We start from the raw sequence: 57,671 nt of genomic DNA, 5'->3' as shown, positions 1-57,671 counted from the left end.
AGGGCCTGCGGCCAGCAGATGCTCCAGTTGGCGATGACCTGCGCGGACGGCGTGACCGTGAGGAACCCCGCCAGCAGCGCGGCGGCGCCCGTCCGCCAACCCTCCTTGCGCAGCAGCAGGAACACCGCCGCCGCGAGCACTCCCAGGCCGGCCACGCCCATCAGCCGCAGCCCCACCAGCCCGTCGATGCCGTTGGCCGCCTTCGCGGACGCCTCCAGCATCCAGCCGTAGAGCGGGCGGCCCTGCGACGCGCAGAAACGGAGGATCTTCCCCGGCTCCTCGCGCGCCTCGCGCAGGATGGCGTAGTCGTCACGCAGGCCATACCGGTGGATGACCGCGCTCCAATAGATGAGCGAGGGAAGCAGGAGCAGCAGGGCCACGGTGCCGGGAACCACCAGCGCGCGCGGCGGGAGACGCTTCATCAACGAGAAGGCCATCGAAGTTGACGCAACGTAGCAGAAGCCTCCCACTGACTCCCGGAGCAACCGGGACACGGCAGGGTTCCAGTCACGGTGAGAAGGGCGGGGCTCCAACCACCTGCGTGTCCTCACCGAACTCCGGGCCTCGGGGCTCTCTCACGACGGTGAGCACGGGCCGCGCGTCCGCGAGCGACGGCGTGAAGAGCGAGGGCTGGTCGGGGTCCGCGAACACGGTGGCGAAGTCCTCCGGGGCCAGGCCTCGCGCGAGCCGGGCCGCGAACGAGTCCTTGAGCTGGCGCACGTAGTACTCGACGTCGTAGTCGCGCGCGTCGTCGCCCGCGGGCTCGCCTGGAGCGGGGCGTGGGGCGGGTTCGCCGTCCTCGGTGAGTGCTTCCGGGAGCAGGCCCGCGCGGCCGCCGGTGGCGCGGTAGATGCGCACTCGCTCGCCCAGGGACCAGTGCTCGCGGCCGTTCGTGAGCAGCGCTTCGTACGGCAGCTCCCTGCGCTGCTTGCGCGTGGCCAGGTACTGCGAGGGGGACTTGGTCAGCCGCACCTGCGCGGAGACCTCGAAGGTGGGGACCCGGCGCCGCCTGAGCGCCATCACCGCGTCCACGTAGGTGTCGCGCACGGTGCGCACGTCGCCGGCCAGCAGGTGATGGAGGGCTCGGCGCAGGAAGTCCTCTCCATAAGGCTCCGCGCGGCTGGAGCGGAAGGCCACCCCGCGCAGCAGCAGGGGCCCGGCGTAGGGCTGGAGCGCGTAGTTCTTGGGTTCGTGCGACAGCATGGCGGCGTAGCGCCCGTCGAACTCCAGCTTCACGCGCGGTGGCAGCAGGGCCGCGACCTCCGACACCACGCGGCGCTCGTCGGTCTCCGTCCAGGCTTCCGGCACCGCGAAGTAGACGCCGTCCGTGTCGGCCTCCAGCAGCGTCACGCCCCGTTGTGCCAGCTCGCGGCACATCAGGCCCAGCAGCTCGCGTCCGCGCCGCGTCACCTCGTTGGCGGCGTGCACGTCCGAGAAGCGGGTGAGGCCCACCGCGCCCATGTAGCCGTAGGCGGAGTTGATCAGGAGCTTCATCGCCGCGGAGACGGCCTCGTGCGTGTGGCGCTCCGGGGAGCCGGGCGGGGCCTTCTTCCCCTTCGCCTTCGCGTCCAGGCGCTGATCCAGCAGCCGGTCCACCAGCGCGAGCAGCACGTTCAGCCGGTCGCGCTTCGGCCCGATGCGGTACTGGCGCATCAGCGACGGGTAGAGGCTGGCCACGTCCGCCTTCACGATGTGGCGCGCGACGCCGGTGGCGAACAGGTGCAGCGCCGCGCCGCTGTGGGATGTGCCGTCGCCGGATTCGTGCCCGGGCAGCGCCGCGCCCGAGCGCACGTAGGCGCGCACCATCAGCGGATCCAACACGCCCGTCGCCGGTCCCGCGTCCGCCAGCCGCTCGTAGCGCCGGGGGGCCATGCGCGCGAGCGCGAACGCCGCGCCGCCCATGAGGTGCGCCAGCCCCGCGGCCTCCGTCACGTCCTCGCGCGCGTAGCGGCGCACGCGCTCCGGATCCTTCAGGAAGACCTCGTGCACGCGCGCGCCGGGGATGAGCTCGCGGTCGGGCCCGGACAGGCCCAGGTGTCGCGCCACCGCCTTGAGTCCGTGGCCGGGCAGGTCTCGGGCGGCGAAGTCGTGGCGGCGCACGGCGTCCAGCGTGTCGATGAACTCGCGGCCGGGGACGGTGTAGCGCGCGCGGCGCATGGCGTCCGCGTCACGGCCTCCAGGGCCCCGGTTCAGCGCGGCGCCTCTCGCCGAGGGGCGGTGGCGCAGGCCCGGCAGCCCCGCTCGGCCCAGCGCCAGCGACACGTTCAGCCGCTTCGCGCGTTGGTCCAGGAAGGGCAGGTCGAAGCCGTGCAGGTTGTGGTTCTCCACCACGTCGGGGTCGGCCTCGCGGATGCGCGCGACCAGCCGGCGCAACAGGTCCGCCTCTCCGGCGTCTCCGTCCGCTGTCACCTCCAGCGTCTCCGCCCGGCCGTCCGGATCCCTCACCGCCACGAGGAAGATGCGGTCCCTGGATGGATCCAGGCCGGTGGTCTCCAGGTCGAACTGGAGCCTTCGCAGGTCGTCGAAGACCAGGTCGCGGAAGTACGTGCGGCCGGTGGCCACCAGGTACTGCTCCTCCGGAGGCAGCACCAGCGCCGCGGCCGGGCCCAGGTCGCGCAGGTGGCCCACGCGTTGATCCAACCGCTTCGATGCGCCCTTGAGCACGGCGGACGCCAGCGCGCGGCCGTCATCCGCGCTGACGAGGAAGCGCAGCGCGCCGGGTCCCTCCAGTTCACGGAACGTCATCGCGCCCGGCACCGGGGGCATGCCTTCCGGGCGGAGCGTGTCCCCCAGGTGCTCCAGGTCTTGAAGCGACGCGAGCAGCACCCAGGGCCGGTACCTTGCGTCCTCGCGCAGCCTCGCGTGCGTGCCCGGCTGCCGCTTCCAGATGAAGGCTCGCCCGTCCGGCTCCGCCCAGACGGACACGATGCCCGGCGTCGGGTCCCATCCCCACAACCACTCGTCCTCCAGCGGATGGGGGGGCGCGACCATGGGCGGGGACTCAGGGGACGGAAGGCGCGGCGCGCTGGCGCTGCTCCGGGCGCTCATAGGCGCGCGAGGGCCCGCTTCGCAAGGGTGGGCGGACAGGAGCGGCGTGGCGCTGTCGGAAGGGCTTCGCATCGCTGGGGCTCGGCCCCAGCTTGAGGGCCCCGGCTGACAGCGGTATGTCAGGATTCATCGTCATGCAGCGCACCGAGCGACTCTTCGCCCTCGCCGAGTACCTGAGGGGCCGCCGCACCGGCGTCACCGCGGAGGTGCTGGCCGAGCGCTTCAGCGTGACGGTGCGGACCATCTACCGGGACCTGGACGCGTTGCGCGCCGCGGCGCTGCCGGTGGGCGCGGAGCGGGGCCGGGGCGGCGGCTACGCGCTGGACCGGGGCTACAGCCTGCCGCCGGTGAACTTCACCGCGCGCGAGGCGGCGCTGGTGGTGGCGTTGGGGCGATTCGCCATCGACATGCGGCTGTTGCCCTTCACGGGGACGCTGGAGTCGGCGCTCGACAAGGTGCGCTCCGCGCTGTCCACGTCCGCGCAGCGGGAGCTGCTGGCCCGGCTGCGCGAATTGACGTTCCTGGGCGTGCCATCCCTGCCCACGCGCAAGCCCGTGCGCGAGGCCCTGGAGCGCGCGTGGTTCGAGCGGCAGCCGCTGCGCATCACCTACGTGGACGGCAACTTCCTGGAGACGGTGCGCGAGGTGCGCATCGAGTCCGTGGTGATGGACCGGCACGAGACCCGGCTGGACGCGGTGGACCTCGCGTCCGGGGAGCGGCGCCACTTCCGGTTGGACCGCATCACACGCGCGGAAGTGGTGGGTGCCTGAAGCGCGAAGGAGGGGCCACGCTCCTGGCGTGGCGCCCTCCTGTCGTGAAGCTCAGCCGCGCGAGGGGAAGACGCCTTCCGTCGCGATGATGAAGTTCACGCAGGTGTACGGGTTCTGGATGGGCACGGGCTGGCTGCCGCCAGAGATGCCCACGGCCTGGGGGCCCATCACCGTGCTGGGGGTGGTGACGTAGGGCAAGGGGGTGGTGGTGGGGGGGACGGTCGCGAGGTACGCGCCCTGCGGGCTCTCAGTGTTGCCCTCCTGCGTGCTCGCCATCAGCGGGTGGGTGTGCGCGGGCATCTGGGGGGAGATGAGCGTCACCGACTGCTGGCCGGAGCTCTCGCCCAGCGAGTGCGGCGTGAGCCCGGGGCCCTGTCCGGGCTGCATGGGGAAGCGGCCGCGCAGGTCCGGCAGCGCGAACGTCGTTATCCCATCGCCGCCGTAGGTCGTCCCCAGGATGGCGAAGAGCGCCTGGTTCTGCGCGATGGACAGCAGCGCGCCGTTGCAGAGGAGCCAACCCTTCGGCGCGAAGTCGCCTCCAAACATGATGATCTGCCCAATGTACGGCGTGGACATGGTGCCCCTGGTGTGACGTCGAGTGTGAGCCGGCGAACAGACCATGGGCGCCCCCTCGATGAAAGAGCGCGGCGCGTCAACAGGCAAACCCACCCAGCGTGTGCGAAGCTTCACAGTTCGTGGCGGCGATTTTCCCTACGCTGCACGTCGCAGCACCGCCTTTTGTTGGGGGAGGACCTGGTCCATGTCGCTTCGAGCTTTCGTGCCCCTCCGTGGGGAGTTCTCGCGTTTCCGTGTGCTGTCGCTTTGCGCGACGTTGATTGTGTCCGCCTGCACGGGGGAGACAGGAGACGGCCCGGCGGGACCGGAAGGCCCTCAGGGGCCGGCGGGCGCGATAGGCACCCAGGGGCCTGCCGGCCCGCGAGGTGAGAAGGGCGCCACGGGTGAACCCGGCCTGACGGGTCCCGAGGGGCAGCAGGGCCTGTCAGGTGCTCCGGGCGAGCCCGGTCCCCAGGGGCAGCAAGGCGTGCAGGGACCGGTGGGCGCTTTGGGACCGCAGGGCCCTATCGGCCTGATGGGCCCCATGGGGCAACAGGGCGCGGTGGGCCCCACGGGTCCCGCGGGAGCGAAGGGCGACACGGGCCCGGCGGGAGCGAAGGGCGACGTGGGCGCGAAGGGCGATACGGGCGCCATCGGTCCCGAGGGACCAACGGGAGCGAAGGGCGACACGGGCGCGGCAGGTCCGACGGGGGCCACGGGAGCGATCGGCCCTGCTGGCGCGAAGGGTGACACGGGCGCCACAGGCGCGGCGGGGCCCACGGGAGCGACCGGCGCGGTCGGCCCCGCTGGAGCGACTGGTCCCGCTGGCGCGAAGGGGGACACGGGCGCCACGGGCGCGGCAGGCCCCACGGGAGCGACCGGCGCGATTGGACCCGCTGGTGCGACCGGCCCCGCTGGCGCGAAGGGTGACACAGGCGCGGCAGGCCCCACGGGAGCGACTGGCGCGGTCGGCCCCGCTGGCGCGACCGGCCCTGCTGGCGCGAAGGGCGACACGGGCGCGGCAGGGCCCACGGGAGCGACTGGCGCGATCGGACCCGCTGGTGCGACCGGCCCCGCTGGCGCGAAGGGCGACACGGGCGCGGCAGGGCCCACGGGAGCGACCGGCGCGGTCGGCCCCGCAGGTGCGACCGGTCCCGCTGGTGCGACCGGCCCCGCGGGCCCCACGGGCGCTTCGGGAGCTCAGGGCACGCAGGGGCCGTCGGGCACGCAGGGGCTCTACGGCGACGGCTCGGCGGGGGCGTTCAACGTGGGCGTGGGCCAGACGGTGGACCTCTCCACCTCGACGGGGGTGGCTTCGCTTCCCGCGGGCTTCAACCTCCAGTTCAGCGGCATCAACATCGCCGGAACGCTCATCCTCCCCAGCGGGAGCGTGCTGCGTTCCTCCGGCGACATCACGGTGAGCGGCACGGTGAACGTGCAGGCCGGCGCGGAGGACCTGGGCAATGGTGAGGCGCCCACGGGCATCGCGCGGACGGCGGCGACCAACTACAGCGGTGGCGCGGGGCTGGCGTCGTTCCAGGCCGCCCAGGTGCGCCGGGTGCAGTCGGCGTCGGGCGGAGCCGGCGCGCGCATCTACGTGGGCGCGAGTGCCGACGGTGGCGCGGGTGGCGGCTCGGTGTTGCTGGCCGCGAAGGGCAACATCCGCATCGTCACGGGGGCCAACATCAACGCGAGCGGGTCGTCCGGCGTGAACCCGGGGACCGCGGGCGTGTCCATCGTGGGCACGGGTGGTGGTGGTGGCGGCATCGTGCTGGTCGCGGCGAAGGGAAGCATCACCCTGGGCGGCGCCATCCGCGTGCAGGGCGGCAACGGCGCGAACGGTTACGACGGCAACGGCGGCACGGGTGAAGGCGGTGGCGGTGGCGGTGGCGGTGGCATCGTCCACTTCATCTCCTCCTCGACCGCCAGCGTGACGGGCTCCGTGGTGACGGCGGGAGGCTCGGCGGGCTCCAACGCAGGGGCGGGCGCCAGCAGCATTCCGGGTGGCGGCGGCGGTGGCAGTGGCGGCAGTGGCGGCAATGGGGGCGGTACCGCCCCGGGCACGACGTCGATCGTGAACCCCTCCGCGGGTTCGGGCGGCTACTTCCTCCAGACGGTCGTTCCGGAGCCGGAGTCGCTGCTGGGGCTGTAGGCGCAAGGCCTTACGGAACCGGCGGGCTCACCCGACGCCGGTTCCGGAGTCGCCTTCTGGAGCCCGCCACTGGAGCTCCAGGTACGGCGACGCCGGGTCGCTGCCCGGCACGGGCGTGAAGCCCTGCCGGGTGTAGAGCCGCAGCGCCGGATTGTCGCGCGTGACGTGCAGCCGCACGGGCACGCGCGCCCGCGCCGCCTCCGCTTGAATCGCTTTCAGCAGGTGCGTGCCCAGGCCTTGTCCCCGCTGCGTGTGAAGCAGGGTCACGTCCAAGAGCAGCAGCTCCGCGGAGGTGCGCACCAGCCACTGGCGGCCCACGGGAACTCCCTCCACTTCGACGATGGCGTGGCCCTCCGGAGGATAGGTCGCCGCGTAGTGGCGGGCCTGTGCCTGGTGCTGCATGCGCAGGAACAGCTCCGCTTGCGCGGGCGGCCAGCCCCACGAGGCCAGCTCCTGTTCGCGCGTGCTCGCGTAGAGCGTGAAGAGGAACGGTTCGTCCGCTGACGTGACCGTGCGGAAGAGGGGCGCGAAGGATGGGGGCGTCGTCACGGCGGGGCATCCTACGCCGCGCGAACCTGTCCGACAGTCGGACAGGTTGGGGCCGCCTCGGCTGGCGTCCCGCGGGTCACCGGCTCTTCCCGTAGGTGCCGTGTCGGGTGGAATGTGCACAGCATGAAGGTCGGGGGCTTCGAGCCCCTGCGCATCCAGGAGGTCCATCCGGTGTCTCCCCGTCTTCCGCAGCATGTGCGCGTCGCCATCGTGGGCGCGGGCTTCGCCGGGTTGGGCATGGCCATCCGGCTGAAGCAGGACGGCATCGACGACTTCATCATCCTGGAGCGCGCGGACGACGTGGGGGGCGTCTGGCGTGACAACGTCTACCCCGGCTGCGCGTGCGACGTGCAGTCGCTGCTGTATTCGTTCTCCTTCGCGCCGAACCCTGGCTGGTCACGCGCCTACTCACCAGGCTGGGAGATCCAGGAGTACCTGCGCGACTGCGTGCGGCGCTTCCAGCTCGCGCCCTTCCTGCGCTTGGGACACGCGGTCCTCCGCGCGAAGTGGGACGTGACGACGCGGCGCTGGGTGTTGGAGACATCCCACGGCAGCCTCACCGCGGACGTCCTCGTGGCGGCGGTGGGCACGTTGAGCGAGCCCGTGATTCCACCCCTGCCCGGGTTGGAGCGCTTCCGGGGCAAGGTGATGCACTCGGCGCGGTGGGATGCGGGCTACGCGCTGGCCGGGCGTCAGGTGGGGGTGGTGGGCACGGGCGCGTCGGCGGTGCAGATCGCGCCGGCCATCCAGCCGGAGGTGGGCCGGCTCGTCCTCTTCCAGCGCACGCCCGCATGGGTCTTGCCCCGGGGCGACAAGCCCAACGGTGCTCTGCGAAAGGCCCTGTACCGGTGGGTGCCGGGCGCGCGGTGGCTGCTTCGTGGGGCGCTGCGCATCCTGCGCGACAGCCTGGCCCTGGGCTTCCAGCACCCGTGGATCCTCCGGCTCGCGCAGCCAGTGGTGCTCCGGCACATGCTGAAGACGGTGAAGGACCCTTCGCTCCGCGACCGGCTCACGCCCCGGTACACGATGGGGTGCAAGCGCATCCTCGTCTCCGACGACTATCTGCCGGCCCTCACGCGCCCGAACGTGGAGGTCGTCACCGCGCCCATCCGCGAGGTGCGCGAGGACGCGGTCGTCACCGGCGATGGCGCCGTCCACCCGGTGGACACGCTCATCTTCGGCACCGGGTTCCAGGCGACGGACATGCCCATGGGGCACCACATCCACGGCCGTGACGGCCGGACGCTCGCGCAGGTGTGGGCGGGCAGTCCCCGGGCCTTCCTGGGCACCACCGTGAGCGGCTTCCCCAACCTCTTCCTGCTTCAGGGGCCACACACCACGCTGGGCCACACCTCCGTGCTGTTGATGATGGAGGCCCAGGTGGAGCACGTGCTGGGCGCGCTGCGCTACCTGGAGGCCCGGGGCGCCGCCGCCGTGGAGCCGGATCCAGGAGCCCAGGACGCCTTCGTGCGTGACCTGGAGGCGCGGCTGTCCAGCTCTGTGTGGAACCAGGGGGGATGCCGGAGCTGGTACATGGATGCCTCGGGGCGCAACTCCGCCCTCTGGCCCGGCTCCACCACGGCCTTCCGCCACCGGGTGGAGCACTTCGAACCGTCGGACTACGTCACGCTTCCCCGGGCGGCTGTCCCTCGCACGCTCCGGCGGTGAGGCGATAACGGGGTTTCAGGAGCGCTTCGCGCGCTTCCGGGGCGCGGTCTTCCTCTCGGTGGGGGACGCGTGCTTCCTCGCCGTCGCACGGCGGGCCGCCACGGCCCCAGAGGACGCGCTGGTTCGCGACGTGATGTCCCTCGCCGCGCAGCACTGGCTGGAGGATGCCGTCGTGGTAGGCGCGCATCCACTCGCGCTGCACCTCGCGCGCGGGGCGCGCCATCGTGACGGCCGCATGCTCCAGCAGGGCGAACGTGCCCGTGGGACGGGGCTCGCACGTCAACGTGTCCGAGGACGCGCCGTCCGTGATCAGCTCCACGTGCGCATCGTTCAGCGAACGGAGCGCGGCCGTCCATGCCTGGCGTCACCTGCGAGCGCCACACGCCGTTCGCGTCCGCGGCGCCGGCCTTCGACACGGCGTGCGGCGTGGCACACGCGGCGAGCAGGCCCGCGAGGACGAGGGGAATGCCCTTGCGCCGACTTCCTCCACCACCCGACACCCCGCCGCGAGCGGGTCGGGGGGATTCGGGGCGTGCGCTATAAGCCTCGCGCGGGGTGGGGGTTGCCTGCCCGCTGATGGGAGACATCGTGGGTGGAGTCGCTCGGAAGTTGGGATGGGTGGCCCTGGCGCTGGTCGGGGCCTTCTGTCTGGGCGTGGTGGCGCTGCACCGGGGAGAGTCCATCAGTGCCATCTGGCTGGTGGTCGCCTCGGTCGCGGTCTTCATGCTGGGATATCGCTTCTACGGCCGTTTCATTGCCGAAAAAGCGCTCCAGGTGGACCCGTCTCGCGCCACCCCCGCCGAGCGCCGCAACGACGGCCTGGACTACGTGCCCACGGACCGGTGGGTCGTGTTCGGCCACCACTTCGCGGCCATCGCGGGCGCGGGTCCGCTGGTGGGCCCGGTGCTGGCGGCGCAGATGGGCTACCTGCCCGGCACGCTCTGGATCCTGGCGGGCGTGGTGGTGGCCGGCGCGGTGCAGGACTTCGTGACGCTGTTCCTGTCCGTGCGCCGCGACGGCAAGTCGCTGGGCGACATGGTGCGCATGGAGCTGGGGCCCGCGGCCGGCGTGACGGCCATGGTGGGCGTGCTGATGATCATGATGATCATCCTCGCGGTGCTGGCGCTGGTCGTGGTGAAGGCGCTGACGCACAGCCCGTGGGGCACCTTCACCGTGGCGATGACCATCCCCATCGCGGTGGCCATGGGCCTGTACCTGCGCTACGTGCGGCCCGGCAAGGTGCTGGAGGTGTCCATCGTCGGCTTCGTGCTGTTGATGCTCAGCATCTGGCTGGGTGGCCAGGTCTCCGAGTCCGCGACCTGGGGCCCCTGGTTCACCTTCGACAGCCGCACGCTGGCGTGGCTGCTCATCGGCTACGGGTTCTGCGCGGCGGTGCTGCCGGTGTGGCTGTTGCTCGCGCCGCGCGACTACCTGTCCACCTTCCTCAAGATTGGCACCGTGCTGCTGCTGGCGGTGGGCATCGTGCTGGCGGCGCCGCACCTGAAGATGCCGGCGGTGACGCGGTTCGTGGACGGCTCCGGCCCGGTGTTCTCCGGCAGCCTCTTCCCGTTCCTCTTCATCACCATCGCGTGCGGCGCGGTGTCCGGGTGGCACTCGCTCATCGCGTCCGGCACCACGCCAAAGATGCTCGCCACGGAGGGTGACGCGAAGCTCGTGGGTTACGGCGCCATGCTGATGGAGGCCTTCGTGGCCATCATGGCGCTCATCGCCGCGTCGGTGCTGGAACCGGGCGTCTACTTCGCCATGAACTCGCCCGCGGCGCTCATCGGCACCGAAGCGGCGCAGGCGGCGGCGACGCTCAGCCAGTGGGGCTTCGTCGTCACCCCTGAGGTGCTGGAGCAGACGGCGCGCGACATCGGTGAGACGACCATCCTCTCCCGCGCGGGCGGCGCGCCCACGCTGGCGGTGGGCATGGCGCAGATCCTCCACGGGCTGGTGTCCGGGAAGGGGATGATGGCCTTCTGGTACCACTACGCCATCCTCTTCGAGGCCCTCTTCATCCTCACCACCGTGGACGCCGGCACGCGCGTGGGGCGCTTCATGATCCAGGAGCTGGCGGGCCTGGTGTACGCGCCGCTCAAGCGCACCGAGTCCTGGGGCGCGAACCTGCTGGCCACCGCGCTGTGCGTGGCCGCCTGGGGCTACTTCCTCTACCAGGGCGTGGTGGATCCGCTGGGCGGCATCAACACGCTGTGGCCGCTGTTCGGCATCGCCAACCAGATGCTCGCCGCGGTGGCGCTCACGCTGGGCTGCGTGGCGCTGGTGAAGATGAAGCGCGAGCGCTACGTCTGGGTGCCCGGCATCCCCGCCGCATGGCTGGTGCTGTGCACGCTCACCGCCGGCTTCCAGAAGGTGTTCGGCGGTGACGTGCGCGTGAGCTTCGTGGCCCACGCGCGGGCCTTCTCCCAGGCGGTGGCCGAAGGGCGCCTCATCGCCCCGGCGAAGTCCGTGGAGGAGATGGAGGCCATCATCCACAATGACTACCTGGATGCAGGCCTCACCGTGTTCTTCATGGGCGTGGTGGTGGCGACCATCCTCTTCGGCGTGCGCGCGGCGCTCCGGGCCCGGGCCTCGCCGGTGCCCACGTCGCACGAGACGCCCTACGTGGCCGCCGCCGTCCCGGTGAAGCCGTGAGGCGCGCACTCACGCAGGCGCTCCAGCGCGGCTGGCGGCAGGCCGTGCGCACCGCGCGGTCGATGATTGGCGTGCCGGATTACGACACCTACGTCGCCCACATGCGCCGTCACCATCCGGACAAAGCGGTGATGACCTACGCGGAGTTTTTCAACGACCGCCTCCAGGCCCGCTACCGCGGAGGTGGCGGCCGGTGCTGCTGAGCGGATGAGTCGTTGAGTCTTCCGGATAAAGCTGCTTAGTGGGTTTTACGGGTCAAGCCCGTTCAACCCCTTCGCAGGAGTCTGCTGTGTCTCGTACCTCGACGCCGTTCCGGACGTGGGCGCTGGGCGCCGTGTTTCTCGCATCGTTGGGAGGCTGCTCGGGCCCGGAGGACGCTCCTGCCGTTGGTGAGCCGGTAGGCAAGGTGGAGGCGGCCGCGCTGTCCACGCGCGTGGTGGGCTACCTGCCGACGTGGGCGGGGGATGTGAATGCGCTGCAGTACTCGAAGCTGTCTCACATCAACTATGCGTTCGCGTTGCCCACGGCGTCCGGCGGGCTCACGGGGGTGAGCAGCTCTGACGCGCGGCTGCGCTCGCTGGTGACGCAGGCGCATGCGCAGGGTGTGAAGGTGCTCATCGCCGTAGGCGGCTGGAACGACGGCAACGACAGCGGCTTCGAGCAGATGGCGGCCAACGCGAGCACGCGCACGGCGTTCGTGAACACGGTGGTGAACTTCGTCAACGCGGCCGGGCTGGACGGCGTGGACATCGACTGGGAGTACCCGGACCCCGGCACTTCGGGGAACAACTACGCGGCGCTGATGCGCGAGCTGGGCACGGCCATGCACAGCCGGGGCAAGCTGCTCACGGCGGCGGTGGTGGCCAACGGCTACACGGGCGGCGGCGTGCAGGCGTCCGTGTTCAGCGACGTCGATTTCCTCAACATCATGGCGTACGACGGCGGGCAGCCGCATTCGACGTATGACCTGGCGGTCCAGTCGCTGAACTACTGGAAGGGGCGCGGGCTGCCGGCGTCGAAGGCGGTGCTGGGCGTGCCGTTCTACGGGCGCTCGCCGTCGAGCTACGTGGGCTATTCGGAGCTCGTCGCGCGCGACTCGCAGGCGCCCTACAAGGACAACGTGGGGGACGTCTATTACAACGGCATCTCGACCATCCAGGCGAAGACGCAGCTGGGGAAGCAGAACGGCGGCGTGATGATCTGGGAGCTGTCCCAGGACACGTCCGGGAGCACGTCGCTGCTCAACGCCATCTACTCCGTGGCGCAGGGCACGGGCGGCACGGGGGCATACCGGCTGGTGAACAAGGCCTCTGGCCGCTGCGTGGACATCAGCGGCCCCAGCACGGCGGACGGCGCCATCATCCACCAGTGGGCCTGCCACACGGGCGCGAGCCAGCAGTGGTCCATGGAGGCGACGGACAGCGGCTACTACCGCTTCGTGTCGCGCCACAGCGGCAAGGCGCTGGACGTGAAGGAGGTGAGCACGGCGGACGGCGCGGGGCTCCAGCAGTGGTCCTACGGCGGCGGGAGCAACCAGCAGTTCAAGCCGGTGGCGCTGGGCAACGGCTACCACCGGCTGGAGGCTCGCCACAGCGGCAAGGTGCTGGACGTGACGGGCTGCCAGCAGGGCAGCGGTGACGGCACGCTCATCCAGCAGTGGACCTGGTCCAACAACGACTGCCAGCAGTTCCGGCTGGAAGCGCTGTAGCCCCTTGGAGGGAGGCGGGACCGGCGCCGCGCCGGCCCCGCCGTGCATCGGGATCGGGGCGGATGGTATAGGGGTGCCCTCGATGATTGACTCATTCGCCCGGTGGGGACGCCTGCTCCGTCGTCCCATCCACCTGGGGTGGGAGCGCCTGCGCTCCCCGTATGCGACGGCGCTCGGGATGTGCTTCGCGTTGCTGCTGTTGCGCTCGCACGCCCGGCTCGCGCAGGCGCACGTCTGGGCGGAAGACGGATGGAGGTTCCTGGCGGATGCGCTCGAGCACGGCCTGGGCGCCACGTTCATGCCCTATGCGGGCTATCTGCATGTCGTCCCGCGACTGCTCGCGTGGGGTGTGGCGCTCCTGCCCCTCGAAGCGTTCGCGCTGGGGGTGGCGTTCGTCACCCTGGCCCTCAACGCGGCACTGTTCGCGCTCATCGCGCGGGACGGCTGCCGCTGGCTGGTGCCCCATGATGGCGTGCGGATCTTCACCGCCGTGGCGTTCTGCTTCCTGTCGGGCACCTGGGAGGTGACGGGCAACCTCGCCAACCTCCACTCCGTCCTCTTCTACGGAGCCATGCTGGTGGCGCTCCAGGACCTGGACCGCCCGCTGGGATTCGCCGACGGGCTGGTGCTGCTCGCGGTGGCCACGAGCGCGGGCGAAGGCGTGTTGCTGGCGCCGGTCTTCCTGCTGCGCGGGGTGATGCGGTGGCGCGATGGCCGGCCCCTGCGCGAAGTGGTGGGGGAGGCACTGGCGGCGGTGGTGCTGACCGTGCCGGCCGGGGTGAACGCGGTGCTCCTCCGCCAGGCCGACTTGCCCGCCGCGGACTTCCCCACCTGGCCGCTGTCCCGCATGGCGGAGCACCTCTGGATCACGCTCAACGACCGCTATGTGCTGCACCCGGTGCTGGGCGACAGAGGGGCGATAGCCTATTTCTTCTGGCCGTTCGCGGTGCGGATGGCGGTGGTGTCCGGGTTCGCAGCCGTGCTCGTCCTGGGGCTTCGCCGGTTGCCCGCGCGTCCGCGCGTGTTGCTGCTGGCCGCCTGCGCCTGCGTCTCCGTGTTGATCCCGCTCACCTGGTATGTGCGCGCCGACGCGGCTGAATTCCCCACGTTCGGCGTGCTCCGGGATCCGGACGTGATGGATGCCCGCTACATGCTGTTCGCGCTCCCGGCGGGGCTCACCCTCTGGGTGGCGGCGCTGGGGCGGATCCGGACCGTCTTCGCCGGGGGCCTGTGCGTCTGCGTGGTGGTGCTGGCCCATCCACGCTGGACCTTCGAGCCGTGGGGGCCCGAGCGCGACTGGGCCCAGACCGCCCGACGCATCCGAGAGGTCCGCGAGACGCCAGGGGCGGAGGCGAGCGTGCGCATCAATCCCAAGGGATGGGCGATGCGGATCCGAGGCGCCTCGCGCCCCGGGCCGTGATCGCGCTCAGGGCTCCTGTGCCTTCGCGAGCGCGTCGCGAAGCCTGGCGGCGAGCACCTGGAGCTGCGGAGGCTTGAGGAAGGAGTAGTGGTCTCCGGGCACCGTGTGCATGTCCAGTCCGCCGGGCGCGTAGGCGGCCCAGCCGTGGTCCCAGCGGGAGGCCTCCGCACCTACGTCGCCCACATGCGCCGTCACCATCCGGACCGGCCGGTGATGACCTACGCGGAGTTTTTCAACGACCGCCTCCAGGTCCGCTACCGCGCCGGTGGCGGCCGGTGCTGCTGAGTGATGAGTCATTGAGTCTTCCGGACAAAACTGCTTAGTGTGTTTTGATGGTTAAGCCCGTCAAGCCCCTTTGCGGGAGTCTGCTGTGTCTCGTACCTCGACGCCGTTCCGGACGTGGGCGCTGGGCGCCGTGTTTCTCGCATCGTTGGGAGGCTGCTCGGGCGCGGAGGACGCTCCTGCCGCCGGGGAGCCGGTGGGGCAGGTGGAGGCGGCCGCGCTGTCCACGCGCGTGGTGGGCTACCTGCCGACGTGGGCGGGGGACGTGAACACGCTGCAGTACTCGAAGCTGTCCCAGGACACGTCCGGGAGCACGTCGCTGCTCAACGCCGTCTACTCCGTGGCGCAGGGCACGGGCGGCGGCACGGGGGCGTACCGGCTGGTGAACAAGGCCTCTGGCCGGTGCGTGGACATCAACGGCCCCAGCACGGCGGACGGCGCCATCATCCACCAGTGGGCCTGCCACACGGGCACCAGCCAGCAGTGGTCGATGGAGGCAACGGACAGCGGCTACTACCGCTTCGTGTCGCGCTACAGCGGCAAGGCGCTGGACGTGCGGGAAGTGAGCACGGCGGACGGCGCGGGGCTCCAGCAGTGGTCCTACGGCGGCGGGAGCAACCAGCAGTTCAAGCCGGTGGACCTGGGCAATGGCTATGTCCGGCTGGAGGCTCGCCACAGCGGCAAGGTGCTGGACGTGACGGGCTGCCTGCAGGGCAGCGGTGACGGTACGCTGCTCCAGCAGTGGACCTGGTCCAACAACGACTGCCAGCAGTTCAACCTGGAAGCGCTGTAGCCCTTCGCGCGAGGCGGGACCGGCGCCGTGCCGGCCCCGTCGTGCACCGGGGGGCCGTCCAGGAGCGGGGCGGATGGTATAGGGGCGCCAGCGATGACTGACTCATTCTCCCGGTGGGTACACCTGCTCCGTCGTCCCATCGACCTGGGATGGGAGCGCCTGCGCGCCTCGTATGCGACGGCGCTGGGGTTGTGCTTCGCAGTGCTGGTGCTGCGCTCGCACGCGCGGATCCTCCAGGCGCACCTGTGGGCGGAAGATGGCGCGGTGTTCCTGTCGGATGCGCTCGCGCACGGCCTTGGCGCCACGTTCAAGCCCTACGCGGGTTATCTGCACGTCGTTCCCCGGCTGGTGGCCTGGGGCCTGTCGCTCCTGCCCATCGAGGCGTTCGCGCTCGGGCTGGCGTTCGTCACCCTGGCCATCAACGCGGCCGTGTTCGCGCTCATCGCGCGGGAGCGCTACCGCTGGTTGGTGCCCCATGACGGCGTGCGGCTCCTCACCGCCGTGGCGTTCTGCTTCCTGCCGGGAACCTGGGAGGTGACGGGCAACCTCGCCAACCTCCACTCCGTCCTCTTCTATGGAGCCATGCTGGTGGCGCTCCAGGACCTGGACCGCCCGCTGGGATTGGCCGACGGGCTGGTGTTGCTCGCGGGGGCCTCGAGCGCGGGCGAGAGCGTGTTGCTCGCGCCGGTCTTCCTCTTGCGTGGCGTGATGCGGTGGCGCGACGGCCGGCCCGCGCGCGAGGTGCTCTGGGAGGGGTTGGCGGTGGCGGTGCTGACCGTGCCGGCGGGGGTGAACATGGTGCTCTTCCGTCAGTCGGGTATGCCTGCTTCGGACTTCGCCCACTGGCCGCTCTCCCGCATGGCCGAGCACCTCTGGCACACGTTCAACGTCCGCTACGTGCTGCACCCGGTGCTGGGCGACGGAGGGACGCTGTCCTACTTCCGCCGGCCGCTCGCGGTGCGGCTCGCGGTGGCGTGCGGGTTCATCGCCGTGCTCGTCCTGGGCATTCGCCGGGTGCCCGCGCGTCCTCGGGTGTTGCTGCTGGCCGCCTGCGCGTGCGTCTTCCTGTTGATCCCTCTCACCTGGTACGTGCGCTCCGGATCCGCCGAGTACCCCACGTTCGGCGCGTTCCGGGACCCGGGCGTGGTGGAGGACCGCTACATGCTGTTCGCGCTCCCGGCGGGCGTCGTCCTCTGGGTGGCGGCGCTGGCGAGGTTCCGGTCCCTCTTCGGCGCGGGCCTGTGCGTCGCCGTGATGGTGCTGGCCCTTCCACGGTGGACCTTCGAGCCGTGGGGCCCCGAGCGCGACTGGGCCCCGAGCGCCCGCCTCATCCGCGTGACCCGCGAGACACCGGGCGCGGAAGCTTCCGTGCCCATCAATCCCATCGGGTGGTCATTCCATGTCCGAAGTGCCTCGCGCTCGGAGCCGTGAGCGCTGTCAGGGCTCCTGGGCCTTCGCGAGCGCGTCGCGCAGCCTGGCGGCCAGCACCTGGAGATGGGGAGGCTTGAGGAAGGAGTAGTGGTCTCCGGGCACCGTGTGCACGTCCAGTCCGCCGGGTGCGTAGGCGGCCCAGCCGTGGTCCCAGCGGGAGGCTTCCGCTTCGAAGAGGGTGAAGGGGCCGCTGGCCGGGGGCGGTTCGTAGACCCAGCCCGCGTTCAGGTGGACCTCGAACGCGTGGCGCAGTTGGCGCAGCGACTGCTCCGCGGCGAAGAGCGGCTGGCTGGCCTCTTCCAGCACGTCCATCCACCGGCCAGGTGAGAGCCCTTCATTCGGCGGCAGCGGCTGGCCCGAGGCGCGCAGCAGGTCCTCCAGGAACAGCGCGCTCAGCCGAGCCTTCGCGTTCAGGTCGTCCGGGTTGCCAAAGTGCAGGCTCGCGGACGAGTCGAGCAGCGCGAGCAGCGCCACCGTCTCCCCCTCGCGTCGCAGCTGGTGGGCCATCTCCCACGCGACGGCGCCTCCCATGGACCAGCCGCCCAGAAGGTAGGGGCCGTGCGGTTGGACCTCCCGCACCGCGCGCACGTACAGGGTCGCCATCTCAGGAATGGAGTCGCAGGGAGGTTCCTCGCCGTCCAGGCCCCGGGCCTGGAGCCCGTAGAACGGCTGCTCCGGTCCCAGCGCCCGGGCCAGCTCCGCGTAGGGCACGACGCTGCCGCCTACGGCATGGACGCAGAAGAAGGGACGCACGCCCTTGCGGCCCTTCTGGAGCGCGACCCGAGGTGTCCAGGGCGCCGCGTCCCGGAGCAGGCCCGCGAGGTGCTCCACGGTGGCGTTCTGGAAGAGCGCCGCCACCGGCAGCGTCCGGCCCAGCCGGGCGTGGATGGCCGACTGCACGCGCAGCGTCAGCAGCGAGTGGCCGCCCAGCTCGAAGAAGTTGTCGCGCACGCCGATGGGGTGCACGCCCAGCACCTCCTCCCAGATGCGCACGAGCTGGAGCTCCAGCGGCGTGCGGGGACCCACCAGGGTTCGCGTGGGCTCGCGGCCTGCCTCCGGTGCGGGCAGCGCCTTGCGGTTCACCTTGCCCGAGGGCGTCAGCGGGAACCGCTCCATCGCGACCCAGCGCGCGGGCACCATGTATTCCGGCAGCCGCTGCCGCAGGAAGCTCCGCAGCGCTCCGGCGTCCAGCGACTTCCCTCCGGCGTCCACCACCCAGCCCACCAGCTGCTTCTGGCCGCTTCCGTCATCCCTCGCGTCGACGACGCAGTCGCGCACCGACGGGTGCTGCGCCAGCGCTGCTTCAATCTCTCCCAGCTCGATGCGGAAGCCGCGCACCTTGAGCTGCGCGTCGCGCCGGCCCAGGTACTCCAGCGTGCCGTCCGGAAGATGCCGTGCCCAGTCGCCCGTGCGGTACAGCCTGCCTCCGGGCGTGGCGCCGAGCGGATCCGGGATGAAGCGGTCGGCGGTGAGGCCGGGCTGGTTCAGGTATCCGCGGCAGACCTGCACGCCGCCCACGTACAGCTCGCCCGTGACGCCGCGGGGCACCGGCTGGAGGTTCGCGTCCAGCACGTGCACGGGCACGTTGATCAGGGGCCGGCCGATGGAGGGCAGCGCCGGCCAGGTGTCCGGATCTCCCTTCATCGACAGTGACGTCACCGCGTGGGCTTCGGACGGGCCGTAGTGGTTGTGCAGCACCGCGCCCGTGCGCTTCATGAAGCGGCGGATCGCCGGAGTCATGCGCAGCTGCTCGCCCGCGACCATGATCTCCCGGACGCGCGTGGGGAAGGTGCCCTCACGCTCGGCCACCTCCGCCAGGTTCTGGAGCGCGACGAAGGGCATGAAGAACCGCTCGATGCCCGCGCCCTCCAGCAGGGCCAGCAGCTGGCTGGCATCGCGGCGGACCTCGTCGGTGAGCAGCACCAGCTCACCGCCCGCGGCCCAGGTCGCGAACAGTTCCTGAAAGGACACGTCGAAGCTCAGCGCGGAGAACTGGAGCGTGCGCGCCCCGGGCGCCACCGAGTCCCCCAGCTGCCAGTGCAGCAGGTTCACCAGCGCCGCGTGGTGCATCGCGATGCCCTTGGGCGTGCCGGTGGAGCCGGAGGTGAAGATGACGTAGGCGAGCGCCTGCGCGTTGCCTCGGGATTCTGGCCGCGTGTCGGGTTCCCGGGCCAGGGCTTCCGTCTGCGTGTCGAGCTCCAGCACTCGCGCCGCACTGGCCCCCAGGACCTCGCGCAGCTCGTGCGTGGTGAGCAGCACCGCCGCGCCCGAGGCCTGGAGCATCGCGGTGAGCCGCTCCGGCGGATAGGCCGGATCCAGGGGGACGTAGGCCCCTCCCGCCTTGAGCGTGCCCAGCACCGCCACGGGCAACTCCAGCGAGCGCCGCAGGTGGATGCCCACGCGGACGTCCGCCCCCACGCCCAGGCCGCGCAGGTGGTGCGCGAGCTGGTTCGAGCGCCGCTCCAGCTCTCCGTAGGTGAGCGCCTCATCTCCGAAGCGCACCGCGATGGCTTCAGGCGTCCGCGAGGCAGTGGCCTCGAAGAACGCGTGGATGCCCGGCATGGCGGGATAGTCCGCCGGCTGGAGCGCCCACGCCGCCAGCTGTCTCCGCTCCGCGTCCGCGAGCATGGGCAGCGTGCCCAGGGGCGCGTCCGGCGCCGCGAGCGCGCCTTCGAGCAGCCGCGTGTAGTGATCCGCGAACCGCGCCACCGTGGCCTCGTCGAAGAGGGCGGTGTTGTACTCCCAGAGGATGGACACGCCCTCCGGCGCTTCACGCACGAAGAGGGTGAGGTCGAACTTCGCCATGCCGGGCTCGAAGGCCAGGGCGCTGACGTGGACGCCGGGCAGCTCCCAGGGCGCGCCCCCGTTCTGGAAGACGAACATGACCTGGAACAGCGGCGAGCGGCCCAGGTCCCGCGTGGGGACCCGCGCGTCCACGAGCTGTTCGAACGGCATGTCCTGGTGGGCATAGGCGCCCAGGCAGGCCTCGCGCACGCGGCCCAGGAGCGCGCGGAAGCTCTCCGCGCCAGTGGCATCCACGCGCAGGGCCAGGGTGTTGGTGAAGAAGCCGATGAGGTTCTCCACCTCGCGCTGGCCGCGCCCCGCGATGGGCGTGCCGATGACGAGGTCGTCCTGTCCGCTGTGCCGCGCGAGCAGCGCGTGGAATCCCGCGAGCAGCAACATGAAGGGCGTGACGCCCGCGTCGCGCGCCAGGGCCTGCACGGCGGCGGGAATCGAGGCGGGCAGGGGGCGCGAAAGCTGGAGGCCCTGGTAGGTCTGCACGGGCGGCCGCGGCCGGTCGGTGGGCAGCTCCAGCGTCGGCGGCGCGCCTTCCAGGTGCTGCGTCCACCACGCGCGCTGGGCCTCCAGCGTCTCGCCCGCCATCACCTGGCGCTGCCACCCGGCGAAGTCCGGGTACTGCACGGGCAGGGGCGGCAGGGTCGGCGGTTCGCCCTGGTGACGTGCCGTGTAGAGGGCCTTCAGCTCGCGCACCAGGATGTCGATGGACCAGAAGTCACACACGATGTGGTGCATGACCAGCAGCAGCGCGTGCCGCTCCGGCGCCGTGCGCACCAGCGTGGCGCGCACCAGCGGGCCGCGCTCCAGGTCGAAGGGCTTCTTCGCCTCCGCCTCCGCGCGAGAGCGCAGCAGCGCGTCCCCATCCAGGGACTCGATGTCGAGCGTGAACGGCCGGTGCTCCACGACGTGTTGGACCGGATGGCCCTCGCCGTCGCTGAAAGTGGTCCTCAAGGCCTCATGCCGTTGGATGAGCGCATCCAGCGCGCCCTCCAGCGCTGGGACGTCCAGCGGGCCGTCGAGGTGGAAGAAGAAGGGCACGTTGTACGCGCTTCCGTGGGGATCCAACCGCGCGAGGAACCACAGGCGCTGCTGCGCGAAGGACAAGGGCCGCGGCTTGTCCCGCGACCCCGCGACGATGGGCGGCACCGGCGGACCGTGGCCTCCCTTCTGGAGCGCCTCCAGCCGCTCCGCGAACCGGGACACCGTCGGGGACTCCAGCAGCAGGCGCAGGGGCACGTCCCGCTGGAGCACGTCCCGCAGCCGCGACACCACCCGCGTGGCGAGCAGCGAGTGTCCGCCCAGCTCGAAGAAATGGTCGTGCGCTCCCACGCGGGGCACGCCCAGCAGCGGCGCCCACAGCTCCGCCACCAGCGTCTCCCAACCCTCGCGCGGCGCCACGTAGGCGTCCGGGCCCGCCTGTGTTTCCGGTGCGGGCAGGGCCTTGCGGTCCACCTTCCCTGACGGGGTCAGCGGCATCCGCTCCAACTTCGCGAACGCGGAGGGCATCATGTGCGCCGGCAGCCGCGCGGCCAGGTGGGCACGCAGGTCGCCCGTGTCCACGCGCGCACCGGTGACGTAGGCCACGAGCCGCTTGTCGCCGGGAGCGTCTTCGCGCACGACGACGCTCGCGTCCTCCACGCCCGGCGAGGCCTTGAGCGCGGTTTCAATCTCTCCTGGCTCGATGCGGAAGCCGCGCACCTTCACCTGGGAGTCAGTGCGCCCCAGGAAGTCGAGGACGCCGTCTGGCCGCCACCGCACCCGGTCTCCCGTGCGGTACAGCCGCGCGCCCGGCGTCGTGCTGAACGGATGCGGCACGAAGCGCTCCGCGGTCTGCGCGGGCTGTTGCATGTAGCCCCACGCGAGGCCATCGCCGCCCAGGTACAGCTCGCCCGCCACGCCCACCGGCACCGGGGCGCCCAGCGCGTCCAGCACATAGGCCTGCGTATGGGTGATGGGCCGGCCGATGGGCACGGGGCGCCCGTCGTCCACCGTGCCCTCCAGCGGATGAACGGTGGAGAAGGTGGTGTTCTCCGTGGGGCCATAGGCGTTGATGACGTCCCGGCCGGCCTCGCGCACCTGTCGCGCGGCCAGCGGGGACATGGCCTCGCCGCCCGTCATCACCTGCCGCACGCGCGCGAGCGCCTGGGGGTGGAACATCGCCATCTGGTTGAAGAGGGCCGTGGTGATGAACAGCGTGGTGATGCCCTGCTGCTCCAGCATCCCGGCCAGCTCCTCCAGAGACGGCTGATGCGCGGGGGCGACCACCAGCTTCGCGCCATGCAGGAGCGCGCCCCACAGCTCCAGCGTCGACGCGTCGAAGGAGATGGGCGCCAGTTGGAGGAGGACCTCGTCCGGGCCGAAGCGCGCGTACGTCGTCCCCTTCACCAGCCGCACCACGCCCCGGTGCGGGATGCACACGCCCTTGGGCCGGCCGGTGCTGCCGGACGTGTACATGACGTACGCCAGCGCGTCCGCGGGCACGGTGACGCGCGGCGCTCGCGTGGACTCGTTCGCGAAGGCGTCCCACGACGGCTCCAGCGCCACCACGCGCGCCTCCAGCCCCGAGAGCTTCGCCTCCTGGCCGGGCTGGGCCAGCAGCACCGGCAGCCGCGTGTCCCGGGCCATGAAGAGCAGTCGCTCGGTGGGATAGGCCGGATCCAACGGGACGTAGGCGCCGCCCGCCTTGAGGATGGCCAGCGTGGCCACGGCCATCTCCAGCGAGCGGCCGGTGCACAGGCCCACCGGCGTGCCCACGTCCACGCCGAGCGCGCGCAGGTGGTGCGCGAGCTGGTTCGCGCGCGCGTCCAGCTCCGCGTACGTGAGCTGGCGGCCCTCGAACTCCACCGCGATGGCCTGGGGCCTCTCCCGTGACTGTTCCTCGAAGAGCGAGGTGATCGACGCCTCGCGCGGAGGGTCAGCGTGGGTGTCGTTCCAGGTGAACAGAAGCTGCTGGCGCTCCTCGTCGGTGAGCAGCGGGAGCCGTGCCACGGGCTCTTCCATCCGAGCGACGGCGGCCGCGAGCAGGCGCGCGTAGTGCTCCGCCATGCGCGCGACGGTCGCTTCCTCGAAGAGGGCGGTGTTGTACTCCCAGACGAAGTCCAGGCCCTCGGCGGACGGCTGGGCGAAGAGGGTGAGGTCGAACTTCGCCATCCCCGTCTCGACATCCATCGGCGCCACGGACACATCCGGCAAGGCGCGCGCCGCGGGGCCTCCGGCGTTCTGGAGCACGAACATCACCTGGAACAGCGGCGCGCGGCTGGGGTCGCGTTCGGACTGGAGCGAGCGCACCAACTGTTCGAAGGGCATGTCCTGGTGGGCGAAGGCCTCCAGCGTGAGGTCGCGGACGCGGCCCACGAGGTCGCGGAAGCTCGCGTCCGGGGGCGCGGTGATGCGCAGCGGCACCGTGTTGATGAAGAAGCCGACCAGCCCCTCCAACTCCTGGCGCTCGCGGCCTGCGAGAGGTGCGCCGATGACGACGTCATGCTGGCCGCTGTAGCGGGCGAGCAGGGCGTGGAAGCCCGCCAGCAGCAGCATGAAGGGGGTGGCGCCCTCCTGCTGCGCCAGCGCCTCCAGGGCTCGCGACAGCGCGGGCGACGCCTTCTGGGACAGGTGCGCGCCCTCGAAGGTCTGCACCGCCGGGCGCGGCCGGTCCGTGGGCAGGTCGAGGAAGGACGGTGCGTCCTGGAGCCGGGCCTTCCACCACTCGAGCCGCGCCTCCACCCCCGCGCCCTCCCACGACTGCCGCTGCCAGCGCGCGAAGTCCGCGGGCTGGAGGGACAGGGGCGGAAGCTCCGCCGCGCCGCCGCCGGTAGCCTCGCGGTAGAGCGCCGTCAGCTCTCGCTCCAGCACGCCCAGCGACCAGCCATCGCAGATGATGTGGTGGAAGGTGACGAGCAGGGCGTGCTCCCCGTCCCGCACGTGCACCAGCGTCGCGCGCACGAGCGGCCCACGGGCCAGGTCGAAGGGAAGGCGCACCTCCGCCTCCGCGCGCAGTGACAGCTCCGCCTCCGAGGACACGCGCTCGCGCCGCAGCGGCACGTGCAGCGCCGGGGCGATGCGCTGCACCGGCTGGCCCTGGTGTTCCACGAAGGTGGTGCGCAGCGCCTCGTGACGCCGCACGAGCGCCTGGAGGCACTGCTCCAGCGCGCCGTCATCCAGCGGCCCGCTCCAGCGCGTGAACCAGGGCAGGTTGTACGAGAAGCCGTCCGGATCCATCCGGGTGAGGAACCACAGGCGCGCCTGGGCCGAGGACAGCGGGGGGACTTCGTCGCGCGGGCTCGGCACGAGCGGCGGCGCTTCCCCGTCCTCCGCTGGCCTCAGCGAGGCCAGGTGGGCGGCCAGCTCCTCCACGGTGGGGTTTTCGAACAGGACCCGCACCGGCAGCTCCACCTGGAGCCGGTCGCGCAGCCGCGCGGTGACCTGGGTCGCCAGGAGGGAGTGGCCGCCCCGTTCGAAGAAGTGGTCGTGCGCGCCCACGCGCGGCAGGCGCAGGAGCGCGGCGAAGACTCCCGCGACCTCCGTCTCCAGGGGCGTGCGTGGGGCCACGAAGGCCTGGGCCGAGTCCGCGTCGTCGTCCGGAGCGGGTAGGGCGCGCCGGTCCAGCTTGCCGCTGGGGGTGAGGGGGAACGCGTCCAGCAACACAAAGGCCGCGGGCACCATGTACTCCGGAAGCCGGTCGCGGAGCACCGCCTTGAGCCCGCTCGCGTCCACGTCCGCTCCGGGCTGCGTCACCACGTAGGCCACCAGGTGCTTGCCCCGCGCCGCGTCCTCCCGTGCGATGACCGCGACGTCCTTCACGCCCGGCAGCTTCGCCACCGCCGCCTCCACCTCCGGCAGCTCGATGCGATAGCCGCGGATCTTCACCTGGGCGTCGCGCCGGCCCAGGAACTCCAGCGTGCCGTCCGGCAGGTACCGCGCGAAGTCACCGGCGCGGTACATCCGCGCGCCCGGATGCGGGCTCAGCGGATCCGGCAGGAAGCGCTCCGCCGTGAGGTCCGGCCGGTGCAGGTAGCCGCGCGCCAGCCCCGCGCCGCCGATGTACAGCTCGCCGGCGACGCCCACGGGCACCGGCTCCCACCGGGCATCCAGCAGGTACGTGCGCGCGTTGGTGATGGTGCGGCCAATGGGCGGCAGGTCAGGCCACGCGTCCGGGTTGCCCTTCAGCACGTGGGCCGTGGCCGCGTGTGTCTCCGTGGGGCCGTAGTGGTTGTCCAGCGCGCACCCGTCCAGCGCGTGGAGCAGCCGCCGCAGCGCGGGCGTCATCCGGAGCTGTTCGCCCGCGGTGTTGATCTCCTTGAGCGACGTGGGCAACAGGCCGTCCGCGTCCGCCACCTCCGCCAGGTGCTGCAAGGCGACGAACGGCAGGAAGATGCGCTCCACGCCCTGGTCGCGCATCAACGTGAGCAGGGCCCGGCCGTCGCGCCGCATGTCCTCCGAGACGAGCACCAGCTCCCCGCCCGCGGCGAACGTGGGCAGCATCTCCTGGAAGCACACGTCGAAGCTCAGCGCGGAGAACTGGAGCGTGCGGCCCCGGGGCGCGGTGGAGCGGCGCACCTGCCACTGGATGAGGTTGAAGAGCGGGCGGTGCGGCATCGCCACGCCCTTGGGCACGCCCGTGGAGCCCGACGTGAAGATGACGTAGGCCAGCGTGTCCGGTCCGCCCGCGGGCGTGGGCGCGGTGTCCGGCGTGGAGAGACCGTCCTCCAGGAACAGCCGCTCCGCGCCGCCCTCCGGCAGCCCCGACGTCAGGGAACGCCGCGTGACGAGCACCTTCGCGCGCGACGTCTCCAGCATCAGCGCCAGCCGCTCCGGCGGATAGGCCGGATCCAACGGGCAGTAGGCCGCGCCCGACTTGAGGATGCCCAGCACGCCCACCGGCAGCTCCAGCGAGCGGTCCACGCACAGCCCCACCGCCGTGTCCGGCGTCACGCCGCGCTGGCGCAGCGCATGGGCGACGCGGTTGGCCCGCCGGTCCAGCTCCGCGTACGTGAGGCTCGCGTCTCCGAAGCGCACCGCGATGGCGTCCGGGTTCCGGCGCACGCTGGCCTCGAAGAGGGCGTGCACGCCGGGATGCAACGGCACGTCCGCGCCGGTGTCGTTCCAATCCCTCACCGCCCGTTCCCGCTCGCGCGCGGTCAAGAGCGGCAGCAGGGACACGGGGGATTCCGGCTTCGCGACGGCGCCCTCCAGCAGGCGCGCGTAGTGCGCGGCCATGCGCGCCACCGTCGCCTCGTCGAAGAGGTCCGCGTTGTATTCCCAGCGCGCCTCCAATCCGCTGGGGTCGTCGTAGAGGAACAGGGTGATGTCGAAGCGCGCGACACCGGGCTCGAAGTCCAGCTCCGTCACGGTGAGGCCGGGCCACTTGAGCGCGGCCCACGGCGAGTTCACGTGCACGAACATCGCCTGGAACAGCGGGGAGCGGCTGGGGTCGCGCTGCGGCACGAGCAGGTCCACCAGCTGCTCGAAGGGCATGTCCGGATGCGCGTACGCGCCCAGACACACCTCGCGCACGCGGCCGAGCAGCGCGAGGAACGTCGGGTCGCCGGACGCGTCCAGTCGCAGCGCCAGCGTGTTGGCGAAGAAGCCGATGAGCCGCTCCACCTCCCGCCGCCCGCGCCCCGCCACGGGCGTGCCCACCACCAGGTCCTCCTGGCCGCTGTAGCGCGACAGCAGCACCTGGAACGCCGCCAGCAGCGTCATGTACGGCGTGACGGCCGCCTTGCGGCTCAGCTCGCGGATGCCCGTGGCCAGGGCCTGCGGCATGGGCAGGCGGTACACCGCGCCCCGGGACGTCTGACGCGGCGGACGCGGCCGGTCCGTGGGCAGCTCCAGCGCGGGAGGCGCGCCCGAAAGCCGCTCCTTCCACCACGCGCGCTCGGCCTCCAGGAAGTCACCGGCGAGCGTCTGTCGCTGCCAGTGCGCGAAGTCCGCGTACTGCGCCGGCAGCTCCGGCAGCCGGGGCGGCTCGTTCCGGGTGGCGGCGGTGTAGAGCGCGCTCAGCTCGTTCGCCATCCACCCCAGCGACACCGCGTCGCAGACGATGTGGTGCGTGACGAAGAGCAGCGCGTGCTCCTCCGGCGACAGCCGCACCAGCGTGGCCCGCACCAACGGCCCTCGCGCCAGGTCGAACGGCGTGCGCGCCTCGGCTTCCGCGTGCTCGCGCAGCGCCCGCTCCCTCGCGGTCCCGTCCGGTCCTCGCGCGGACAGGTCCTCCCGGCGGAGCGTCAGCGTCAGCGCGGGGGCGATGCGCTGCACCGGCTGGCCGTCCACGGCGGCGAAGGTGGTGCGCAGCGCTTCGTGCCGGTCCACGACTCCCTGGAGGGCCCGCTCCAGCGCGCCCGCGTCCAGCGCGCCCGTCAGCCGCACGAAGAAGTAGACGTTGTACGTGGCGCTCGTGCCCTCCATCTGCGCCAGGAACCACAGGCGCTGCTGCATGAAGGACAGCGGCAGGGCCTCCGTCCTGGGGACGAGGGGCAGCGGGACACGCTTCTTGCCCGGGGCAACCGGCGAGGAGGTCGTCATGGTGAAGGCCCTGTCAGGTCTCGTAGGCAGCGAAGCCGCGCGAGCGCAGCGTGCGCAGCAAGACGGTGAAGAGGAGGAACCCGAACGCCGCGCCCCCCATGACGGGCCGGACGCCCAGCCGGTCCGCGAGCGCGCCCTGCGACCACACGCCCACCGTGAAGCCGACGAACAGCAGCATGGAGTTGAGGCTGGCGATGCGCGCCTGCAACTCGCCGGACACGCGCGCCTGGCACAGCGTGGCCAGCCCCGTGAGCGTCAGCATGTACAGCGCCCCCAGCGCCAGCACCGCCACCGTCGCCATGCCCAGCGACGGGGACAGCCAGTACGCCGCCGCCGCCGGACCGATGAGCAGCAGGCTCACCTCCAGAAGCCGCCCCCGTCCCATCCAGTCCGCCAGCGTGCCCGCGCTCAGCGCCGCCAGGAACGCCCCCGCGCCCTGCGCCGTCACCAGCATCGACGTGGCGCCCGCGTCCTGGCCGAACACCCGGATGGCCATCACGGGCGCCAGCGCCGTGAACGGAGCGATGCACACGGCGATGGCCAGCGTCCCGCCCATCGCCATCAGCAGCGCCTCGTCCGAGCGCGCCACCTGGAAGCCTCGCACGATGCCCGCCCACACCCCCTCGGCCGACGCAGGCCTCGCGGCGGCCGGAGCACCCCGCACGCCCAGCAGCGACAGCATCACCGCGCCGAAGGAGAACGTGTTGAGCAGCAGCACCCAGCCGATGTCCGTGTGCGCGATGAGCAGCGCCGCCAGCGCCGGGCCGCAGATGCGCCCCAGGTTGGCCTGGGCCGAGTTGAGGCTCAGCGCGCTGTGCAGGTCCTCCTTTGGCACCGAGACGGCGATGAGCGCGGAGAACGCGGGCATGAACAGCGTCACCGCGCAGCCGTTGAGGAACGAGATGACCGCCACCCAGCGCACCGTCAGCCCGCCGCTGAAGGCCAGCGCCGCCAGCGTCCCCGCGAGCACCATCTGCACCAGCGCCCCCAGCCCCACCGCGCGGCGCCGGTCGAACCGGTCCCCCAGCGCGCCTCCCAGCGGCGACAAGAGGATGGACGGCAGCCACGTCAGCGCCGCCACTCCGCCCGTCCACTCCGCCCGTCCCGTGACCTTCGTCACGTACACGCCCAGCGCCAGCACCTCCATCCACGTGCCGATGTTGGACAGCGCCGCGCCGCCCCACAGGAAGGCGAAGTCACGGTGCTTCAACGCGCGCAGCGAGGACAGGCGGGACGAAGGAGGCGTGGACACACTCGCTTTCTAATTCACCGAGAGCGCCGGGTGTTCGTGGACTTCCAATCTGGTTGGTTTAGATGGAGTTCCGGCGGAAACGTGCAGTACTGCTTCAGTTCCGCCGGGGCAGGCGCAAGGTGAAGGTGGAGCCTTCACCCAGGGTGGAGCGGGCGGACAGCGAGCCGCCGTGCAGCTTCGCGAGGGCCGCGGCGATGAAGAGGCCCAGGCCGTGGCCGCGTCCGCGGTCCTCGTCCGCGCGCTGGAAGCGGTCGAAGACGTGGGGCAGGGCGCCTGCCGGGATGCCCACGCCCCAGTCGCGCACGTGGATGAGGACGAGGCCCGGGTTGAGCGCTACGCCCAGCTCGATGTGGCGCGACGTGCCGCTGTACTTCACCGCGTTGGACACCAGGTTGTTGAGCACCTGTCGCAGCCGCTCCGCGTCCAGCATCAGCGGCTCCACCGCCTCCACGGCGTGGAGGGAGAAGTCCATCTCCGGTTGCAGCTCGCGCCACTCCTGGACGAGCTCCTGGAGGAAGAGCGTCAGGTCCGTGGGTGCCAGCTTCAGCTCCAGCTTCCCGTCCGCCAGCCGGGAGGCGTCCAGGATGGATGTCACCAGTCCGTTCATCCGATCCAACTGGCGCAGGACGCCCTCCGCGGAGCGGCGCTCGTCGTCGATGCCTCGCTTCTGCACCTTGCGCAGGAGCAGCTGCGTGTTGAGCCGCGCGGAGCTGAGCGGCGTCTTCAGCTCGTGCGCCACCCAGTTGAGCATCTCCTCGCGGGCCAGGCTCACCGAGCTGACCGGCTCGCGCGCGGCCGGGGCGGCGTCCGTGCGGGTCGCCTCGCGGTACTGGAGCGCGTTGCTCACGGCCTGCTCGAAGGTGGTCAGGTCCACCGGCTTCGCGAGGAAGGTCTGGGCCGCCTCGCGCCCCTGGGGACGCGCCGCGCTCAGGAGCAGGAAGGGCACGTCCGACAGCGTGGGTTCGGAGCGCATGGCGTGCAAGAGCTGCATGCCGGTGCGCCGGGGCATCATGTGGTCGCTGACCACCAGGTCCGGCGTCTCCGTGCGCGCCAGCAGCAGCGCCTCCTCGCCGTTGTGCGCGCGAATCACGCGGTGGCCCAGGTCCTCCACCACCTCGGAGAAGACCTCCAGGAGCGCCTCTTCATCCTCCGCGATGAGGACCAGGCTCATTCACCCAGCCCTCCAATGGAGGTCCCCAGCGGGCGGGCCTGACCCGTCAGCAGTCCCACGGCGGAGCGCATGGGCGCGAGCACCTTCACGCCGGTGTCCTTGATGAGGAACTCGCGCAGGTCGGTGACGTATTCACTGTCCCTCATCTTGAGCACGGACAGGATCCGGTGCATCTGACCGTGCAGCTCCACGTAGCGCAGCAGCAGCAGGTTCTCTCCCAGGATGGCGACTGGCGCGTCGTTGAAGTCCAGCTCGGTGCCGACGATCTTCGGCACCTCCCGGGTGAACAGGGAGGTGATGCCCCGCATGCGCAGCCGCATCGCGAGCGAGGCCATGAACATGCGCCGCCGCCCGGGGTCGAGGATGGCCAGCTCCAGGTCCGAGAGTCCGTCCAGCACCAGCCGCTGGACGCCGAGCGCGTCCACCTTGCGCAGGATGTCCCGCACGAGCACGTCCGCCTCGACCTCCATGGGCGGCACGTAGTGGAAGACCAGCCGTGAATCGCGCAGCAGGGGGGCCACGTCCAGCCCCACGCGCCGGGCGCGCGCCGTGAGCATGGCCGGCGCGTCGAAGAAGGAGACGAAGAGCGCCTTCTCCCCATGGCGCGCGGCGTCCGCGGCGAAGTGCATGGCGAGGATCGTCTTTCCAATGCCCATGCTGCCCGCGAGCATCGTGGTGCTGAGCTCCGGCAGCCCCCCGTGCATCAACCCATCCAGCTCCGGCAACCCGAAGCCCTTGCGCTTCAGCGTGGGGGGTTCGTCCTGGAAGTCCACCGGGGTGGCCTCCAGGCGCGGGATGAACTCCACGCCCTCCTCGTGGATGGCCATGGTGTGCTCACCCGTGAGGTGGGGCCGGCCGCGCAGCTTCACCACCTCCACCCGGCGCACCCGGAGCGCGCCGTGCGTCTGGACGGACAGCGACACGATGCCGTCCACCGTGGTGGCCTCCGGCAGCGCCATCAGCCGCTCCAGCGGATACTCCGTGGTGAACAGGCCAATGCAGTTGCTGGCGGCCAGACCGATGCCCAGCTCATAGAGGAACTCGCGCAGCCGCGCTTCGTCCTGCCACAGGTCGCGGATGGAGCGCAGCCCGTCGATGAAGAGCATCGCCGCGCCGCGCTCGCGCACCGTCTGCAGCAGCAGCTCCCGGGCCTCCTTCGCACCCCGCTTGAGCGCCGAGTAGGCGCTGATGATGAAGAACCTCTCGCCCAGCAGCTCCGGCTTGAAGAAGGAGAAGCCGGACAGGGCCTCCATCAGCTTGTCGTGGGGCTCCGAGGTGACGGTGGCCACCACCACGGGAACGCCGCGCGCCGCGGCCGCGAAGGCCACCTGGCTGCACAGCACCGTCTTCCCCGAACCGGGCGTGCCGGTGACGATGAAGGACTGGCGAGCGGGGATGCCTCCACCCAGGATGACGTCGAAGCTGGGAATGCCGCTCTGGAAGAGAGGAGTCTTGCTGGGCATGCCGGGTTCCGTCGGAGAGGGTCAATGCGCGGAGCTTCCGTCTTCCGGAAACGCGCGCCGGGACAAGGTGCGCACGGGAGGGGAACGGGGCATGTCCAAAGCCCCCTCCGCTGTCCTCTCCGCATAGCCGACGCGCCCCGGACGGGGTTGGCTTCGTGAACCCGCGCGTCCCATCTGTCGGCTACACGTCAACACCCCGGACAGCCACGTGGGCGGCCGGCCCGTCGTCAGCGTGACGGCGCGGGCTGCTCGTCCGGTGCGCTCGCACGGGCGGTGAAGCCCCGGAAGAGCAACAACGACACCACGAGCCCCACCGCGCACACCGCGGAGACGTAGTACGCGGGCGCGAGCGGGCTCTGCTTCAGGGCTAATGTCACGGCGAGCGGCGTGAGGCCGCCGAACAGCGCGTACGCCACGTTGTAGGAGAACGACAGGCCGGAGAAGCGCACCGCCGGAGGGAAGGCCTGCACCATCACCGCGGGCACCACGCCGGCCACGCCCACGCAGAACCCCACGCCCGCGTAGAGAGGCACCAGGTGCTCCGGCGCGGCCGCCACGCCCCGGTAGAACAGCTGCGCGGCGACGAGCAGCATCCCCGAGCCGATGGCCATGGCCCGCGTGGGCCCCAGCCGGTCCGCGAGCAGCCCGTAGCAGATGCACCCCAGCGTGAGCGTGAGCGTGGCCACGCTGTTGGCCGCCAGCGCCTTCGCGGGCGGGATGCCGTGCAGCTGCTGCATCAGCGTGGGCGTCATCAGGATGACCACCACGATGCCCGCGGTGAGCACCCAGGTGAACAGCATGGACACGACGACGGCGGGCGCGTGGCCCCGGAGCGCGGCCTTGAGCGGCAGCTCGCGCACCAGCGCCTTCTTCTGGCGCATCTCCTCGAAGACGGGCGTCTCCTGGAGCCAGCGGCGCAGGAACACGGCGAAGAAACCGAACACGCCGCCCACCACGAAGGGCACGCGCCAGCCGTACGCCAGCACCTGCTCCGGCGTGAAGACGGTGTTGACCGCGGTGGCCACCAGCGAGCCCAACAGGATGCCCAGCGTGAGCCCGGAGGTGAGCGTCCCGCACGCCAGGCCCACGCGGCGCTCCGGCACGTGCTCGGAGACGAACACCCACGCGCCCGGCACCTCGCCGCCCACCGCCGCCCCCTGCAACAGCCGCAGCGTGAGCAGGAGCAGCGGCGCCGCGTACCCGGCCGTGGCGAACGTGGGCAACAGGCCCATGCACAGCGTGGGCACCGACATCAGGAAGACGCTCAACGTGAACATCCGCTTGCGCCCGGTCCGGTCCCCGAAGTGCGCCATCACGATGCCGCCCAACGGCCGCGCCAGGTAGCCCGCCGCGAACAGCCCGAACGTCTGCAGCTGCCGCAGCCAGTCCGCCGTCTCCGGAGGGAAGAACAGCTTCCCCATCACCGCCGTGAAGAACACGAAGATGATGAAGTCATAGAACTCCAGCGCGCCCCCCAGCGCCGCCAGCCCCAGGGTGCGGATGTCCCGGGCGGACAGCGGACGGAGAGCGGCCAGCGGGGACGGGGCGTCGGAGGGGGAGGTCGCCATGCGCGGAGGACCGGGAGGATATGCCGGGACACCCGCCCGTCGCCCATCCGTCACGTTGTAAAGGTGTATTCACCGCAAAACCTGTTGACACGGTGTGCGAAACTTGTGGGGAGGTCTCGGCATAGGTATCTTCCGGGAATTGCGAGTTCCGTCCTGGGAGTACAATTTGGACAGGGTTGATACCGTGACGCCGACGCCGGCCGCACCCGGGGTGGACATCCTCTTCGGGAAGTACCGAATGGTGCAGCGGCTCGCCACGGGCGGGATGGCGCACCTGTTCCTGGCGACGATTGACGGGCCGGACGGCTTCTCCAAGGCGTGCGTCATCAAGCGCATCCTGCCGGAGTACGCGAACCTGGAGCCCTTCGCGCGGATGTTCGCGGACGAGGCGAAGGTGGCGGCGCTGCTCACGCACCCGAACATCGTGCAGGTGTTCGACTTCGGGAAGATCGACGGTCAGTACTACCTGGCGATGGAGTGGATTCAAGGCCAGTCGCTGGACCGCATCATGCGGCACGCGGCGGCGGCCAACATCCCGCTGGGGCCTCGGGTGACGGTGGACGTGGGCCTGGCCATGTCGGACGCGCTCACGTACGCGCACGCGAAGACGCTGTCGGACGGGACGCCGCTGAAGCTGGTGCACCGGGACATCACGCCGGGCAACGTGCTGGTGTCTCGCGACGGCATCGTGAAGCTGGCGGACTTCGGCATCGTGAAGAGCTCCGTGAACCTGGAGCGCACGGTGGCCGGGGTGGTGAAGGGCAAGTACGCGTACATGTCCCCGGAGCAGATAACGAACCGGGAGTTGGATCACCGCTCGGACCTGTATTCGCTGGGCATCGTGCTCTACGAAGCGTCCACCGGGCGCCGGCTGTTCAAGCGCGACTCGATGGAGGCCACCATCATGGCCGCGTCGGCGGGGGACGTGCCGCCGCCGTCGCACGTGGCCCCGGGCTTCTCGCCTGACCTGGAGCGCATCCTGCTCAAGTGCCTGGCGAAGGATCCCGCGCAGCGCTACCAGACGGCGCGCGAGCTGCACGACGACCTGGAGCGCTACCGCACGGCGCAGCACTGGACGTCCGGCGGCCGGGAGCTGGCGGCGCTGATGGCCACGCTCTTTCCTCCGGACGCCACGGGCCGCGTGTCCACGGCGCTGGCGGTGCCGGGGTCCCTGGTGGGCTCGTCGCCGGGAGTGTCGGCGGATGCTTCGGGCATGGGCTCCACGCGCATGCCCAGCGGCATCTCCGGCCCGTCGCCCTTCGCGCCGCTGGAGCACGCGGTGGACCTGCGCGAGCCCAGCGCGCTGGTGCCCACGGGCATGCTGCCCCGGAGCACCGGGACGGGCTCCACCACGGGCGTCATCCCATCGCCGGAAGCGGCCGCGGCCGGGGCGTTCCCCTGGGGGCTGGCCGCGGCGGCGGGGGTCGCGCTGGCGGGCAGCGTGGTGTTCTGGCTGTTCATCGCGTGAAGGGCGGGCGCACCGTGTCGTCGTGGGAAGTGGGACTTTGAACGTGAAGAATCAGAAGACCTGGGTCGCCGTCATCCTGCTGGGCACCGTGGCCGTGAACGCCGGGGCGTACCTGGTGGTCCGCTCGCGCAAGGCCGCGCAGCCCGAGCCCGTCGTCATGCGGCCTCCCGACTCCCCGCCCGCCGTGGTCCTCCCCAAGGCCGTGGCGTCCGTGTCCCCGCCCAAGGAGGACTCGCACGCGGGGCTCGTGCGGGCGCTGCGCGCGTCGGGTCTGGCCGCGCTGGAGGACCGCGACTACGAGCGCGCGGTCGCGCAGTTCACGGAGGCGCTCAAGCTGCGCCCGGATGAGGGGGACAGCGACCTGACGCGGCTGTTGGGCATCGCCACCGACCTGCGCTCGCGCGAGCAGACGCGGACCGCGCCCACGCCGCGCGAGCCGACGCCCAACCGCACGCCGTCCCGCACGCGCCCCGGGAAGCGTGGCGCCCGCGAGCAGCCGGTCGCCCAGGCCGCTCCGCAGGAAGAAGCGAAGGGCGGGCTCCTGCTGGTGACGTCCACGCCGCCGGGGCTGGTGGTGATGGTGGATGGCAGGGCGGTGGACATGACGCCGGCGCGGCTGCCGGTGTCCGCGGGCGCGCACCGCGTGGTGCTCGCGCAGGGCGACCGCCGCCTGTACGAGGAGACGGTGGAGGTGGACGCGGACTCGGTGCGCTCGCTCAACCGCGACCTCTCCGCGGAGCTGACGCCGCCCGCGCCGAAGCCGGCCGTGGCCCAGGTGGCGGCCGTGGTCCCGGCCTCGCCACCGGCCGCGAGTGGTCCCGCGGCGTCCCCGCGCGACCCGGAGCCCACGAAGCCGCCGGAGCCCTCGGTGGCGAAGGCCGCCGTGGCGCAGCGGGGCGACCTGGAGGTGACGTCGCCGGGGCTCTACGGCGAGGTGTGGATCAACGGCCGGCCGTATGGCTTTCCGCCCATCTCCGCGCAGGCCCTGCCTTCCGGCCCCGCGAAGGTGGAGGTCCGCGTCAACGGCGAGGTGAAGCGGCGCATGACCGTGGAGGTCGAGCCGGGCCGCAGCACCCGCGTGCGCGTGAAGTGACGTGAAGTGAAGTGATGTGAAGCAAGGCTTCGGCCCGCCTTCGATGCAGTCCCCGCAGTCCCAGAACCTACCCCCCAAACTTCGAGAAGGTTGTTTCGTATGGGTTTCACCAGGCACGGGCGTCGTGTGTGTGTATGGCTTGCGTTGCTGGGCGCGGGCACGGGCTTCGCGCAGACGGCGCCGGAGCCCACCCTGGACCCCGGGGAGATGCCCTCCGCCCAGGAGCAGCTGGAGGAAGAGCCGGAGGTGCACAGCCAGGTGGCGTCGTTCGCCATCACGAAGCTGCATGACTCGCCGGCCGTGGTGACGGCCATCACCGCGGACGAAATCAGGGCCTCCGGCGCGCGCGACCTGATGGACGTGCTGTTGCAGGTGCCCGGCTTCTTCTTCGGCGTGGACGTGTCCGGCACGGTGGGGCCGGGCTTCCGGGGCCTGTGGGGCCAGGAAGGCAAGGTGCTGCTCCTCATCGACGGCAAGGAGATGAACGAGCAGCTCTACTCCACGATGCAGCTGGGCCACGAGTTCCCGGTGGAGCTGATTGAGCGCATCGAGGTCGTGCGCGGCCCCGGCTCCGTCATCTACGGCGGCAACGCGGAGCTGGCCGTCATCAACGTCATCACCCGGGGCATCCAGGGCAGCACGGACGCGCTGGTGGTGGGCACCTACGGGCAGCTGGCGCACGGCCTGGGCCGCCGCAGCCTCACGGTGTCCGGCCGCAAGGTGTTTGAAAGCGCGCCGGGCCTGAGCGCGTTCGCGTCCGCGTCGCTGGGGCAGGGGCAGCGCAGCGACGCCGTGTTCGACGACTTCTACGGCGACTCCGCGAGCATGAACGGCGCGTCGGCGATGGACCCCACGGTGGTGCAGGCCGGCGTGGGCTACCGGGACCTGCAGCTGAGCATCCTGTACCAGCGCCAGGACACCACGTCGGTGGTCTCCGTGGACGAGGTGCTGCCCACGCCCGCGAACACCGACTTCGAGTCGTTCCACGCCGAGCTGAGCGACCGCTTCCGGCCCACGGACCGGATTGAAATCATCCCCCGGCTGAACCTCACGCTGGGCGAGTCCTACCGGGACTCGGACGAGTCGTCGCCCTTCTTCTACGACAAGCGCTACCGGCGCCTGCGCGGCCGGGCCCTGGCGCGCTGGGCGGCGTTCGACTTCCTCCAGCTCACGGGCGGAGTGGACCTGGCGTTCGACCAGGGACAGCTGCGGGGCCCGGCGGGCATCGGCCAGCAGGAGCCCTTCAACGGCGACGAGGACGAGGTCTCCTACCGCAACGTGGCGGCCTTCATGGAGGTGTACTCGGACAACCCCATCGCCACGGTGGTGGCGGGCGCGCGCTTCGAGGACCACAGCGCCTTCGGCAGCTCGTTCGTGCCGCGCCTGGTGTTGCTCAAGTCCTTCGGGCCGGTGAGCGGCAAGGCTCTGTACAGCCGCGCCTTCCGCGCGCCGGGCATCGAGAACATCTCCCTGGGCGACGACGTCCGGCCGGAGCGCACCACGGTGTACGAGCTGGAGGCCACCGTACGCCTGGGCGAGGGCCAGAGCTTCAGCGCCAACGCCTTCGACGTGGGCGTGACGGACCCCATCATCTATTCGTACGACCCGGTCACGGCGTCGGAGGCGTACCGCAACCTGGGCCGCCTGGGCAGCCGGGGCATCGAGCTGGACTACCGGCTGCGCGGGTCCTGGGGCCGCGCGCAGGCGGGCTATTCGTTCTACCGGCCGGGCGGGCGCAACGACGTGGAGGACTACCTGGTGCCCGGCCAGCCCAAGGCCTTCACCGGGCTGCCCACGCACAAGGTGACGCTGACGGGCACGGCGAAGGTGCTGCCGTGGCTGTCCGTCAGCCCCACCGCCGTGCTGGTGGGCCAGCGCTTCGCCGTGGGGGCGCCGGACGAGGAGGGCGTGTCGGAGGTCCAGACGCTGTCGCCCCGGCTGCTGCTCAACCTCTTCGTGCGCGCGGAGAACGTGGGGACGAAGGGCCTGGAGATTGGCGCGGGCGTCTACAACCTGCTGGGCAGCGACTTCCGGGTGGCCCAGCCCTACAACGGCGGACACGCGCCCCTGCCGGTGTTCAGCCGCGAGTTCATGGTGAAGCTCACCTACCTCTTCGAGCCGTCGTACGACGACGAGTAGCCTGGCCGTCATCCGGGGCGCATCCGACGTTGCGCAAGGGCGTGGCGGGGCGTAGGGAATCCGCCTGCCATGTCCGAGAACACCCAGCTCCTCGAAGCCGTCCGGAAAGAAGCCAAGCCGGGACTCTGGTCCAGGGGCGTCAGCCTCGCGCGTGACGGCGCGGTGGCGCTCCAGTCGCGCTCGGCCTCGGAGATCGAGCTGCGCGTGAAGGTGGCGGGCCGGGCCGTGGCCTTCACCGTCGTCCTCTACCCGGGCGACGAGGCGTGGGAGTGCGACTGCCCCAGCCCGGTGGACCCGTGCGAGCACGTGGTCGCGGCGGCCATCTCGCTGGACAAGGCGGAGAAGCAGGACGCGCCGCTGGAGGCGGTGTCGGACCGCTGGTCGCGAGTGGTGTACCGCTTCACTCGAGTGGAGGGAGGGCTGCAGCTGCACCGGGTCCTCGCGCATGCGGACGGCACGGAGGAGCCGCTGGAGGACCTCACGGGGCGCCTGGCGAAGCCCCAGGCCGGCGTCACGTTGCAGGTGGAGCAGGTGGACCTGGTGATGGAGCGCCTGTTGGAGCGGCGCACCCGGGGGCCGCTGCTCGCGGAGAAGCTGGACGCGCTGCTGCGGGCCCTGGAGCCCGCGCGCAACGTGCTGCTGGACGGCCGGCCGGTGGCGGTGTCCGGCGAGGTGCTGCCCCCGCGCGCGAAGGTGGAGGACAAGGGCCAGCAGTGGGTCATCACCATCACGAGGGATCCGCGCATCACGGAGGTGGTGAGCCCCGGAGTCGCGCTGACGGCGGAGTCCCTGGTGCGCCTGGGCGAAACGGCGATGACGGGCGCGTGGCTCCAGCACCTGCCGCTCGTGCGCACGTATTCGCCGGAGCAGCTGGGCGAGCTGTCCGCGAAGATTCTCCCGGAGCTGGCGCGGCGCATGCCGGTGGACATGCGGAGCCGCCGCCTGCCGTCGGTGGACCGCGACCTGAAGCCGCGCATCCTCCTGGAGTTGAACCAGCTCACGCAGGGCCTGTCGGTGTTGCCCACGCTGGTGTACGGCGCGCCGCCGACGGTGCGCATCGACAACGGGCGCATGGTGTACCTGCGCGGCGCGGTGCCGCTGCGCGACGAGGCCGCGGAGCAGAAGCTGCTCCACCAGCTGCGCGACGAGTTGAACCTGGTGCCTGGCCGCCGGCTGACGGTGCAGGGCCCGGAGATGATGCGCTTCGCGGACAAGCTGCGGAAGTTCCGGGGCGACCTGGGCGGCGACGCGGCGGGCATCGTCAGCCCGGACATGCGCCTCAAGCCGTCCCTGCGCGTGGACGGCGGCGCGTCCGGCGCGGGCGTGCCGGAGGTGCGCTTCACGCTGGAGTTCGAGGTGGAGGGCGGCAAGGGCGGGGCGCGCACGGTGGACGCGGCGGCGGTGGTGCGGGCGTGGACGGAGGGGTTGGGGCTGGTGCCGTTGGACGGTGGTGGCTGGGCGCCGCTGCCGCGCGCGTGGCTGGACAAGAACGGGCAGCGTGTGGCGGATCTGCTGGCCGCGCGCCAGGAGGACGGCCGCGTCGCGAACCACGCGCTGCCGGAGCTGACCCAGCTGTGCGAGTCATTGGACCAGCCGCCTCCTCCGGGGTTGGACAAGCTGGCCCCGCTGGTGGAGGGCTTCGAGAAGCTGCCTCCGCCGGTGCTGCCCGCGGAGCTCAACGCCACGCTGCGCGCGTATCAGCAGCAGGGCGTGAGCTGGCTGTCGTTCCTGAAGGGCGCGGGGCTGGGCGGCATCCTCGCGGACGACATGGGTCTGGGAAAGACGCTCCAGACCATCTGCATCCTGGGCCCCAAGTCGCTGGTGGTGTGCCCCACGAGCGTGTTGCCCAACTGGGTGGCGGAGCTGCAGCGCTTCCGGCCGTCGTTGAAGGTCTGCGTGTACCACGGCCCCGGCCGCAAGCTGGACCCCGCGGCGGACATCACGCTCACCACGTACGCGCTGTTGCGCCTGGACGCGGCGGTGCTGGGCGCGCCCACGTGGGAGGCGGTGGTGCTGGACGAGGCCCAGGCCATCAAGAACCCGGAGAGCCAGGTGTCGCGCGCGGCGTTCGGGCTCAAGGCGAACCTGCGGCTGGCGCTCAGCGGCACGCCGCTGGAGAACCGCCTGGACGAACTGTGGAGCCTGATGCACTTCACCAACCCGGGTCTGTTGGGAGGCCGCCGCCAGTTCGAGGAGAAGACGGCGCAGCCCATCGCGGACGGCAAGCCCGGAGCGGCGGAAGGCCTGCGTCGCCGCATCCGCCCGTTCATCCTGCGCCGCCTCAAGAAGGACGTGGCGCCGGAGTTGCCGCCGCGCACCGACTCCGTGATGCACGTGCAGTTGGATGAGCGCGAGCGCTCCGTCTACGACGCGGTGATGGCCGCGACGCGCGCGGAGGTGGTGGCGCTGCTCAACGAGGGTGGCAGCGTGCTCAAGGCGCTGGAGGCATTGCTCCGCCTGCGACAGGCGGCCTGCCATTCCGCGCTGGTGCCGGGGCAGCACGCGAAGACGTCCTCCAAGGTGCAGACGCTGGTGGACGCGCTGGAGACGGCGGTGTCGGAGGGCCACAAGGCGCTGGTCTTCTCCCAGTGGACGTCGCTGTTGGACCTCATCGAGCCGGGGCTCAAGGGAGCGGGCATCGGCTTCGATCGGCTGGACGGAGCGACTGCGAACCGAGGCGAGGTGACGTCGCGCTTCCAGGGCCAGGACGGCGCGCCGGTGCTGCTCATGTCGTTGAAGGCCGGAGGCACGGGCCTGAACCTCACGGCGGCGGACCACGTGTTCCTGATGGACCCGTGGTGGAACCCCGCGGTGGAGGCGCAGGCAGCGGACCGAGCGCACCGCATCGGGCAGGAGCGGCCGGTGATGGTCTACCGGCTGGTGTCGCAGGGCACGGTGGAGGAGAAGATCCTGGGCCTCCAGGAGAAGAAGCGCGCCCTGTTCGAAGCCGCGCTCAGCGAAGCCTCGGGCGCCGCTGCCATCACTCGGGAGGATTTGCTCCAGCTGTTCGCATGAGCCCTGCCTGGGCCAGCAGTTCGCGCACCCGTCGCGCCAGTGCGATGTGCTCGGGGTTGGCCACGGTGAATCGTTCGGGGGTGAGGATGATCAGCGTGCCCTTGTCCTCCACCGGCTCGATGCGCACGGGGGCGGGCAGGTGTGGCACGGTGCCCCGGTCACGGGCGAGGTACGTCACCCAGCCAAGCCACGGGTCGTCCTGGCCCTGCCTGCCGTCCATCGCCCGATACGTCTCGGACATGGCCACTGCCCAATCGGGTTCCCAGGCCAGCGCCATGCTGCGCGTCACTTTCGTCAGCATCGAGGCCGTGATGAGGCGCTCCGCGCTCTCCCCCTTGGATGGGAGAGACAGGACGCAGACGTTGGCGGACTTGCGCTGCGAGTAGCTCCCGCAGGTCATATTTACGATCACCATCTCGTTGGGAGGACCGTCGTTGTATGCGCTGACCCTCAGCCCCAATTGCTCGAAGGCGGGTCCGCCCGGTTCGCGGTTGACGCCACGCCGGAACGCTTCCGTCAGCGTGGGCAGGTCGGGAGGCATGAGAGGCGTCTTGCGTCCCTTTCCGCGCGGCTTGGGGATCTTGTTCCAGTGCGCCAGCAGGGGGTCGCATGCGGCCAGCAGGTTGAAAAAGGCCGCAGCACGCTGGGCACACGCTTCAGGGGACTCTCGTCTCGGACCCCAGTAGGCACCGGCGTAGTAGGTCTCTGGATAGATCCTGGAATCAGCGAGGGTCGTCATGTGGTGTATCTCTCACGGCTTCAACGGGTGCACCGGGGTAGGGATGACGATGATTTCCGTAACGTTATTGCCCTCTAGCAACTTCCGAATGGAGTCTGCCGCATGCTTCTCGGCGACGTGCCATTCAATCCGAATCCCCATCCCATGGACTGCTTCGACCTGCCGCGCTCCCTGGGTCGCGAGTTCCTCGGCCTTGCCCGAGAGCGTGAACCAATTCTTGGGGGAGAGGTCCTCATTGAAGAACGCAGCGTAGCCGGGCCCCTTGGCGTCCAGGAGCACGTCATCCCTGAACCCATCGAACTTGACGCCTCCGGCCTTCGTACTCGTGCCGCCGACCCAATACGCCTCATCCGCCGTGTGTCCGGTGATCTGCTCCTGGTAGCCCCGGGCACGCGGAGACATCGATTCGTTGGCGGGCGCCCACTGGCCGGGCCCCTTGGACGGAGCCGGACCGTTGCCGGGGGTGTTTGCCCGCTGGAGGATGATGGCCGCACCAGGACCGCCGCTCAGTGTTGCCGCCGCGCGGCCTGCTGGAACGGCGACGCGCTCCAGTACCAGCGCACCCTCCGCTGACAGTGAGAGCACCGGCACCGAGACTTCCGCGCCGACCGCCATCCCCTTCAGCGTCCGTGTCGTGGCCGAGGCAGCTCCCCCGGTGAGGAGCAGCCCTGTCGTCAGCCGTGACACTTCGCGGATCTGCTCGCCACGGGTCATGGACTGGAAGCGCTCCCAGTACATGGGCGATGAAGCGATGAGCGCCGCCACGCCCGCTGGCAGGTGGCTCAGGCCCGCGATGCTATCCACGGGACGGGTGAGCACCTGGCCCAGTGCGTGGTACAGCTCCACGAAGGCGTCCTCGGCTCCATCCAGGGTGCGGCTGATGACGTCCGCGTCGTCATACACTTCGGCCAGAGGCCGCCAGTCCGAAGCCTGAAGCTGTGCGTCCACGGCGCGGAAGACACCGCCCTTGCCGCTGTAGAAGCGACCCAGCTCGAAGCCATGCGTGCGGAAGGCGCCGTCCTTCCAAGCGACAGGTGCTACCTTTTGTTGAGTGCGTCCGGTGAGAGCCCACGCCAGATATCCGTCGGGTCTCAACACCGCGATCTGCTCCCGGGAGAGGCGCTCCACCCGCCGCGACAATTCCTTCCGTGTGACTTCGCCTCCCTCCATCACCTCGCCAAGGATGAAGCCCGCGGCCATGCGAGGCGGGAAGGTGCTCAACGTGACGGGCTTGCCCAGAAGCACCCCCATCAGTCGCGCCGCTTGCGTGGGCGTCAGCGCGCGTCCCAGGGGGCGTTCGTCCCTCGCCTCCAGCCCCGCGTTCCTCAGCAATTGCTCCCAGGAATCCGGTTGCACGTCGTCAGAGCGGGCGACGTCCGCCATCGCCACCGCACGAACGGGGCTTGCCCCCGTGGCCTCTTCGCGGACGGCCTTGCGGCGGTACAGCCGTGGCGTTCTCTCAATCCGCTTGACGCTCGGTTCCGGGGCGGATGCGCGCGGCGCGTCGTCGCTCGAAGCTCGCGCACCAGGGACGTCCATGTCCGTGCGGGACGTGTAGCTCAGTGTCCTTCCGGGACCGGGAGGCAACGAGGCGCAGCCGGTGAAGAGGAGGGCCACACACCCCAGCAGGACTTCAGCGCGAGTCCACCTCCAGGCACCTCCAACACCCAGCCGTCCTCCCCAGCCCGCCAGCAGGTGCGCGGCCAGGCCCGGATTGGACGACGCCGTGGCCTCCCCTCGCATGGGAAGGAACCATGGCCAAAGCACCGCCCACCAGCGGTTGCCCATCGCTCGAGCCTCCTGGTTGCACTCCGGTGCGGTGTGCAGAGCCCGGTCATAACCGCCGGGTCCGACAAGTCAGTCAAACCGGGCGGCGCATGCCCCGAGGGCATGTCAGGAGGCGAGATGCGCCTCCCCGGGCAAGCTCAGCGCGGAGCGGCGCATCACGATTGCACTCGCCGGGCATGCCCCACGGAGCTCTTCGGATGCGTTCAACTCGGGAGGGAGCGAGCCCCGGTCGATGCGGACGAAGCCGAAGCGAGGGAAGTAGTCCGCGGCCGTCGTGGTCAGCAGGTACAGCGTTGCGAGCCGGTCCTCATCGGCCTTCGCAAGGACGCGCCGAACCAGGTCGGAACCTACACCCCGCCCCTTCACCTCCTCCGCGACCGCAACGGAACGCAGCAAGCCGCTCGTTGCGTAGACCTCCAGCCCGGCGACAGCGAGCAACATTCCGGTCTGCTCAGCGACATGGAAGTGCGGAAGATGCTCCGTCACACCCTGGAGGGGCAGTCCCGTCGAAGAAAGAAGGGCCTGGATTGCAACCAGGTCACCGGGGCGGGCAGCGCGTATCGCGAGGGTCATCGACGCCACTCCTCTCGGGACAGAAGGTCCACCACTCGAGAGCGCACTTCGTCCCGGATCTCACGCACGCGCTCCAGGGATTGACCCTTGGGGTCCTCCAGGGGCCAATCGCTCCGCTTCAAGCCAGGCACGACGGGGCACGCATCCCCGCATCCCATGGTGATGAGCCACTGTGCATCTCGGGCGAGTTCATCCGTGAGCAGCTGGGGCTTGGCCTCCGACAGGTTGATGCCCACTTCGGCCATGACGGTCTGAACTTCGGGATGCACACGGGCACCCGGCTGCGTACCGGCGGAAATGGCGTGCGCTCGCGTCGGGTCTGCCATGGCGTTGAAGAACGCAGCCGCCATCTGGGATCGGCCAGCGTTGTGTACACAGGCGAAGATGACCTTCTTCATCGGGAAGACTCCTCGAACGGGCTCTCGAAGAAGCTGCGTGCGTGGCCAGCGGCGCCCATCGTTGACCCTCGCAGCACCTGCCAAACCGTCGAGCTTGCTGGCCTTGTGCCGGCGGCAGCTACTCGCAAGCCGATGAAGATGTCCTGCGACAATCTCATAGCCAGGTCGTCGCCCAACTCGTCCTGTTTCCCGAGACCCGTTCGCACAACCCGTGACGTCGCGGTGTGCCGGCCGTACTCCACCCAAGAGAAATCCGGCTACCCACGGTCACGGGTAGCCGGCATGGGAGGTCAGGCAGTTGAAACCGGGCTCCGCACTTTATTTGAGTACATCCATGGGCCCCAGCAGCCAGTTGCCGGGAGCGCTCGGGTCCGCGCTCAGGTAGTACTCAAAGAGGGCCTGATGGAACTCCGCCCGGCTGATCTCGCCGTCGCCGTCCCGGTCGAGCCGACTGAAGGACTCGGTGGAGGTGGTCGGAGGAATTCCAAGCGCGTCGTACATCCCCACGTACTCTTTCAGCGAGAGGCTGCCGCTGCCGTCCCGGTCAAGAGCGCCCAGCAACCCATCGACGATATTGCCCACGGCAATCTCGAAGTTCTTCGGGGCGATCACGACGGCATCCATGATGCGGATGAACTCTGGATTCCCGATCTTCTCGCTCGCCTTGTCCTCACGGCCCTCAAGGAGGAGGTTCCACCAGTTCATGAAACCCTTGTGCATCGCACTCTTGTTCTTCTGATCAGTCTCATCCGCCAGGGCGGTGAACAGCTTGGACATTTTTTCGATGTCGTCCTGGGTGATCCATCCATCGCCATTCTGGTCGAACCACTTGAACACGTAGTTGAACTTCTTGACCTGCAAGTCCGTTGTCATGAAGGCACCTTGGATTGATTGAACCGTTGCTGTCTGACGCCAGCCTTTGCGCCGCCATGGCCATGTCTCGGGCCGTGGCGCAGAGGGGTGGTGATTGATGTGTATATAGACTCCTGTTGCGGCAGCAAAGGAAATGGGGAGTCCCCCGGAAGTCAAATCCGCAGGCCCGAGTGCGGCCGCGCTCAATGCCATCACGGTGATTTACAGGGATGGGTTCGCAGTTGGCGCGGCTATCAGGTTGCGAACCGCACCGCCACCTTCGCGGCGTCCGGGTCGCTGAAGCGCAGGAGGTCCTCTCCCTCCTGCACCAGCGCGCCGCGGACGGGCTTCTTCAGCGCATCGAAGGCATTGCAGACCAACGTCGCGGTGCCCTTCGCACGCTCGGTGGTCCAGACGCCAGCGGTGCGCCCGTCCACCAGGAACACGTTCAGCACGCGCAGGTTCTTCGTGGACAACAGCGCGCGGTGCTCCTCCGGCACCACGCGGGTCCGGTCCGCATGGGAGAGGATGAGGTTGTCGAAGTCCGGAAGGAAGCGCACCGGCGCGGGTGTCTCTTCGGGCGGGCGCGGGGCCTTGGGCAAATCAAGGAGGACGCGTTTCTTCTCGTCGCGGAACTCCACCAGCTTGCCGCGCACTTTCTCGAAGGCGTCCTTCAGCGGCTTGATGCCAGACCAGCTCTGCATGTCCGCCACGGTGGCGGGACCGAAGGCGGCCAGGTAGCGCAAGACCAGCGGTGACGCGTCGTCATCCGTGGAGAGCTTCTCGCCCAGCCACGACTCCGCCAGCGTGAAGCCGGAGTTGCCGGGCCAGCCCCACTCCAGCCCCTCCTCGGGCACCTGGACGAGCGGCAATCCCATCCGCGTGGCGGAACCCATGGCCCGCTCATCGCCGTCCACATGGTGTTTCATCAGGTGAGCGCGCACCTCCTCGAAGGTGCGGGGCTTCTCCTGGAGGAAGGGCTTCGCGGTGGCCAGCAGCGCGGGCAGGTCCAGCGCGGCGGCGCGCTCCTTCAGCACGGAGCGCATGGCCGTGTTGAGCAGGGGTTGAAACAGTCCGCGGTAGCGCAGGTAGTCCTTCGCGGTCATCAGGTGCAGCGTGCCGCGCATCATCGTGCCGCGCGCCAGCTCACGCTTGAGCGCCAGCTTCGTGAGGGCGTCGCGCTGGAAGCCCTGGAGGCGCGACCAGAGGGCCAGGTACGGCGGACGCGCGAGCTGGGCCTGGAGCCCCACCAGGTGCTCGATGGCGCGCGGCACGGTCATCTTCTCGCGCGTGAGCAGCAACTGGCGCGCGAGCGTGGCGCGGTTGAGGGCCTGACGGGACAGCACTTCGGTGGGCATGCGCCCGAGCATACCCAGCGGCTTCAGCGCGAGTGTTGGCTGAACGAAGCCTGCCGACCCCCGGGTGTGGGGTTCCTCACGGCGCGCGGGAGTCGCCGGATGCCACCTGGGAGCGGAGGGCTAAAGGGAACGGCATGATTGAAGACCTCTGGTACAAGAACGCGGTCGTCTACTGCCTCGACGTCGAGACGTTCATGGACGGCAACGGCGACGGCGTGGGGGACTTCACGGGCCTGCGCCGCAAGCTGGACTACCTGGCGGGCCTGGGCATCACGTGCCTGTGGCTGTTGCCCTTCCAGCCCACGCCCAACCGCGACAACGGCTACGACATCAGCGACTACTACGGCGTGGATCCGCGCCTGGGGGACCTGGGCGACTTCGTGGCCTTCACCCACGAGGCGAAGCTGCACGGCATCCGCGTCATCATCGACCTGGTGGTGAACCACACGTCGGATCAACACCCGTGGTTCCAGGCCGCGCGCAAGGACCCGGACAGCCGCTACCGCGACTACTACGTCTGGTCGAAGAAGCGGCCCAAGGACGCCAACAAGGGCATGGTCTTCCCGGGCGTGCAGCCCTCCACGTGGACGTACGACAAGGAGGCACGCCTCTGGTACTTCCACCGCTTCTTCGACTTCCAGCCCGACCTCAACGTGGCGAACCCGGAGGTGCGCGAGCAGATCCTCAAGGTGATGGGGTACTGGCTGGAGTTGGGCGTGTCTGGCTTCCGGGTGGACGCGGTGCCCTTCCTCGTCGAGCTGAAGGGCGTGAAGAACCCGGACGTGAAGAACCCCTACAAGCTGCTGGAGGAGATGCGCGAGTTCCTCTCATGGCGCAAAGGCGACGCCATCCTGCTCGCGGAAGCCAACGTCACCATGAACGAGGTGGTGGAGTTCTTTGGCGACAACGACCGCATGCAGATGGTGTTCAACTTCCTGGCGAACCAGAACTTCTACCTGTCGCTCACGCGAGGGGACGTGACGCCGCTGGTGCAGGCCCTGAAGTCAGCTCCCAAACTGCCGCACACGGCGCAGTGGGCGAACTTCCTGCGCAACCACGACGAGCTGGACCTGGGGCGCCTGTCGGACGAGGACCGGCTGGCGGTCTTCGAGGCGCTGGGGCCGGACAAGGGCATGCAGCTGTATGACCGGGGCCTGCGCCGCCGGTTCGCATCGATGCTGGACGGGGACCGCCGCCGCATCGAAGTGGCCTACAGTTTGATGTTCTCACTGCCGGGGACTCCAGTGCTCTGGTACGGCGACGAGCTGGGCATGGGGGAGAACCTGTCACTCGTGGAGCGGCAGTCGGTGCGCACGCCCATGCAGTGGAGCCCTGAGCCGCACGGCGGCTTCACGTTGGCGGAGGCGCCGGTGAAACCCCTGGTGTCGGAGGGGCCGTTCGGCTTCCGGCAGGTGAACGTGGCGCAGCAACGCCGCGACCCGGCCTCGCAGCTCAACTGGACCGAGCGCATCATCCGCGCGCGCAAGGAGTGTCCGGAGCTGGGGTGGGGCGCGTGGAAGGTGCTGCGCACGGGCAACAAGGGCGTGCTGGCCATCCGGTACGAGTGGAAGGGCAACGCGATGGTGGTGCTGCACAACCTGTCCGCCCGGCCCTGCACGGTGAAGCTGGATCCGGGCGGCGAGGAGCCGTGCACGCTGTTCAACGTGCTCAGCGAGGACCACTCCGAGCCCGTGGACGGACAGCGCCACGGGCTCACCCTGGAAGGCTACGGCTACCGGTGGTTCCGCGTGGGGTTGGAGAACCCCGCGCGCAAGCACCGGACGGAGCCTCTGCCCTAGAACATGTTGGCGATGTCCTTCACCGGCTGCGGGGCGGCCTCGGTGCTGCCCAGCGCGCCCATGACGCCTCCGAAGATCATCCCGGCCGGGTTGGCGCGGCCCTTGGTGATGGAGCCGATGACGCCCTCCGCGGCGCCCTTCAGGGTGTTGACGTAGCCCTTCGCGGCGCCCTCGAGGACGCCCTTGAAGCCGCCCTCCGAGTTGCCCACGCCCGTCAGGACGTTGCTGACTCCCGGCAGGAACCAGAGGGCCTTGCCGGCCTCGCCCGCGGCCCACTGGAAGTTGTCCTTGTTGCTGCCGTCCGCCTTGACGTGGGTGTCCTTCGTGGTCGGCAGCTGGTGCTCGCCCAGGAAGGAGTAGCCCTTCTCGGCGAAGTCCTTGACCATGCCGGCCTCCGTGCCGTGGCGCGCGTCACCATCCTTGGTGATGCCTTCGATGTTGCCGTCGCCCACGCCGCCCTGGACCTTGCTATCCCGGTCCCCGCCCGTGGAGGCCTTGGCGCTGTCGATGAACTCCAGCACCTTGGCCAGCCGGTAGACGCCGTCGGCGTTCTGCTTCGGATCCTTCAGGTCCAGCTTGGGGTCGACACCCGTCTGCTTGCACAGCTGGTCGAACTTGATGTCCTTCTGGCGGCCCAGGTTCTTCAGCGCGGGCGTGTCGTCGACAATCTGCGCGGCGGAGCGGTTGTCCCCGGCCGGGCGCTTGTCATTGGCGCTGGGGACGCCGTTGGAGGCCTGCTGCGGAGCAGGAGCCGGTGCCTGGGTCGCGGCCGGAGCCGGCGCCAGGTTCTGGAGCTCCGGGGGGAGTCCCCGCGGGGCGAAGGCGGCCGGGGCGCTGAGCATGTCTGACATACCCTCCATCGCGGACATCCCGCGCGGCTGCCGCCGGTTGATGATCGCGGGCTCGAACGAGTCCACCTGGCTGAAGCCCCGCGCCGGCATGCTCCGGGAGGCGTCCGCGACAGGCCCCGCGGAGAGCTGGGCCTTCGGGCTGACGAGCGCGGACTCCGCGGTGGTGGGGCGCAGCAGGGAGGAGGAGCGGGCCGTGGCCTTGAGGTCGATCATGGTTATCACCTTGGGTCTGAGCTGCGACGTGCCCTGACCTCATTGCAGCGGGCATGCCGACCCGGGGTCGCTCGTAACACGTGGATTTCCCAGGGGTGGGGACTCCATGGCGGGCGTCCCGGCGGTGACTCCAGTCACCAGGAGGATGGCGTCAGTCACCACGGCAGGAGGCTGTGCGGTGGGGATGTTTCCCGCGCTATGAGGGGCCTCCTTCATGAGCCCCTCACCTTCTGAGTCATCGTCTCCCCCGGGTGTCGCGCTGCGCTGCGCGCTCGCGTTCGCCGTGCTGTACGCCTGCTACGAAGCGCCGGAGGGGATTGGCGGCCGGGTGCTGGGCAGCTTCGCGGTGACGGCGGCGCTGATGCTGCTCTTCCACGCGGTGGCCTGGGGCGTGGGGCGGTGGCTGAGCTACCGCAATGGCTTTCACGCGTATGCGTTGGAGTGGCGTGGCTCCGCGCTCGCGCGGGCGTTGGCGGTGATGCTGGTGCTCAAGCCGCTGTCCGTGCTGGTGGGTGTGGCGGTGGGCGTGATGCGCGTGCAGCCCCTGGAGAAGCCGTTGATGGGCACGGCGCTGCTGGTGGCGGTGCTGGGCGTGGGGGTGTCCACGTTCGTGCCGTCGGTGGCGGAGGACATCGTGGCGCGCGGCTTCTGGTACCGCGCGTGGCCGGTGGCGGGGCAGGGCGTGGGCTACGTAGCCCTGTCCGCGGGCGTGTTCGTGCTCACGCACGTGTACCGGTTGGGGAATGGTCCGCTGGAGTGGCTGATGTTGTTCTGCACGGGGCTCGCGTACGCGGCGGCCGTGGCCCGCACGGGCTCTCTGTGGGGCGCCGTGGGGCTGCACTGGGGCTGGAACCTGGCGAACGCCTTGCTGGACCTGCAACTGGACATCAACGCGGTGGGGCAGGGCGGCCGTGTCCTGTCCACCGTGACGGGGCTGGTGGCGCTGGGGCTGGTGGTGCTGCTGCCGAAGCGACGTGGCTCCACGGTGTAGGTGGCGGGTTCTAAAGCTTCGGGTTACAGACCCGGGGGAGGAGGATCGCGATGCCCGCTCCCCTGACGCGGCGCCCGGAGACGAAGTCGTTCAGCATCGAGGACCTGCTGGACCGCGTGCGGCGCGGCGAGGTGCGCATCCCCGACTTCCAGCGCCCCCTGCGGTGGACCGCGGAGGATGTGCGCGACCTGCTGGACAGCGTGTACCGGGGCTATCCCATCGGGACCCTGTTGTTCTGGCGCCGGGAAGCCCCCGCCGCCAATGTCAGCTTCGGACCCGTGCGCATCGACGCACCCTCCACCAGCCAGGGCCTGTGGGCCGTGGACGGACAGCAGCGCGTGACGGCGCTCGCGGGCGTGCTGCTGCATCCGGCGTATGGCGACGAGGCCGGACGCGACGACTTCCACCTCTACTTCGACCTGGAGACGGGGGAGCTGCATGCACCCCCGGAGACAGGGGCTCCGCCGCCGCACTGGCTGCCGATGAACGAGGTGCTGGACAGCGAGTCGCTGCTCCATTGGCTCAATCGCTATCCGGACCGGGAAGCGCACCCGGAGCACCTGCGCGCCGCCATCCGCCTGGGCAAGGCCATCCGTGAGTACCAGGTGCCCGCCTACGTCGTGGACACGGCGGACGAGAAGGTCCTCCGGATCATCTTCAAGCGCCTCAACACCGCGGGCCGTCCGCTCACGGATGAAGAGGTGTTCAACGCGCTGTACGTGGGCTCGCGCTCGCTCAGCCTGGAGTCGGTGACCGAAGGGCTGCGGGAGCTGGGCTTCGGGAGCATCCCGGAGTCACTGCTGCTGCGCGCCGTGCTGGCCGTGCGCGGCCTGGACTTCACGCGGGGCTACCAGGAACAGCTCAACCAGGACGACGAACTCACGGAGACCGTCCGCCGAACGGACCGGGCGCTCCGGGACGCCATCGTGTTCCTCAAGCGCGATGCGTTCATCCCGCATCTCAAGCTGCTGCCCGCGCCCGAGAACTCACTGGTGTTGCTGACGCGGTTCTTCCAACTGCACCCGGAGCCGACACCGCGTTCGCGGGAGCTGTTGTCGCGTTGGATCTGGCGCCACATCGTCTTTGGTGGCTGGGAGCTGAAGCCCCCGGAGGCTCTCCAGGTCTTCGCGGCCATCCGCTCCGACGAGGAGCGCTCCCTTCAGACGCTGCTGGCGCAGGTGCCGCCGCCGCTCATCCGTTGGTGGATGGAGACGGGCATGCCTGTCATTCCCCACTCCATCGCGCGGCCGCCGCTGGTCCTGCGCATCGCGATGCTGTCCCTCCAGCCGCGCCACCTGCTGACGGGCGCGGTGCTGGAGCCCGGGGAGCTGTTGGAGCAGCAGGGCGAGGGCTTCCAGCCCATCCTTCCCGCGGGTGACCCGCGGTGGACCACGCAGCGGGTCTTCGACCGGAGGACGGTCCGGCGCCTGATGGAAGGGACCTTCAACTTCCTCTTCCATCCTCCGGTGCCGGGACACGCCCTCTCCCAGATGCTCGAAGCGCAGCCGCCTCCCAGCGAGGACATCCTCCACAGCCATGGGCTCAGCCCGCAGGCCATGGAGTCCTTGCGGCGCAATGACGGTGCGTTCCTCCACCTGCGTCAGATGGTCCTGGAGCCCGTCCTGCGCCAGTTCATGGAGGCCCGCACGCGCTGGGACGACTCAGACCGGCCTTCGCTCCAGTCGATGATCATCGACGACGATGAGGACTGACATGGACCCCACGCTCCCTGTGTCCACCACGGGCATCCTCGATGTCCTCATTGGAGACGTGCACGTCGGCACGCTCACGCTGCTCGCGGACGAGCGCATCGAGTTCAGCCTCTCCGAGGACTACCGCCAGCGCTACCCGCGCCCCGTCCTGGGCCAGTTCTTCGAGGACGACCTGTCGCGCCGCCACACCAGCCGCATGCGGCTGCCACCGTTCTTCTCCAACCTCCTGCCCGAAGGCCCGCTGCGCGACCTCATCTCCGAACGCCAGCACATCGCCCGGCAGCGCGAGTTCTTCTTCATCGCCCACCTGGGCGCGGACCTCTCCGGCGCCGTCATCATCCGCCCGGCGGGCGAGCTCGCCGGCCACGACGCGCCGCTCGTGGACGTCCCGGCCGAACCCGTGTCGGACGGTGAGCCGCTGCGCTTCTCGCTCGCGGGGGTGCAGCTCAAGTTCTCCATGCTCCGGCGCGACCGGGGCATGACGCTGCCCATGGGCGGCCTGGGCGGAGACTGGATCGTCAAGCTCCCGGACAATCGCTACGACCGCGTCCCGGAGAACGAGCTGTCCGTGATGACCTGGGCGCGGGCCACCGGCATCGACGTGCCGGAGCTCCAACTGCTCCCGGTCGCCGACCTGCACGGCCTCCCGGAGGGCATCACCCTGCGCGAGGACCTGGCGTACGCCATCCGCCGCTTCGACCGGCCGTCCCCCGGCCGCCGCGTGCACATGGAGGACCTGGCGCAGGTGCTGGGGCTGTACTCCGACGAGAAGTACAAGAAGTACAACTACGAGACCATCGCCAACGTGCTGCTCAAGGTCGCGGGCCTGGACGCGCTCCAGGAGTTCCTGCGGCGGCTGGTGTTCATCATCGCGTGCGGCAACGGCGACGCGCACCACAAGAACTGGTCCCTCTACTACCCGGACGGCACGCGCCCCACGCTGTCGCCCGCGTACGACTTCGTCTCCACCATCCAGTACATGCCGCAGGACCAGCTCGCGCTGAACCTGGCGAAGTCCAAGCGCTTCGAGGACGTGTCGCTCCAGAGCTTCGAGCGGCTGGCGCGCAAGCTGGGCCTGAGCGACGACGATGTCCTCCCGGTGGTGAAGGGGGCCGTGGAGGTCGCGCTCGACACGTGGACCACGCTGCGCGCGGACCTGCCCATGCCGGAGTTGTTCAAGCAGCGCATCGAGGAGCACTGGAAGCGCGTCCCGCTGCTCCAGGGCAACGTGAAGCGCAGCTCCGGTGAGCTGCGCCAGACGGTCAACGCCTTCTTCACCCTCTACAACGAGCTGCCCCGCCTGGGGCCCGGCAGTGACGCCTGCACCCGGGAAGCGCTGCGGCGCCTGTCCCCGCTGCCGCCCTCGCCGCGCGTGCTGGACCTGGGCGCGGGCACCGGACGGCAGTCGCTGGTGCTCGCGCGGGAGCTGGGCACGCGCGTCACCGCCGTGGACCTGCACCGGCCCTATCTTGACCGGCTGGAGCGCGAGGCCCGCGAGCAGGGGCTGGCGGACGCCATCGTCACGCGCCAGGAGGACATGAGCGCGCTGTCGCTGCCTCCTGCTTCCGTCGACCTGCTCTGGTCCGAGGGCGCCATCTACCTGATGGGCTTCGAGCAGGGCCTGCGCCAGTGGCGGCCGTTGCTCGCGCCCGGTGGACAGGTGGCCGTCACCGAGTGCACCTGGCTCACCGACGTCCGTCCTCCGGAGGCGGTGCGCTTCTGGTCCGCTGGGTACCCGTCCATGGGCACCATCGCCCAGAACCGCGCCAGCGCGGAGGCCGCGGGCTTCACGGTGCTGGACACCTTCACGCTGCCCGCGTCCGCGTGGTGGGACGACTACTACACGCCGCTCCTCCAGCGCATCGACCGGCTGCGACCCACCGCGGACGCAGCGTTGCGCGAGGTCATCGCGGCGGCGGAACAGGAAGTGAACCTGTACCGCCGCCACGGGGACAGCTATGGCTACGTCTTCTACCTGCTGCGTTCGCGCGAGGCCTGACGCCGCTTAGCGGCGGCTGTTCAGGTAGTCCGCGTGCCACGCGGCGGGCAGCACGGCCAGCACGTCCGAGGAGACGGGCGGGTGCTTCTCACGCGCCAGGTCCGTCTGCATGCGCGCGTCACCCACCAGGAAGCCGTTGGCGATGAGCGTGTGCTCCTTCGCGCCCACGTCCAGCAGCTCCGTGTCCGTGCCCAGGGTCAGGTTGTAGACCTGTCCCTTGAAGGGCACGCGCTCCACGGAGGCCAGCGTCGCCTCGCCGTTCTTCGTCAGCAGCACGTCGCCCACCGCGAGCTCGCCCGCCGTCACGACGCCGCGGGTACGGCTGACCATGGGGTGGGTGTTGGTGACGAGCACGTCCTGGCCCTTGCCCGCCTTCAGACGGACCATCGGCTGGGACTCGGTGCCCTTCGTCACGGTGGTGACGGTGAGGGCGCGGCCGTCCGCGTTCGACAGCACGCGGTCACCGACCTTCACGGACTCCACGGGGACGGACTTGCCGTCCGCGCGCAGCACGCGCGTGCCCGCCGCGAGGCAGCTGTTCTTGAAGTCCAGCACCGCCAGCCGGCGGAAGCCCACGCGCGTCACCGGGCTGAAGCCGCCACCGGAGCGGGGGCACGTCGCGTTCACCGTGGTGAAGGCCTGCATCGCCACGTCCTGCTCGTGGGCCAGGCAGTCCGTGCCCAGGTCCATCAGCCCGTTGAAGGGAATGCTGGACGCGTCCAGGCCCGTGCCCAGCGGCAGGCTGCCCGTGAGCACCACCGAGCCCGGCGTGGTCGCGGCGACGTTGTTCACCTTGCAGCGGCCGCCCGCGCTCAGGAGGACGATGTTCACCTCGCTCTTCACCGTCGTCACGGTGCAGTTGGCCGGCAGGCCCGTCACGTAGGTGCCTCGCGCCGCCAGGTACAGCTTGGCCGCGTTGAACGCGCCCGGCGTGGGCCAGTAGGCCGTCGTGTCCGGCAGCCACTTCTTCGCGGTCACGGACTGCTGGGCATTCACCGCCGCCACGCCCGTGTAGCCGCCCGCGAAGGCGGTGATGTTGCCGGCCGCGTCCTTCTTCGCCAGGGTGTAGTCGCAGTCCAGCGCGCCCGTCGCCGAGCCGCGCTCCAGGCAGGTGCGGATGGCGTTGCCCGGCAGGCCCGTGCCGATGAGCTCGCGGGGGTGGTCGAAGTTCAGGCCCGGCGGCAGCAGCAGCACCGTGGTGTCCGCGGTGGAGTAGAAGGTCTCCATCCGGCCGCTGGCCTCGTCATAGGCCATGCCCACCGAGTCGTAATACAGGACCCGGTCCGGACCCGCGTCCAGCACCACGTTCAGCGGATCCGTCTCCAGCGTCTTGGCCAGGTAGTCCTCCGTGGCCGTCGTGGCCAGCAACTGGAAGTCCTGGCGCTCCGGCGTCGTGGAGTACGCGTTGAAGTCCACGTAGGAGTAGTCCGCCCCGCCCGCGCAGGTGAGGTAGCCCGAGCCCTGGAACGTCGTCTCACCGTTGCCGTGAGCAATCTCCTCCAGCGGCAGCAGGTGGCCGCACCACTCGGCGGTCGTGGTCTGCGCCTTCACATCGCCGGAGGCCTTCTGGGCCAGCACGCGCTCGCGCTGCAGCGACAGGCTGGAGAACAGGCGCGGGGAGTTGGCCGGGGTGTTGCCCGCCGCCTCCAGGCGCTTCATCAGGAAGGCGTATTGGTCCGCGTCGCCCAGGTCGAGCGGCATCTGGGTGCCATTCGCGTGCTGCTGCTTCCACTGCGCGTACAGCTTCGACATCTTCAGCGAGTCGTGGGCCCGGTCCTGGCGCACGGCGGCCGACGGCGCTTCGCGCGTGGGCTCGGCCGTGCAGCCGGCCATGAGGGGAGTCGAGAACACCATCGCCGACAGGGCGAGGCGCTTCCAGCTGGGGGTGACGTGGAGCATCGGGGAACTCCGCGAACCGGACGCCTTCTCACCATGAGTGTTTGTTCGGTTCACATTGAGTATGCATCCGGCACTTCCTGATGTCCCATTAAATCTGGTTGAGGTCTGTGACATCTGCGTGCCTGTGATTGGGCGGGCGGGGACGACAGGGTTTGAGACATCCCGGGTCACAACGGAGCAGGGTTGTAGCGCGGGAGGGGACGAACGGAGAGGATGGACGGCCCATGCCGGCCCCCGCTCCCCGCGCCGTCCCCGCCGGGGACACGCCCACCGACGCCTCGCTGACGCTGCTGCGCATCCCCGGCACGACGCAGGCGGAGGTGGACACCTACTGGCTCACCCACGTGTACCAGGGCGACCGGCTGCCCCAGTTCACCCTGCGCGCGGTGCTCCTGGGCGCGGGGCTGGGCGTGCTCACCTGCGCCACCAACCTCTACGCGGGTCTGAAGACGGGCGTGGCGTTCGGCGTGGCTGTCACCGCCGCGCTGCTCGCGTCCGCGTCGCATGGGGCGCTCCGGCGCTTGAGCCCCCGCGTCGCAGGGAGCCCGTTGTCCCTGCTTGAGCTGGGATGCGCGCAGACGGTGGCGTCGTCGGCGGGGTATGCGACGGGCGGCGCGCTCGTGTCAGTGCAGGGGGCGTGGTTGTTGACGACGGGGCACCACCTGCCTGGGGTGACGCTGCTGGCGTGGACGTTCCTGTTGTCCGCGCTGGGCGTCCTGTTCGCGGTGCCGCTCAAGCGGCAGTTGGTGGACCGGGAGCAGCTTCCGTTCGCGTCCGGGACGGCCGCGGCGGCGACGGCTCGCGCGCTGCACTCGGGAGGGGAGGCTGCGGGGCCGCGGCTGCGCATGCTGGGCGTGGGTGGGCTGATCGCGGGCGTGTTGACGCTCGCGCGCGATGGCTTCGGGCGCTTGCCCTATGCGTATGCGTTTCCCGGGATGCTGGGGGGCGTATCGCTGGAGCGGTTGGGGTTCGCGCTGGAGACGGGGTTGATGCCGGTGGGCGGAGGCGCGCTCCTGGGCGTGCGCGTCACCGCGTCCATGTGGCTGGGGGCACTCTTCGTCCATGGCGTTGTCGCGCCCCGGTTGATGGCGGCGGGCGTGGTGGCTCCGGATGGGGACTTCCTCGCGTGGGCGCTGTGGCCGGGCGCGGCGGCGCTCACCACCGCGTCGCTGTTGCAGTTCGCGCTCCAGGCCCGCGTGTGGGGCCGGGCGCTGCGGGGGCTGCGCGGGCAGCGTCAGGCACCGCATCCCATTGAAGCGCTCCAGGTGCCCGGGCGGTGGTGGGTGGCGGGGATGCTGGTGCTGACGCCCGCGACGGTGGCGTTGGCGCGGGTGGGCTTCGACGTGCCGGTGCCGCACGCGCTGCTCGCGGTGGCGCTGTCGTTCGTGCTGTGTCTCATCTCCTGTCGTGTCACGGGGGAGACGGACATGAGCCCCGTGGGCGCGCTGGGGCAGGTGACGCAGCTGACGTATGGCGTGCTGCTGCCCGGGGATGTGCGCGCGAACCTGGCGACGGCGGGCATCACGGTCAACGCGGCGTCCTCCTCCGCGGACCTGCTCACGGACCAGAAGGCGGGACACCTGCTGGGCGCGGATCCTCGCCGCGTGTTCCTGGCGCAGCTGTTGGGGTGCGTCGTGGGGGCGCTGGTGGTGGTGCCGCTGTTCTACCTGCTGGTGCCGGAGCCCTCCGTGCTGGGGTCGGAGCGCTTCCCGGCGCCGGCCGCGACGATGACGGCGGGTGTGGCGCAGGTGCTGGCGTCGGGGCTGGGTGCCGTCTCGGCGGACCTGCGGATCGCCATGGCCTGGGCCGCAGGCGCGGCGGCCGCCCTCACGCTGGGCTGGCTCTTATACACATCTCCGAGCCCACGAGACGCTCATGAACCTCGTATGCCGTCTTCTGCTTGAAAAAAAAAAACATAGGCGCACATACGGACGCAATAAACACGCTGCGCGGCAACTTCAAATGGAAAGCGGCACGCC

Annotated in this window: 37 protein-coding genes and 1 pseudogene (1 of these 38 running past the window's edge); 19 read left to right on the top strand and 19 right to left on the bottom strand. The window is 70.5% G+C overall.

Annotated features, from left to right (window positions below; genetic code table 11):
- Both D7X99_RS10295 and D7X99_RS10290 read right to left on the bottom strand, forming a co-directional pair.
- Positions 1–422: the 5' portion of a hypothetical protein gene (locus D7X99_RS10295; protein ID WP_233613273.1), read on the bottom strand. 1,117 nt of this gene lie to the left of the window's left edge; 422 of the gene's 1,539 nt are visible here — the first part of the coding sequence; it begins with the start codon at positions 420–422; its stop codon lies off the left edge, out of view.
- A gap of 85 nt (positions 423–507) precedes the next feature.
- A complete protein-coding gene (locus D7X99_RS10290) occupies positions 508–2,991 on the bottom strand; it encodes a ribonuclease H-like domain-containing protein (RefSeq protein ID WP_121777609.1) in 2,484 nt (827 codons plus the stop codon).
- Positions 2,992–3,182: 191 nt separating this feature from the next.
- On the opposite strand from D7X99_RS10290, the gene D7X99_RS10285 reads away from it, so the two are divergent.
- Positions 3,183–3,818 carry a YafY family protein gene (locus tag D7X99_RS10285; protein ID WP_120563765.1) on the top strand — a complete coding sequence of 212 codons (636 nt, stop codon included), beginning with the start codon at positions 3,183–3,185 and terminating at the stop codon, positions 3,816–3,818.
- A gap of 51 nt (positions 3,819–3,869) precedes the next feature.
- On the opposite strand, the gene D7X99_RS10280 is transcribed toward D7X99_RS10285, so the two are convergent.
- A complete protein-coding gene (locus D7X99_RS10280) occupies positions 3,870–4,394 on the bottom strand; it encodes a phage tail protein (protein WP_121777608.1) in 525 nt (174 codons plus the stop codon).
- Positions 4,395–4,578: 184 nt separating this feature from the next.
- On the opposite strand from D7X99_RS10280, the gene D7X99_RS44425 reads away from it, so the two are divergent.
- Positions 4,579–6,525 carry a collagen-like protein gene (locus tag D7X99_RS44425; protein ID WP_216671891.1) on the top strand — a complete coding sequence of 649 codons (1,947 nt, stop codon included), beginning with the start codon at positions 4,579–4,581 and terminating at the stop codon, positions 6,523–6,525.
- A 30-nt stretch (positions 6,526–6,555) separates the two neighbouring features.
- Here the strand turns inward: D7X99_RS44425 and D7X99_RS43580 are convergent.
- Positions 6,556–7,074 (bottom strand): annotated as a pseudogene (locus D7X99_RS43580) (N-acetyltransferase family protein); the annotation flags it as partial.
- A gap of 123 nt (positions 7,075–7,197) precedes the next feature.
- Here D7X99_RS43580 and D7X99_RS10265 point away from each other — a divergent pair.
- Positions 7,198–8,742: an NAD(P)/FAD-dependent oxidoreductase gene (locus tag D7X99_RS10265; protein WP_121777605.1), complete on the top strand. Its 1,545-nt coding sequence runs from the start codon at positions 7,198–7,200 to the stop codon at positions 8,740–8,742.
- Here D7X99_RS10265 and D7X99_RS42755 read toward each other — a convergent pair.
- Positions 8,699–9,061 carry a hypothetical protein gene (locus D7X99_RS42755; RefSeq protein WP_158626971.1) on the bottom strand — a complete coding sequence of 121 codons (363 nt, stop codon included), beginning with the start codon at positions 9,059–9,061 and terminating at the stop codon, positions 8,699–8,701. The two genes, D7X99_RS10265 and D7X99_RS42755, sit on opposite strands and share 44 nt — an antisense overlap.
- A 257-nt stretch (positions 9,062–9,318) precedes the next feature.
- On the opposite strand from D7X99_RS42755, the gene D7X99_RS10255 reads away from it, so the two are divergent.
- The 4 genes from D7X99_RS10255 to D7X99_RS42750 all read left to right on the top strand — a co-directional run bounded on the left by D7X99_RS10255 (position 9,319) and on the right by D7X99_RS42750 (position 14,525).
- Entirely contained in the window at positions 9,319–11,397 is a 2,079-nt protein-coding gene (locus D7X99_RS10255; protein WP_169824975.1) for a carbon starvation CstA family protein, read from the top strand.
- The gene (locus tag D7X99_RS10250) at positions 11,394–11,600 is read left to right on the top strand and encodes a YbdD/YjiX family protein (RefSeq protein WP_120577622.1); all 207 of its coding nucleotides are present in this window, start codon (positions 11,394–11,396) and stop codon (positions 11,598–11,600) included. Before D7X99_RS10255 ends, D7X99_RS10250 begins: the two co-directional genes overlap by 4 nt.
- Before the next feature lie 86 nt (positions 11,601–11,686).
- Positions 11,687–13,105 (top strand): RICIN domain-containing protein, encoded by a 1,419-nt coding sequence (locus D7X99_RS10245; protein WP_121777603.1) that lies wholly within the window; start codon positions 11,687–11,689, stop codon positions 13,103–13,105.
- An 82-nt stretch (positions 13,106–13,187) separates the two neighbouring features.
- Positions 13,188–14,525, top strand: coding sequence for a hypothetical protein (locus tag D7X99_RS42750; protein WP_158626970.1), 1,338 nt, complete (start codon positions 13,188–13,190; stop codon positions 14,523–14,525).
- A gap of 6 nt (positions 14,526–14,531) precedes the next feature.
- Here the strand turns inward: D7X99_RS42750 and D7X99_RS43120 are convergent, their stop codons facing one another.
- The gene (locus D7X99_RS43120) at positions 14,532–14,708 is read right to left on the bottom strand and encodes a hypothetical protein (protein ID WP_199756333.1); all 177 of its coding nucleotides are present in this window, start codon (positions 14,706–14,708) and stop codon (positions 14,532–14,534) included.
- On the opposite strand from D7X99_RS43120, the gene D7X99_RS43115 reads away from it, so the two are divergent.
- The 3 genes from D7X99_RS43115 to D7X99_RS10225 all read left to right on the top strand — a co-directional run bounded on the left by D7X99_RS43115 (position 14,709) and on the right by D7X99_RS10225 (position 17,031).
- Positions 14,709–14,810: a YbdD/YjiX family protein gene (locus D7X99_RS43115; protein WP_233613264.1), complete on the top strand. Its 102-nt coding sequence runs from the start codon at positions 14,709–14,711 to the stop codon at positions 14,808–14,810.
- Positions 14,811–14,895: 85 nt separating this feature from the next.
- The gene (locus D7X99_RS10230; protein ID WP_121777601.1) at positions 14,896–15,600 is read left to right on the top strand and encodes an RICIN domain-containing protein; all 705 of its coding nucleotides are present in this window, start codon (positions 14,896–14,898) and stop codon (positions 15,598–15,600) included.
- A gap of 93 nt (positions 15,601–15,693) precedes the next feature.
- Positions 15,694–17,031, top strand: a complete 1,338-nt coding sequence (locus D7X99_RS10225; RefSeq protein WP_121777600.1) for a hypothetical protein — start codon at positions 15,694–15,696, stop codon at positions 17,029–17,031.
- A gap of 6 nt (positions 17,032–17,037) precedes the next feature.
- On the opposite strand, the gene D7X99_RS10220 is transcribed toward D7X99_RS10225, so the two are convergent.
- From D7X99_RS10220 to D7X99_RS10200, 5 genes are all read right to left on the bottom strand, one after another.
- On the bottom strand, positions 17,038–27,351 hold the full coding sequence (locus D7X99_RS10220) for a non-ribosomal peptide synthetase (protein ID WP_121777599.1): 10,314 nt from the start codon (positions 27,349–27,351) through the stop codon (positions 17,038–17,040).
- A gap of 13 nt (positions 27,352–27,364) precedes the next feature.
- Positions 27,365–28,603 carry an MFS transporter gene (locus tag D7X99_RS10215; RefSeq protein WP_121777598.1) on the bottom strand — a complete coding sequence of 413 codons (1,239 nt, stop codon included), beginning with the start codon at positions 28,601–28,603 and terminating at the stop codon, positions 27,365–27,367.
- Between the two features lie 94 nt (positions 28,604–28,697).
- Complete coding sequence (locus D7X99_RS10210; protein WP_121777597.1) at positions 28,698–29,774, bottom strand: hybrid sensor histidine kinase/response regulator; 1,077 nt, start codon at positions 29,772–29,774, stop codon at positions 28,698–28,700.
- A complete protein-coding gene (locus tag D7X99_RS10205) occupies positions 29,771–31,237 on the bottom strand; it encodes an ATPase domain-containing protein (RefSeq protein WP_121753927.1) in 1,467 nt (488 codons plus the stop codon). Before D7X99_RS10205 ends, D7X99_RS10210 begins: the two co-directional genes overlap by 4 nt.
- Positions 31,238–31,464: 227 nt before the next feature.
- Positions 31,465–32,805 (bottom strand): MFS transporter, encoded by a 1,341-nt coding sequence (locus D7X99_RS10200; RefSeq protein WP_121777596.1) that lies wholly within the window; start codon positions 32,803–32,805, stop codon positions 31,465–31,467.
- Positions 32,806–32,989: 184 nt separating this feature from the next.
- On the opposite strand from D7X99_RS10200, the gene D7X99_RS10195 reads away from it, so the two are divergent.
- The 4 genes from D7X99_RS10195 to D7X99_RS10180 all read left to right on the top strand — a co-directional run bounded on the left by D7X99_RS10195 (position 32,990) and on the right by D7X99_RS10180 (position 40,520).
- Positions 32,990–34,273, top strand: a complete 1,284-nt coding sequence (locus D7X99_RS10195; protein WP_233613262.1) for a serine/threonine-protein kinase — start codon at positions 32,990–32,992, stop codon at positions 34,271–34,273.
- Between the two features lie 43 nt (positions 34,274–34,316).
- Complete coding sequence (locus D7X99_RS10190; RefSeq protein WP_121777654.1) at positions 34,317–35,366, top strand: PEGA domain-containing protein; 1,050 nt, start codon at positions 34,317–34,319, stop codon at positions 35,364–35,366.
- Between the two features lie 99 nt (positions 35,367–35,465).
- The gene (locus D7X99_RS10185) at positions 35,466–37,505 is read left to right on the top strand and encodes a TonB-dependent siderophore receptor (protein WP_121777594.1); all 2,040 of its coding nucleotides are present in this window, start codon (positions 35,466–35,468) and stop codon (positions 37,503–37,505) included.
- A gap of 69 nt (positions 37,506–37,574) precedes the next feature.
- Entirely contained in the window at positions 37,575–40,520 is a 2,946-nt protein-coding gene (locus tag D7X99_RS10180) for a DEAD/DEAH box helicase (RefSeq protein WP_121777593.1), read from the top strand.
- Here the strand turns inward: D7X99_RS10180 and D7X99_RS43575 are convergent.
- The 6 genes from D7X99_RS43575 to D7X99_RS10150 form a co-directional block, all read right to left on the bottom strand.
- Positions 40,486–41,259, bottom strand: a complete 774-nt coding sequence (locus D7X99_RS43575; RefSeq protein ID WP_233613261.1) for an immunity 52 family protein — start codon at positions 41,257–41,259, stop codon at positions 40,486–40,488. The two genes, D7X99_RS10180 and D7X99_RS43575, sit on opposite strands and share 35 nt — an antisense overlap.
- Positions 41,260–41,271: 12 nt before the next feature.
- The gene (locus D7X99_RS10170) at positions 41,272–43,002 is read right to left on the bottom strand and encodes a Tox-REase-5 domain-containing protein (RefSeq protein ID WP_121777652.1); all 1,731 of its coding nucleotides are present in this window, start codon (positions 43,000–43,002) and stop codon (positions 41,272–41,274) included.
- Between the two features lie 150 nt (positions 43,003–43,152).
- On the bottom strand, positions 43,153–43,620 hold the full coding sequence (arsN2, locus tag D7X99_RS10165) for an arsenic resistance N-acetyltransferase ArsN2 (RefSeq protein ID WP_121777592.1): 468 nt from the start codon (positions 43,618–43,620) through the stop codon (positions 43,153–43,155).
- Entirely contained in the window at positions 43,617–44,018 is a 402-nt protein-coding gene (locus D7X99_RS10160; protein ID WP_121777591.1) for an arsenate reductase ArsC, read from the bottom strand. The genes arsN2 and D7X99_RS10160 overlap by 4 nt, the downstream gene beginning before the upstream one ends.
- Positions 44,019–44,336: 318 nt before the next feature.
- A complete protein-coding gene (locus D7X99_RS10155; RefSeq protein WP_233613260.1) occupies positions 44,337–44,891 on the bottom strand; it encodes an EF-hand domain-containing protein in 555 nt (184 codons plus the stop codon).
- A 233-nt stretch (positions 44,892–45,124) separates the two neighbouring features.
- Positions 45,125–46,228: a winged helix DNA-binding domain-containing protein gene (locus tag D7X99_RS10150; protein WP_121777651.1), complete on the bottom strand. Its 1,104-nt coding sequence runs from the start codon at positions 46,226–46,228 to the stop codon at positions 45,125–45,127.
- Positions 46,229–46,362: 134 nt separating this feature from the next.
- On the opposite strand from D7X99_RS10150, the gene D7X99_RS10145 reads away from it, so the two are divergent.
- The gene (locus D7X99_RS10145; protein ID WP_121777589.1) at positions 46,363–48,027 is read left to right on the top strand and encodes an alpha-amylase family protein; all 1,665 of its coding nucleotides are present in this window, start codon (positions 46,363–46,365) and stop codon (positions 48,025–48,027) included.
- Here the strand turns inward: D7X99_RS10145 and D7X99_RS10140 are convergent.
- Positions 48,024–49,091, bottom strand: coding sequence for a hypothetical protein (locus D7X99_RS10140; protein ID WP_121777588.1), 1,068 nt, complete (start codon positions 49,089–49,091; stop codon positions 48,024–48,026). The two genes, D7X99_RS10145 and D7X99_RS10140, sit on opposite strands and share 4 nt — an antisense overlap.
- Positions 49,092–49,305: 214 nt before the next feature.
- Here D7X99_RS10140 and D7X99_RS44420 point away from each other — a divergent pair, with 214 nt between their 5' ends.
- Genes D7X99_RS44420 through D7X99_RS43565 form a run of 3 tightly spaced genes read left to right on the top strand, consistent with a single transcriptional unit; the run spans position 49,306 to position 53,793 of the window.
- Positions 49,306–50,082 carry a CPBP family intramembrane glutamic endopeptidase gene (locus D7X99_RS44420; RefSeq protein ID WP_121777587.1) on the top strand — a complete coding sequence of 259 codons (777 nt, stop codon included), beginning with the start codon at positions 49,306–49,308 and terminating at the stop codon, positions 50,080–50,082.
- A 50-nt stretch (positions 50,083–50,132) separates the two neighbouring features.
- Positions 50,133–51,794 (top strand): DUF262 domain-containing protein, encoded by a 1,662-nt coding sequence (locus D7X99_RS10130; protein WP_121777586.1) that lies wholly within the window; start codon positions 50,133–50,135, stop codon positions 51,792–51,794.
- 1 nt (position 51,795) lies between these two features.
- Positions 51,796–53,793 carry a HipA domain-containing protein gene (locus tag D7X99_RS43565; RefSeq protein WP_233613259.1) on the top strand — a complete coding sequence of 666 codons (1,998 nt, stop codon included), beginning with the start codon at positions 51,796–51,798 and terminating at the stop codon, positions 53,791–53,793.
- A 6-nt stretch (positions 53,794–53,799) separates the two neighbouring features.
- Here D7X99_RS43565 and D7X99_RS10120 read toward each other — a convergent pair whose 3' ends face one another.
- Positions 53,800–55,692 (bottom strand): Hint domain-containing protein, encoded by a 1,893-nt coding sequence (locus D7X99_RS10120; RefSeq protein WP_158626969.1) that lies wholly within the window; start codon positions 55,690–55,692, stop codon positions 53,800–53,802.
- 224 nt (positions 55,693–55,916) lie between these two features.
- On the opposite strand from D7X99_RS10120, the gene D7X99_RS10115 reads away from it, so the two are divergent.
- The gene (locus D7X99_RS10115; RefSeq protein ID WP_233613258.1) at positions 55,917–57,596 is read left to right on the top strand and encodes an OPT family oligopeptide transporter; all 1,680 of its coding nucleotides are present in this window, start codon (positions 55,917–55,919) and stop codon (positions 57,594–57,596) included.
- The last annotated feature ends 75 nt before the right edge of the window (positions 57,597–57,671 follow it).

Origin of the sequence: Corallococcus sp. AB032C (assembly GCF_003668935.1) — a bacterium.
Classification (GTDB): Bacteria; Myxococcota; Myxococcia; order Myxococcales; family Myxococcaceae; genus Corallococcus; species Corallococcus exiguus.
This window is presented reverse-complemented; position numbering and strand designations above follow the sequence as displayed.

What these genes read in the sequence shown, in the direction of transcription:
- D7X99_RS10160 (WP_121777591.1), bottom strand. Translation starts at nt 44,018, where the DNA reads ATGAAGAAGGTCATCTTCGCCTGTGTACACAACGCTGGCCGATCCCAG.
- D7X99_RS10185 (WP_121777594.1), top strand. Translation starts at nt 35,466, where the DNA reads ATGGGTTTCACCAGGCACGGGCGTCGTGTGTGTGTATGGCTTGCGTTG.
- D7X99_RS10200 (WP_121777596.1), bottom strand. Translation starts at nt 32,805, where the DNA reads ATGGCGACCTCCCCCTCCGACGCCCCGTCCCCGCTGGCCGCTCTCCGT.
- D7X99_RS10130 (WP_121777586.1), top strand. Translation starts at nt 50,133, where the DNA reads ATGCCCGCTCCCCTGACGCGGCGCCCGGAGACGAAGTCGTTCAGCATC.
- D7X99_RS10220 (WP_121777599.1), bottom strand. Translation starts at nt 27,351, where the DNA reads ATGACGACCTCCTCGCCGGTTGCCCCGGGCAAGAAGCGTGTCCCGCTG.
- D7X99_RS10285 (WP_120563765.1), top strand. Translation starts at nt 3,183, where the DNA reads ATGCAGCGCACCGAGCGACTCTTCGCCCTCGCCGAGTACCTGAGGGGC.
- D7X99_RS42750 (WP_158626970.1), top strand. Translation starts at nt 13,188, where the DNA reads ATGATTGACTCATTCGCCCGGTGGGGACGCCTGCTCCGTCGTCCCATC.
- D7X99_RS10120 (WP_158626969.1), bottom strand. Translation starts at nt 55,692, where the DNA reads ATGCTCCACGTCACCCCCAGCTGGAAGCGCCTCGCCCTGTCGGCGATG.
- D7X99_RS10280 (WP_121777608.1), bottom strand. Translation starts at nt 4,394, where the DNA reads ATGTCCACGCCGTACATTGGGCAGATCATCATGTTTGGAGGCGACTTC.
- D7X99_RS10145 (WP_121777589.1), top strand. Translation starts at nt 46,363, where the DNA reads ATGATTGAAGACCTCTGGTACAAGAACGCGGTCGTCTACTGCCTCGAC.
- D7X99_RS10180 (WP_121777593.1), top strand. Translation starts at nt 37,575, where the DNA reads ATGTCCGAGAACACCCAGCTCCTCGAAGCCGTCCGGAAAGAAGCCAAG.
- D7X99_RS10140 (WP_121777588.1), bottom strand. Translation starts at nt 49,091, where the DNA reads ATGATCGACCTCAAGGCCACGGCCCGCTCCTCCTCCCTGCTGCGCCCC.
- D7X99_RS10155 (WP_233613260.1), bottom strand. Translation starts at nt 44,891, where the DNA reads ATGACAACGGACTTGCAGGTCAAGAAGTTCAACTACGTGTTCAAGTGG.
- D7X99_RS10115 (WP_233613258.1), top strand. Translation starts at nt 55,917, where the DNA reads ATGCCGGCCCCCGCTCCCCGCGCCGTCCCCGCCGGGGACACGCCCACC.
- D7X99_RS43575 (WP_233613261.1), bottom strand. Translation starts at nt 41,259, where the DNA reads ATGACGACCCTCGCTGATTCCAGGATCTATCCAGAGACCTACTACGCC.
- D7X99_RS10265 (WP_121777605.1), top strand. Translation starts at nt 7,198, where the DNA reads ATGAAGGTCGGGGGCTTCGAGCCCCTGCGCATCCAGGAGGTCCATCCG.
- D7X99_RS10150 (WP_121777651.1), bottom strand. Translation starts at nt 46,228, where the DNA reads ATGCCCACCGAAGTGCTGTCCCGTCAGGCCCTCAACCGCGCCACGCTC.
- D7X99_RS44420 (WP_121777587.1), top strand. Translation starts at nt 49,306, where the DNA reads ATGAGCCCCTCACCTTCTGAGTCATCGTCTCCCCCGGGTGTCGCGCTG.
- D7X99_RS10170 (WP_121777652.1), bottom strand. Translation starts at nt 43,002, where the DNA reads ATGCGAGGGGAGGCCACGGCGTCGTCCAATCCGGGCCTGGCCGCGCAC.
- D7X99_RS10205 (WP_121753927.1), bottom strand. Translation starts at nt 31,237, where the DNA reads ATGCCCAGCAAGACTCCTCTCTTCCAGAGCGGCATTCCCAGCTTCGAC.
- D7X99_RS44425 (WP_216671891.1), top strand. Translation starts at nt 4,579, where the DNA reads ATGTCGCTTCGAGCTTTCGTGCCCCTCCGTGGGGAGTTCTCGCGTTTC.
- D7X99_RS10255 (WP_169824975.1), top strand. Translation starts at nt 9,319, where the DNA reads ATGGGAGACATCGTGGGTGGAGTCGCTCGGAAGTTGGGATGGGTGGCC.
- D7X99_RS43565 (WP_233613259.1), top strand. Translation starts at nt 51,796, where the DNA reads ATGGACCCCACGCTCCCTGTGTCCACCACGGGCATCCTCGATGTCCTC.
- D7X99_RS10210 (WP_121777597.1), bottom strand. Translation starts at nt 29,774, where the DNA reads ATGAGCCTGGTCCTCATCGCGGAGGATGAAGAGGCGCTCCTGGAGGTC.
- arsN2 (WP_121777592.1), bottom strand. Translation starts at nt 43,620, where the DNA reads ATGACCCTCGCGATACGCGCTGCCCGCCCCGGTGACCTGGTTGCAATC.
- D7X99_RS43115 (WP_233613264.1), top strand. Translation starts at nt 14,709, where the DNA reads ATGCGCCGTCACCATCCGGACCGGCCGGTGATGACCTACGCGGAGTTT.
- D7X99_RS10225 (WP_121777600.1), top strand. Translation starts at nt 15,694, where the DNA reads ATGACTGACTCATTCTCCCGGTGGGTACACCTGCTCCGTCGTCCCATC.
- D7X99_RS10290 (WP_121777609.1), bottom strand. Translation starts at nt 2,991, where the DNA reads ATGGTCGCGCCCCCCCATCCGCTGGAGGACGAGTGGTTGTGGGGATGG.